Genomic DNA, 55,030 nt, shown 5'->3' on the forward strand with positions numbered 1-55,030 from the left:
CAGCGCCGCCGCCACGCGCGGCGTGAACTCCGTGTCGAAGACGAGGGCGGCGAGGTCCGCGTCCTGGTAGAGGTAGGCCAACTCCTCCTCCACGTACCGGTAGTTCACGTTCACCGGCACGACCCGCGCCTTGAGGCAGCCGAGCGCCGTCTGCAGGTACTCGATGCCGTTGTAGAGGTGCAGGCCCAGGTGCTCGCCCGGGCGTATCCCGGCCGCGATCAGGTGGTGCGCGACCCGGTTGGCCGCCGCGTCCAGCTGGGCGTACGTGAGCCGGCGCTCCGCACCCGTACCGGGATGATCCACGTAGACGAGCGCCTCGCGGTCAGGGACCACGTCGACGACCGACTCGAACAGGTCGGCAAGGTTGTACTCCACCGCGCTCCTCCTGATCCAGATGATCCAGGGCCGGATGTCTCCCGGGCGCCTCCTGGCCGTCATCAGAACAGAACGGGGAGTAAGGGGGAAGGGGCTCCGCACAAGAAAACTGACTGAGTGTCAGAAAACTCTTGAACTGGCACGTGCGCTACTGCAACCTGTTCCAGGTCCGAGGCTGCGGCTGACTGGAGGACCTCTCATGGGTGGGACCGAACATCTCGACGTCCGGCGCGAGGGCGCCACGCTCGTACTCACGCTCAACAGGCCCGAGGCCAAGAACGCGCTGTCCCTGCCGATGCTCGTCGGCCTCTACGACGGGTGGCTCGAAGCCGACGCGGACGACTCGATCCGCTCGATCGTGCTCACCGGGGCGGGCGGTGTGTTCTGCGCCGGCATGGACCTCAAGGCCCTCGCGGGCAAGGGGATGGAGGGCGAGCACTACCGGGACCGGCTCAAGGCCGACCCCGATCTGCACTGGAAGGCGATGCTGCGCCACCACCGGCCGCGCAAACCCGTCATCGCGGCGGTCGAGGGACACTGCGTCGCGGGTGGCACCGAGATCCTCCAGGGCACGGACATCCGGGTGGCGGGGGAGTCGGCCACGTTCGGGCTCTTCGAGGTCAAGCGCGGCCTGTTCCCCATCGGCGGCTCGACGGTGCGGCTGCCGCGCCAGGTCCCTCGTACCCACGCCCTGGAGATGTTGCTGACCGGGCGGCCCTACCCGGCCCCGGAGGCCGCCGCGATCGGGCTCGTCGGACGCGTGGTGCCCGACGGAACCGCGCTCGACACGGCCCTGGAGATCGCCGAACAGATCAACGCCTGCGGCCCGTTGGCCGTCGAGGCGGTCAAGGCCTCCGTCTATGAGACCGCCGAGATGTCCGAAACGGACGGCCTCGCCTCGGAGTTGAAGCGCGGCTGGCCCATCTTCGACACCGTCGACGCCAAGGAGGGCGCCCGCGCGTTCGCGGAGAAGCGGCCCGCCGAATTCCGGCGCGCGTGAGGCCCGCGGCCGTGCCAGTCCGTCCCGTACGTCCATACGTCAAGGAGGCCTCATGACATCCACCACCCAACCGGAGGTGCTGCGCGCGCCGTTGGTCGTGGAGTTCCCCTTCACCCGCTCCCTCGGCCCCGTCCAGTCCGCCTTCCTCAGCGGTCTGCGCGACCGCACCGTGCTCGGCGTGCGGACCGGCGACGGGAAGGTCATGGTGCCGCCCGTCGAGTACGACCCGGTGACCGCCGAGGAGATCCGCGACCTCGTCGAGGTCGGCGCCACCGGCACCGTCACCACCTGGGCCTGGAACCCCGAGGCGCGGCGCGGCCAGCCCCTCGACACCCCGTTCGCCTGGGTCCTGGTCGAGCTCGACGGCGCCGACACCGCCCTGCTGCACGCCCTCGACGTCGCAGGACCCGACGCCGTGCACACCGGCATGCGCGTCCGCATCCGCTGGGCCGAGGAACGCGAGGGCGCCATCACGGACATCGCGTGCTTCGAACCGTACGAGGGTGAGGACGCGCCCTCCCAAGTCGCACCGCACAGCGGCGTGTTCGAGGACGCCGTCACCGGCATCGTCGCCCCGGCCCGCCTCGACTACACCTACAGCCCCGGCGGCGCCCAGACCCGCTACATCAACGCCCTCGCGGACAACCGCACCGTCGGCGAGCGCTGCCCCTCCTGCCGCAAGGTCTACATTCCGCCGCGCGGCGCCTGCCCCACCTGCGGCGTCGCCACCACGGACCAGGTCGAGGTCGGCCCCGGCGGCACCGTCACCACGTACTGCATCGTGAACATCAAGGCGAAGAACCTCGACATCGAAGTCCCGTACGTCTACGCCCACATCGCCCTCGACGGCGCCGACCTCGCCCTGCACGGCCGCATCGCCGGCATCCCGTACGACCAGGTGCGGATGGGCCTGCGCGTCGAACCCGTGTGGACCGAGGGCGGGCGCTACCCGGACCACTACCGGCCCACCGGTGAACCCGACGCCGATTACGAGACGTACAAGGAGATGATCTGATGCGGCCGCCGATCCGGGACATCGCCGTCGTCGCCTTCGGGCAGACCGACCACACACGTACCTCCGACGAACAGTCGGAGGTCGAGATGCTGATGCCCGTCCTCCACGAGGTCCTCGCCAGTACCGGCCTGAAGACCAGTGACATCGGGTTCACCTGCTCGGGATCGAGCGACTACCTCGCCGGACGCGCCTTCTCCTTCACCATGGCGCTCGACGGCGTCGGCGCCTGGCCGCCGATCTCCGAGTCGCACGTCGAGATGGACGGCGCGTGGGCCCTGTACGAGGCATGGACCAAGCTCCTCACCGGCGAGGCCGACACCGCGCTCGTCTACTCCTACGGCAAGTCCTCACCGGGCTCCGTACGTGACGTGCTGACGCGCCAGCTCGACCCGTACTACGTCGCCCCGCTGTGGCCCGACTCCGTCGCCCTCGCCGCCCTTCAGGCGCAGGCCCTCATCGACGAGGGGCACACCGACGAGCCCGCCCTCGCCGGGGTCGCCGCCCGCAGCCGCGAGTCCGCCACCGGGAATCCGCACGCCCAGCTGCGCGGGAACGTGCCGCACGGCGATTACGTCGTAAATCCGCTGCGCACCGGGGACTGCCCGCCGGTCGGCGACGGCGCCGCCGCCGTGATCCTCGCCGCGGGCGACCGCGCCAGGGAACTGTGCGAGCGGCCCGCCTGGATCCGCGGCATCGACCACCGCATCGAGGCCCACAGCCTCGGCGTCCGCGACCTCACCGACTCGCCCTCCGCGCGGCTCGCCGCAGAGAACGCCGGAGCATTCGAACGGCCCGTGGACACCGCCGAGTTGCACGCCCCGTTCACCTCGCAGGAGGTCGTCCTGCGCCGCGCCCTGAAGCTCGGCGACGAGGTCGACGTCAACCCGTCCGGAGGCGCGCTCGCCGCCAACCCGGTGATGGCCGCCGGGCTCATCCGCATCGGCGAGGCCGCCGCCCGCATCCACGCAGGGGGCTCCGACCGCGCCCTCGCCCACGCCACCTCCGGGCCCTGCCTGCAGCAGAACCTGGTCGCCGTACTCGAAGGGGAGGACCAGCGATGAGCAAGGCCGTGAACAAGGAGCCGGTGGCGGTCGTCGGAATCGGGCAGACCAAGCACGTCGCCGCCCGCCGGGACGTCTCCATCGCCGGACTCGTCCGCGAAGCGGCCCAACGGGCCCTGGAAGACGCCGAGTTGACCTGGGCCGACATCGATGCCGTCGTCATCGGCAAGGCGCCCGACTTCTTCGAGGGCGTCATGATGCCGGAGCTGTACCTCGCCGACGCGCTCGGCGCCGTCGGCAAGCCGATGCTGCGCGTGCACACCGCCGGATCCGTGGGCGGCTCCACCGCGCTCGTCGCCTCGAACCTCGTCGCGGGCCGCGTCCACGGCACCGTACTGACCCTCGCCTTCGAAAAGCAGTCCGAGTCCAACGCGATGTGGGGGCTCTCGCTGCCCATCCCGTTCCAGCAGCCGCTGCTCGCGGGCGCGGGCGGCTTCTTCGCCCCGCACGTCCGCGCGTACATGCGCCGCACCGGCGCCCCCGACACCGTGGGTTCCGTCGTCGCCTACAAGGACCGTCGCAACGCGCTGAAGAACCCCTACGCCCACCTCCACGAGCACGACATCACCCTGGAGAAGGTCCAGGCGGCGCCCATGCTCTGGGACCCCATCCGCTACTCCGAGACCTGCCCCTCCTCCGACGGCGCCTGCGCCATGATCCTCACCGACCGCGCGGGCGCGGAGCGCTCGACGAAGCCGCCGGCCTGGATGCACGGCGGCGCCATGCGCAGCGAGCCCACCCTCTTCGCGGGCAAGGACTTCGTCTCCCCGCAGGCCGGCAAGGACTGCGCCGCCGACGTCTACCGGCAGGCCGGCATCGCCGACCCGCGCCGCGAGATCGACGCCGTCGAGATGTACGTGCCGTTCTCCTGGTACGAGCCGATGTGGCTGGAGAACCTCGGCTTCGCGGACGAGGGCGAGGGCTGGAAGCTCACCGAGTCCGGCGTCACGGAGCTCGACGGGGACCTCCCCGTCAACATGTCGGGCGGCGTCCTGTCCACCAACCCCATCGGTGCCTCCGGCATGATCCGCTTCGCGGAGGCCGCCCTCCAGGTGCGCGGGCAGGCCGGGGAACACCAGGTCGACGGCGCGCGGAAGGTTCTCGGGCACGCCTACGGAGGCGGCTCGCAGTTCTTCTCCATGTGGCTGGTCGGCTCCGAACCACCCACCCGATGAACGCGCGTTGACCTTCATCCCTCTCGCGGCCTGTGCGGGGCACGGACCGATCGCTAGGCTGGCGCACGGACGACGAACCGGGAGGAGCACGGACGTGGCCGAGAGCACCATCGACCAGCACCCGCTCATGGGGTGGGAGAAGCCGGACCTGGACCTGAGCAAGGCGGACTGGCGGTCCAGCAGCGGGGGTCGGGGCGATGTCCAGATCGCCTTCGTCGAAGGCTTCATCGCGATGCGCAACGGCGGACACCCAGGGAGCCCGTCCCTGATCTTCACGCCGGCCGAGTGGGGGGCGTTCGTGAGCGGTGCCCGAGAGGGCGAGTTCGACCTGACGTAGTCGTTTTCGCGGCTCTTTGCTTACGCAGTTCCGACACAGGACCAACGGCCCTGTCCTGTGGCCTCCGCATTTGCGAGCCTGGTCACAGGAACAGCCGGTCAATGAGGGCGCGGCGACGCGCCCTGTGTCGGAGGCGAAGAGATCATGCCCAACCCGCACCACCAGCCCGTCCTCGCCGCGGTCGACGGCTCCGACGACAGTCTTCGCGCCCTGGAGTGGGCGCTCGCCGAGGCGGACCGGCGCGGCGCCGAGCTGCGCGTCGTACATGTGCAGCAGTACGCGCCGTTCCTCCAGGCCGAGGTGCTCGTGGCGGACTTCGACGAGGAGCCCGAGAACGACACCGTGCTCGCGGAACTGCGCAAGAGCCTGGAGGACCGCGAGGGGCTGCCGCCACTGGAGTTCATCAGCCGCGTCGGGCTGCCGGCCGTGGTGCTGTCCGAGATGAGCACGGAGGCCCAGCTCCTCGTCGTCGGCTCGCGCGGGCGCGGCGGCTTCGCCGGCCTGGTGCTCGGCTCGAACAGCGTGTCGGCGGCGCGTGACGCGGTGTGCCCGGTCGTCGTGGTGCCGAGGCCCGGTCGCGACGTGCACGGCGACGCACCGGTCGCGCCGGGGCCGCGCGTCGTGGTCGGCCTCAAGGCGGACGCGCCGGACCATGCGACCCTGGCGTTCGCGTTCGAACACGCGGCCCGGACGGGCGCCCGGCTCCAGGTCGTCGTCGCGTATCCGTGGCCGGTCCTGGCCTGGACGGCTTACGGGGACTTCACGCCCACGGCCGTCGACCAGGAGGCGACCGAGCGCGACACGCTTCGAGTGGCCGATGAGACCCTCGCGGAACTGCGGGAGTCTCACCCTAAAGTTGAGGTTGAGGTTCTGGTGGTGCCGGGCGACGCGGCGGGCCATCTCGTCGAGAACTCGCGGGACGCGGAACTCGTCGTCGTCGGCCGCCATCGCCGTCGCCTCACCCGCCCCGCCCCGATGCTCGGCTCGGTCACGCACGCGGCCCTGCTGCACGCGGCGAGCCCCGTCGCGGTGGTCCCGCCGGAGCCGGACGCCGACTGAGCCGCTCAGCGCAGCACGACGCACCCGCGCCCGGCCAGCCCGTCGAGCAGGCCGGGCGCGAAGCACACGTCGTTCCAGCGCAGATCGAGCTTCTCCAGACAGGGCAGCTTCACCACCCACTCCGGCACCTCGCGCAGCTGGTTGCCGCGCAGATCGAGCCGGCGCAGCCTCGGCAGCCCGCGCAGCGCGTCCGGCACGGTGGTGAACGCGTTGTCCCGCAGCTCCACCTCCCGCAGCTCCGCCAGATCCGCCACGGACGCCGGCAGGGTGGACAGCCGATTGCCCCGCAGCCACAGCTCCCGCAGCGCGGCGAGCCCGCCGATGCCGTCCGGCAGCGCGTCGAGCCGATTGTGCTGCGCGCGCAGCTCCACGAGCCCGGCCATCGCGCCGAGCGTGGAATGCAGCGCGGTGAGCCGGTTCTCGCCGACGTTCAGATACGCGAGCCGGTCGAGGCGGCCCAGTGCTTCCGGCAGTTCGGTGAGCCGGTTGTCGTGCAGATACAGGAAACGGCTCAGCCCCGTGAGGCAACCGAGCTCCGCAGGGAGCGAGGTGAGCCGGTTGTGCCCGAGATCCAGGGTGTGCAGGCGCGTCAGCGTGCCGATGCGTTCGGAGAGGTGTGCGAGCCGATTGTCGGCGAGCAGCAGCACCCGCAACTCGGGATGGCGCCACACCTCGTCGGGTACGGCGTCCAGATCGCCCCGCCAGTAGTCGAGCACCGTCACTGTCATGGACGCGTACCTTAGCGGCACCGGAATCGGCACCCGATTTCGTACCGAGAATGGCGCAGCACACTCCGGCGGGGGCGCCCCGGCGTACGCTGAGGTCCCTGGAAACCGTGGTGCGCGACCGCGCCGCGGGTGGGGGTGCGCCATGGTGCGGAGCGATGGCAAGGGCCGGCGGCGGCTGTTCGAGCGGGACAGCGAACTCGCCGCCGTGGACGCGGTGTTGAACGAGCTGACCGGCATCCCGCGGGACGGCGGAGAGCCCCCGGACCGGCCGCACGGCGCGCTGCTCGCCGTCGCCGCGACCGCCGGACTCGGCAAGACCACCCTCCTCGCCGAAGTGCGCCGCAAGGCCGCCGCCAAAGGGTGCACCGTCCTGTACGCACGCGGCGGCGACCAGGAGCAGGGCGTCGCCTTCCACGTCGCACGCCAGCTCCTCCAGCCGCGCCTCGCCGGCGCCTCCGCCGCCGACCTGCACGCCACCCTCGGCAGCTGGTACGCGATCGTGGGCCCCGCCCTCGGCCTGTGCGCCCCCACCGAAGGCGCGCCACCCGACCCGCAGGGCCTGCGCGACGGCCTCGACTGGGTGCTCACCCACCTCGCCGTGCAACAGGCCCCCATGGTCCTCGTCCTCGACGACGCCCACTGGGCCGACCCGGAGTCCCTGAGCTGGCTCGCCGCGTTCGCCCCGCGCGCCGAGGAACTGCCGCTCCTCCTCGTCGTCGCCTACCGGCCCGAGGAACTCCCCGATCACGCGGAGGCCCTGCGCGGTCTGCCCGGCCGCTCGGGCCGCCGCGCCCTCGGACTCGAACCGCTCAGCGCCACCGCCATCGCCGGACTCGTCCGCGAATCGCTCGGCGGCCACGCCGACGACGCGTTCTGCCGCGAATGCTGGGCCGTCACCGCGGGCAACCCCTTCGAGGCGGTCGAGCTGACCGCGAAGGTGCGCGACCGCGGCCTCGTCCCCACCGAGAACGGGGCGCACCTGCTGCGCGACCTCGCCGCCGCGGCGAAGGGCAGCGGCCTCGTCGCCCGCATCGAACGCCTCGGCACCTCCACCGTCCGCTTCGCCTGGGCCTGCGCCGTCCTCGGCACCGAGATCGCGCCCGAACTCGCCGCGAACGTCGCCGGGTTGGGATCGGAAGAGGCCGCCGACGCCACCGACCGGCTCAGGGCGGCGCGCGTCCTCAAGGGCGCGGACTCCCTCGAATTCGTCCACCCCCTGATCGCCACCGCCGTCTACCGCGCCATCCCCGGCGGCATCCGCGTCGCCCTGCACGGACAGGCCGCCTGGACCGTCCTCGACGCCGGCCTCGGCCCCTGCGCCGCCGCCCGGCACCTCCTGGAGACCCACCCCGAGGGCGACCCGTGGGTCGTGCGGCAGCTGCGCGCCGCCGCGGCCGAGACCATCCGCGCGGGCGCCCCCGACGCCGCCCGCCGCTACCTCGCCCGCGCCCTGCGCGAACCCCCGGCCTTCGACGACCGCGCCGCCGTCCTCTACGAACTCGGCAGCGCCTCCCTGCTCACCGAGCCCGCCACCACCGTCAACCACCTGCGCGCCGCCCTGGAAGAACCCATCACCGACCCCGCCCTGCGCCACGGCATCGTCTACCGGCTCTCCCAGGTCCTCGCCCACACCGACCGCCTCGCCGAGGCATCCGAGACCCTCGCCCGCGAGATCCGCCTCACCGACGACCCCCGCGTACGGCTGCGCATGCAGGCCGAACAGTTCATGTGGGACGCCTTCCGCGCCGACGAACCCGACTCCCCGGCCCGCTCCCGGCGCCTCGCGAAACTCGCCGACCGGCTCACCGGACGCGACCTCACCGAGCGCTACCTCATCGGCCTGCGCACCTGGGACGCCACCCTGCGCGGCGAGCCCGTCGACACGGTGATCCAGCACGCCGAGCGCGCCCTGGCCGGCGGACTGCGCTGGGCCGCCGACGAGGACCGCGGCTTCGAGGTCCCCGTCCTCGTCGCCATGGCCTTCCTCTACGCCGACCGCCCCGGCCGCACCGAGGAACTCTTCGTCGAGGGCATCGCCGACTTCGAGCAGGCCGGCTGGCGCGGCGCCCACCTCTCCTTCGCGTACACGCTCCTCGGCTACATCCGCTACCGGCGCGGGCGGCTCGCCGAGGCCGAGGACTTCGTCCGCGCGGGCCTGCGCCTCGCCCGCCGCGTCGGACCCGGCACCCCCGCCCACTGGTACGCCGTCGGCACCCTCGTCGAGGTGCTGCTCGCCCGCGGCCGGGCCCCGGAGGCCAAGGAGGTCGCTGAGGAGCACGCCTTCGGACCGCCGTTCCCCGCCGCCGTCGTCTTCCCCGACGCACAGACCGTGTACGGCGAGCTCCTCCTCGCGCTCGGCCGCACCGAGGACGCCGCCGAGGAGCTCGCCGCGGCGGGCCGCCGCCTCGACCCGCGCGGCATGCGCAACCCCGCCTGGTGCCCCTGGCGGCTGCACCTCGCCCGCGCCGAGGCCCCGGACGCGCCCGAGCGGGCCCGGGCCCTCGCCGAGGAAGCCGTCGAGCGGGCCCGGCACTACGGGGCGCCGTCCGCCGTGGGCCAGGCCCTGCGCACGCTGGCCGAGGTCTCCACCGGCACCGAGCGCGCCAAGCTCCTGGAGGAATCGGTCGCCCAGCTGGAGCGGTCGCCCGCGGGCTACGAGCTGGCCTGCTCGCTCGTCGCGCTCGGCGCGGAACTGCGCCGCAAGGGCCGCGCCAAGGACGCCGCCGACCACCTCTACCGGGGGCTCGACGCGGCGGTCGGCTGCGGCGCCGACGGACTTGCCCAGCAGGCCCGTGACGAGCTGGCCGCGGCCGGGCTGCGACCACGGCCCCTGCACGGCGCGGTCACGGACACACTCACCGCGAGGGAGCGGGCGGCGGCACGGTGTGCCGCGCGCGGCCTGTGCCCGCAGGAGATCGCCCGGGACCTGCGCGTGGACGAGCCCACGGTGGTCCGCCTCCTCTCGTCCGCGTACCGCAAGCTGGGCACGGACGTGAAGGGCCTGGCGGCGGCGCTGGGGGAGTAACGGCCGCCCGCAGCTGCGCAAACCCCGGCGCCGGGCGACGCCGCGCGCGACGTACTATGGAGCGCATGTCCTTCCTCCGCCGCCGCGCTGCGACCCCCGCGGGTCCCGACTTCGACGTCCTGGCCATGGATCCGGGCGACTGGCCGGGCAACCTGGGCGCCGGTCTGCTGCCCGCCCCCGACGGAACCTGCCAGGGTGTCTTCCTGCGCTACGACCTGTTCGGCGGCCGCGGCCCCGCCATGGTCATCGGAAACCTGCCCGAGGGCTCCCCGGCCCGTGAGGTCGGCGAGGGCGAGATCCCCTTCGAGGTCGCCCAGCTCCTGGTGGCGCTCGAGAACGACGAGGAAGTCACCGTCACCGACGTGGAGGACGTCCCGGTGATGCAGGGCGACAACCTCCTCGTGGTGCGCCGCCTGAAGCTCTCCGAGACGCGGATCTCCTGCGTGCAGTTCGACCGCAGTGACAACGTCCTCGTGACCATCGCTTCCTGGGACCGCCCGATCACGGACGACCTGTACGCGCTGCTCAAGCCGCTGCCGGCGGAGCTGTTCCAGCAGGGCTGAGCAGCGCGCGTACGTCAGTCGCTCAGGACACGGTCGACGGCAGCACCTGCACATCCGCCGCCCGCACCCACGCGACGCGGTGTCCGAACTGGATCTCGTAGTACACGTCCTTGCCCTTGACCACCTTGTGCGAGGACGTGTCGAACGTGGGGGAGTAGAAGTACTCGCCCCTGGTCGTCCCGCCCGTCGCATACCGCTGGCCCGCGAGCAGCTTGTACGGCAGCGGTGAGATCGCCTGCGGCGTCATGCCCGACGGGTAGGCCTCCTTCTCCGGATAGGCCCGCCCGTACACCGGCACCTCGCTCGCGCCCGGCTTCGGCGTCACCACAAGTCCCTTGGCCGGTACGGCGGTCGGCTGCGCGGACGGGTTCTTGAACCAGGCCTTCTGGCCCAGGTACCAGATGGCCGTCCAGTCGCCCTCGCGTCCCGCGACCGCGTACTGCTGGCCGGCGGAGACCCGCGACGCCATGTCGTTGACGTCGATCGTCGAGGGGTCGCCATTGGGCCGCAGCCCGATGTCCTTGATCAGCGGAGCGTCCTCGCTGGGCTCCGAATAGAGGCGCACGGCGCTCGAACCGTGCGGCGCGCAGGCCACGCCCGGCTTCTCGCAGCCCGTGAACTCCGGCCGGTTCGCCTCGAATTCGGGGGCGACCGTCACAAGGCCGCCGTTCGGCCCCGCCGTCTGGTGGAACGGCTTGCCCATCAGGGCGAAGTAGTGCGACCAGTCCCAGTAGGGGCCCGGGTCCGTATGCATCGACTTGATGTTCGCCGTCGTCGGCCCCGGCACCGTGTCATGACCCAGGATGTGCTGCCGGTCCAGCGGGATGCCGTACTTCTTCGACAGGTACTTCACCAGGCGCGACGACGACCGGTACATCTCCTCCGTGTACCAGGAGTCCGGCTGCGCGAGGAAGCCCTCGTGCTCCAGGCCGATCGACTTCGCGTTGACGTACCAGTTGCCCGCGTGCCAGCCGACGTCCTTGTTCTTGATGGACTGCACGATGTGCCCGTCCGTCGAGCGCAGCGAGTAGTGCCACGCCAGGTACGTCTTGTCCTGGACCAGCTTGAGCGTCTGCTCCCACGTCGCCTCCGTGTCATGGATGACGATGTAGTCGATGCTCTGGTCCTTCGGGCGGTCCGCGAGATCGTGATTGCCGTAGTCCCCGTCGCCGAACTCCTCGTACGGCGCCGGGATCCACTCGCAGGACACCGTCTTCGGACACTCGGTCCCGTCCGCATCCGCCCTGCGCAGGCCCATCCTCTCGATCTGCGCGGCCTGCGGTTCGGCGTCGGGCCGGGCGCGGAGGGTGACCTCCTGGCCGGCGTCCGTGGTGCGCCGCTCGCCGTCGCGGATCACCGCGAAGACATCGTTCGCGTACGTGCCCGCCGTCGCTGCGTCGTCCGCGCCGGAGAACGCCGCGACCGCCCCGTACCAGTCGGCGGGCCGGTCGCTGAGCGGCTTGCCGAGCTTCTTCTGGGCGGCCGCGAGGAGGGCGGCGCCGCCGCGTACGTTCGCCGCGGGGTCGGTGCGCAGCTGCTTCGCCGACAGACCGGCGAGCTTCGCGGCGCGGGGCAACGTCCTCAGCCTGGCTGGGAGTTGACTGTCCTCCGGCACGGCCTGCGAGGCCTTGAGCGGCGCCCGCGAGTCGTCGCCGCGCGGGTCGCCCGCCGCCTCGCTGTGCCGCGTCGCGTGCTTGAGCGCCGCGCGTGCGTCGGTGAGGTGCATGGGGCCGTAGCCGCCGGTGACGCTGGGCGCCCCGTCGTGCGCGTCCCACCGCGACTGCAGATACGACACACCGAGGAGCACGCTCTGCGGCACCTTGTACTCGGCCGCCGCCGACGCGAACGCGTCCTGCAGCCGGGTGGAAGAGGCGCCGGACGAGGCCTCCGGCGGGGCCGCGCCGAGCAGCGGCACCAGCAGCGCGGCCACCGCGACCGTGCCGCCGGCCGCCCGGGCGCCGAGCGCACGCCTGTTGCGTCTGCCAATGAGGGAGCGGGTCGACCGGTGCAATGGTGCCTCCAGGGGGAACGCCGGGAACGGATGGGAGCGCGGTACTCGCGGGCCGATGGTGGGTCAGTGCTATCGGCTCGCCGACGATCCGTCAATCATGCGTCGCGCAGGGTTGATTCCCCTGGATTTCCCAAGTCAACAGGCGTGTGCGGAGCTTTCGCCGAGGGTGGTGCGACCGCCTGCGGCGCGTCAGTGGTGTGAACCAATGAGTGCCCCCGCACACGAAGATCCGCGGTGCGCCCTGTTTCCTCCGGGCGTCCCGCGGATCGTCGTCCCCGTCAGCGAGTGCCGACTGCCGCTCGCACCGCCTTGCGGGCCATATTGCAGTCGTCGTGCAGACGGCGCAGCAACAGCCGCTGCTCCTCACCGGACGGCGCAGCACCGGGATGGGCCTGAACCGACGGTGCCGCCGGGGTCTGTTCGTGCAGGGAACGCTGCACGGCCGTCTCGTACGTGCGGATCTCCCGCGTCAGTACGAGCATCAGATTGACCAGGAACGCGTCCCGGGAGGCCGGGCCGCCGGACTGCGCGAGCTGGCTGATCTGCCGCCGCGCCACCGGGGCGTCGCCCAGCACCGACCAGAGCGTCGCCAGGTCGTAGCCCGGCAGGTACCAGCCCGCGTGCTCCCAGTCCACGAGCACCGGACCCGTGGGAGCGAGCAGCACGTTCGACAGCAGGGCGTCGCCGTGGCAGAACTGGCCCATCCCGCCGCGGCCCGCGGTGTGCGCGATCCCGTGCAGCAGCTTCTGCAGGTCGCCCATGTCCCGGTCGGTGAGCAGACCCAGGTCGTGGAAGCGGTTGATCCGCGCCGCGTAGTCCAGCGGCGCGTCGAAGGTGCCCGCCGGCGGCCGCCACTGGTTGACCCGGCAGATCGCGCCGAGCGCGGCGCGCACATCCGCCCTCGGCGGAGCCTCGGCCGGGTGGCGCTGCAGGGCCGCCACCCGGCCGGGCATCCGCTCGATCACCAGCGTGCCGTTGTCCGGGTCCGCGGCGATGAGCCGGGGCACCCGCACCGGCGGCCGGTGTCGGACGAACGAGCGGTATGCGGCTATCTCGTGCCGGATCCGCGCGGTGTAGGCGGGGGCGTGATCCAGTAAACACTTCGCGACGGCGGTGCTGCGCCCTGTCGTACCGACGAGGAGCACGGAGCGCGGGGAACGGCGCAACACCTGCACCGGATGGAACTCCGGGCAGATCCGGTGCACCGACGCGATGGCCGTGCGCAGCTGGGCGCCCTGGGGGCCGGACAAGTCGAGTCTCCCGCTGAGCGGTTGCGTGCCGATCCCCGGGGCGCGACGCGGCCGGGCGATGCCGTTCAGCGTCGGAGCCGCGGGCCGCGCGGGGTCGAGGTACGGGCCGCTCCCGCCGACCGCCGGACGGGCGGGGCGCAGCGGCCGGGGCGGGGCGGACACGGAGGACGATGCTGCGTACATGGGCGAAACAGATCCCTTCGTGTGCCAGTGAGTTGCTGCGCCGTCCCGGCCCGGCCGATTCGGTACACCCTGGGGAATGCCCTGCGGCGACCGGGTCGGGGTGGCGCACTCCTACCTGACACCAGGCGCCCAAGAGCACAACAGCTGGCGCACCCTGGCGAACCCTGGCGAATAGTCGCCCTGCAACTGACAGGGGGCTACTGTCAATTTCAGCCGAGAACCTGGGGGCTTACGTGAACGGACAACCCAACACCCGCCTGAACGACCTGTTCGGCCTGGCCGGCTGGTCCAAGGGCGAACTCGCGAGAATGGTCAACCGGCAGGCCGCGGCCATGGGCCACGCGCAGCTGGCGACCGACACCTCGCGGGTGCGGCGGTGGATCGACATGGGAGAGATCCCGCGCGATCCGGTGCCCAGGGTGCTGGCGGCGCTGTTCACCGAGCGACTCGGCCGTGTCGTGACCATCGAGGACCTCGGTCTCGTCCGACACGGGCGCGTAGGGAAACGGCAAGGCGGCGGCCCGGAGCAACAGGGTCCCGACGGAGTGCCGTGGGCGCCCGAGCGGACAGCGGCGGTCCTCACCGAATTCACGGGAATGGACCTCATGCTCAACCGACGCGGCTTGGTGGGCGCGGGTGCCGCGCTCGCCGCAGGCTCCGCACTCAGCAGCGCCATGCACGACTGGCTGCACACCGACCCGGCCCTCGTGGCCGATGCCCCCAGGACCGACGATCCGCTGTCCTCTCCGGCCAACGCCGACGCGGCCGGGTTCGACCGATACGAGGCGGCCCCCATCGGGTCGCAGGAGATCGAGGAACTCGAGCGCTCGGTCGAGGTGTTCCGGGCCTGGGACGCGTCCCGCGGCGGCGGGCTGCAGCGCAAGGCGGTCGTGGGCCAGCTCAACGAAGTCGGCGGAATGCTCTCCTACCGCCACCCCGACCATCTGCAGCGGCGCCTGTGGGGCGTCGCCGCCAATCTCGCCGTCCTCGCGGGCTGGATGTCCCACGACGTCGGCCTGGAACCCACGGCCCAGAAGTACTTCGTCATCGCCGCGCACGCCGCGCGCGAGGGCGGGGACCGGCCGCGCGCCGGCGAGGCCCTGTCCCGGGCCGCCCGTCAGAAGATCCACCTCGGGGCGCCCGGCGAGGCGCTCGACCTGATGAAGCTCGCCAAGTCCGGCTCCGGCGACCAGGTGTTGCCGCGTACGAAGGCGATGCTCTACACCATCGAGGCCTGGGCGCAGGCGTCCATGGGCAAGGGCCAGGCGATGCGCCGCACGCTCGGCCAGGCGGAGGAGCTCTTCGTCTCCGACAAGGGCGACGTGCCGCCGCCGACCTGGATGCAGATGTTCGACGAGGCGGATCTGCACGGCATGCAGGCCCTGGCCTACCGCACGCTCGCCGAGCACGATCCGTCCGCCGCGGTGATCGCGCAGCGGCACGCCCAGGAGGCCCTCGCGCTGCGCGCGGGCGGCCGCGACCGCTCGAAGATCTTCGACCATCTGTCGATGGCCTCGGCCTGCTTCATCGCCGACGACCCCGAACAGGCGGACAGGTACGCGCGGTTGGCGCTCAACTCGATGGGCTCCAACTCCTCGCACCGCACCTGGGACCGGCTGCGCGAGATGTACCGGCTCACCGGTCACTACGCGGACTACCCGAAGATCGACGACCTGCGTCAGGAGATCAAGCTGGCGCTGCCGAGGTCCTCGGGCAAGCGGATCCAGGCGTAGCGGCCGGAGGTTCCGGCCGTCCCGGTCGTAACAGGCACGCGTACGTCGTCAGGAACCGATCCTGGCGACGAGAACACAGGCGTCGTCCTCGCGCTCGCCCTGACCGAACTCCTCCTGGAGCACCCGTAGGCAGTCCTGTGCGTCGCGGGCCGCGGTCAACGGCCCGGCAAGTGCGAGCAGTCGGCCCACGGAGGCGGTCGAGCCACGCCGTGGCACCAGCCCGTCCGTGTGCAGGAGCAGCAGGTCTCCGGAGCGCAAGGGCTCCTCGGCCTGCCCGTAGGCGGCGCCGGACGTGGCACCGAGGAGGACGCCGTCGGGTGGCGTGAGCGCACGCCCCGTCCCGTCACGGAACAGCAGGGGGGCGGGGTGTCCCGCCTGCGCCCACGCCAGCGTGCGGGCAGCCGGGTCGTACCGGCAGCACAGGGCGCTGCCGAGGGCCGGCTGCACGGTGGAGTCGAGGAGGTGGTTGAGCGAGCCGAGCAGCTCGCCGGGCGGGGTGTCGCACATCGCCATGCCGCGCACCGCGCCGAGCAGCATCGCCATGCCGGACGTGACGGCCACGCCGTGCCCGGTCAGGTCGCCGACGGTCAACAGGGTGCGGCCGCCCGGCAGTTCGAGCGCGTCGTACCAGTCGCCGCCGACGAGATTGCCGACGGAGGAGGGGAAGTACCGGGCGGCCAGATCGAGGCCGCCGGGACCGCTGTGCGGGAGCCGCAGGGAGCCACGCCACGGCGGTAGCACGGCTTCCTGCAGCTCGACCGCGAGCCGGTGCTCGGTCTGCGCGATGTGCCGCTGGCGCTGGAGCGAGTCACGGGTCTCGCTCACCGCGCGTTGGCTGCGGCGCAGTTCGCTGACGTCGCGGACGACCGCCCACATCGAGGCGGTCGCACCATCGGCGTCGAGCACGGGCTCGCCCATCATGTGCACCGTGCGCGCGGAGCCGTCCGGGCGCACGACGCGGAACTCCCCGTCGATCGGCTTGCCGTCGATCAGGCAGTCGGTGACCATCGCGGTGAGCTTGGGCTGATCGTCCGCGTGCACCAGGGCGGGCAGCTCGTCGAGCGTCAGCGCGGGTGCGGCGGGGTCCCTGCCGAGGATCTGGTACAGCTCGCCGGACCAGGTGGCCTCGTCGGTCAGCAGATTCCATTCGGCGCTGCCCACCCGGCTCAGGAGCGAGCCGGGCGGCGGAGTCGCGGTGACGCGCTGGGACGGCAGGGCGGCCAGGGGGTCGGGGCCCTCCCGCAGCTGCGCCAAGTGCCGGTCGAGATCGCTGAGTTGGTGCACCGCCAGCTCGTACAGGGCGCGCTGCCAGCGGGACTCGGGGTCGGTCTCGTCCGTCATCACCGATTCGCGGCGCACCGCGTCGACGTCGCCCAGGAGGCGACGCGTCTGCGAGATCAGCGCGTCGACGGCGCCACGCTCCGGCGGTTGGCCGGCGGGGCGGTCCGCGAAGGCATGGGGCGGCATGAGGAAACTCCGATGCGGGCACAGGTGGCCAGGGCTGACGGAAGGACCGCTAAAGACTTTGGCACAGGCCGCGTTGCCCCGTAAGGGATTTGGCCATACACGATGCGGTGGTGCCTCCAGCATATGCCCATGTCCTCCAGGTGGCCTCTTTGGTGGACCCCGTTCGAACGCCAGCCCGGGTGTGGCGTATGCCGCGTTCATACGTCCGGTGATCCGTGCCCCATTGATCGGCGTAGACAAACCTACGTACGAAGCCAGGCCGCGGTGTCGGAGGGCAGCCGCCCGTCGCCGTCCAGCGGCTCGCTGGTCAGCAGCACTCCTTGGTGGGGTGGCAGGGGGACCGGCTCCACGCCGAGGTTGACCACGCACACGAGTCCGTGTCCGCGGGCGAACGCGAGTACCCCTCGCGGCGCGCTCAGCCACGTCAACTCTGGTCCCTGAAAGCCCGGTTGGCATGCCCGCAGGTGCAGTGCGCTCCGGTACAGGGAGAGCATGGAGCGCGGGTCGTCCTCCTGGCTCTCGGCGGCGTACGCCCCCCAGCCGGGCGGCTGCGGCAGCCAGGTCTCGCGGGCGTCCGGGTCCCCGAATCCGTACGTCGCTCCCCGGGTCGTCCACGGCAGCGGGACGCGGCAGCCGTCGCGGCCGGGGTCGACGCCGCCCGAGCGGGCGTGCATCGGGTCCTGGATGTGCGCCCGGTCCACCGCCACCTCCGGCAGCCCCAACTCCTCGCCCTGGTACAGGTACACGGAGCCGGGCAGGGCGAGCGAGAGCAGCGCCGCCGCGCGCGCCCGGCGCAGACCGAGGCCGGGATCTGTCGGGGTGCCGAACCGTTTCGTGGCGAAGTCGAAGCGGGTGTCGGCGCGGCCGTAGCGGGTGACCGTGCGCGTGACGTCGTGGTTGCACAGCACCCAGGTGGCGGGCGCGCCCACCGGGGCGTGGTGGGCGAGGGTGCGGTCGATGGACGCGCGCAGCTCCGAGGCGTCCCAGGGGCAGGTCAGGAAGTCGAAGTTGAAGGCGGTGTGCAGCTCGTCGGGGCGCAGATAGCGGGCGAAGCGCTCGGGGTCGGGGACCCACAGTTCGCCGATGAGGACGCCGTCGTACTCGTCCGCGACGGCGCGCCAGGAGCGGTACACGGCGTGCAGCTCGTCCCGGTCGACATAGCCGCTCGTGTCGTCGTCGCCGGCCGCGTCGGCGAGAGCGGGGTCCTTGGCGAGCAGGGCGGCCGAGTCCACGCGCACGCCGGCCGCGCCCCGCTCGAACCAGAAGCGCAGCACGTCCTCGTGCTCCTGGCGGACCGCCGGATGCGCCCAGTTGAGGTCGGGCTGCTCGGGTGTGAAGAGGTGGAGGTACCACTCGCCGTCCGGGACCCGGGTCCAGGTGTCGCCCGCGAACTGGGAGGGCCAGTTGTTCGGCGGCAGTTCGCCGTGCGCGCCGCGCCCCGGCCTGAAGTGGAACAGCTCGCGCTCGGGGCTGCCCGGGCCCGCCGCCAACGCGGCCCGAAACCACGGATGTTGGTCGGACACATGGTTCGGCACGATGTCCACGATCACGCGGATGCCGAGGTCCCGGGCCTCCGCGATCAGCTTCTCGGCCTCGGCCAGGGTGCCGAACGCGGGGTCGATCGCCCGGTAGTCCGCCACGTCGTAGCCGCCGTCCGCGAGCGGTGAGCGGTACCAGGGGGTGAACCAGATGGCGTCCACGCCGAGCCCGGCCAGATACGGCAGGCGGGACCTGACACCGGCGAGATCGCCCGTGCCGTCACCGTCGCCGTCGGCGAAGCTGCGGACGTACACCTGGTAGATGGCAGCGCTGTGCCACCAGTCGTCGGCCACCACGAAGGGGTCCTTTCGCGCAAGGGTCACATGAAGAGGAGGGAGCGGGACGGTCAGCCCTTGAGGCCGCCGGCGGTGAGACCGCTCATGATGTTCCGCTGGAAGAGCAGGAAGATGATCAGCGTCGGCACGGACGCGATGGTGAGCGCGGCGATCAGCTGGTTCTGCGGGACGCCGTTCGACAGCGAGTAGATGCCGACGTTCAGCGTCTGCTTCGCCGGGTCGGGCAGCGTCAGCATCGGCCAGAGGAAGTCCTTCCACACGCCGACCACCGCGAAGATGGAGACGACGCCGAGGATCGGCCGCGAGACCGGCAGGACGATCGAGCGCAGCGTGCGCAGGGACGAGGCGCCGTCGATGGACGCCGCGTCGAGCAGCTCCTGCGGGATCGAGTCGAAGAACCGCTTGAGCAGGAAGATGTTGAAGGCGTTCGTGACGGACGGCAGCCAGATCGCCCAGGGGCTGTTCAGCAGGTTCCGCTCGAAGATCGGCACGTCGAGCACCGTCAGGTACTGCGGGACGACGAGCACGGTCGCCGGGATCATCAGCGTCGCCAGCATCATGCCGAGGACGACGTTGCCGAACAGCGGGCGCAGCTTGGACAGCGAGTAGGCGGCGGCCACGTCGAGGACGAGCTGGAAGGCGAGCGCGCCGAACGCGTAGTAGAGGGTGTTGAAGAGGAGCCCCGCGAGGTCCATGACCTGCCAGGCCGACCGGTAGTTCTTCGGGTGCACGCTGTCGGGCACCAGGGTCGGCGGGGACTGGACGATCTCCGCCGTGGTCTTGAGCCCGCCGGTCACCATCCAGTACAGCGGGCCGAGGAAGACCAGCGTGAACAGGGCCGTGGTGAGGCCGAGGACCGTCCAGTAGAGGATCCTGCCCCGGCGCCGGCCGAGCTGGGCGGGGGAGATCAGGGTGCGCGGGCGCATCGTGTCGGTTGCCATGGGTGCCGTCTCCTCAGTCGTCCGATGCGCGGCTCAGTCGCACGTACACGGCGGAGAACGCCGCGAGCAGGACGAGCAGGACGAGGCCCAGGGCCGCCGCGCCGCCGTAGTTGTTGAAATTGAAGGCGTACTGGTAGATCAGGTAGACGACGGTCGTCGTGGAGCCCTCCGGGCCCGCGCCGTTCGTCAGCAGGAACGGCTCGGTGAAGACCTGCATCGTCGCGATGATCTGCATCAGGAACATCAGCGAGAGGATCAGCCGGGTCTGCGGGATCGTCACGTGCCAGATCTTGCGCCACAGGCCCGCGCCGTCCAGCTCGGCGGCCTCGTACAGCTCGCCCGGGATGCCCTGGAGCGAAGCGAGGTAGATGAGCGTCGCGCCGCCCATGTTCATCCACGTCGCCGCGATGACGACCGACAGCATCGCGGTGTCGGTGGACTGCAGCCACTGCTGCTCCGGAATCCCGAAGACGCCGAGCACCCGGTTGAACAGGCCGTAGCCCGGATCGTAGAAGTACTTGAACAGGAGCACGGAGGCGACCGGCGGCAGCATCACGGGGAGGTAGACGAGCATCCGCAAGTAGCCCTGGCCGTGCCGGAATTCATTGAGCAGGACCGCCACCAGGAACGGGACGGCGAAGCCCAGGAGCAGGGCCAGGGCCGTGAACAGGAGCGTGTTGCGCCAGGCCTGCCAGAAGGCCGGGTCGTTGAAGACGTACGTCAGGTTGGACCAGCCGGCCCAGGTGGTGCGGCCGTCCTTCGTCTTCTGGAAGGCCAGCAGGAACTCCCTGACCATCGGATACCAGGAGAAGAAGGAGAAGCAGAGCACCGCACCGATCAGGAAGCCGTGGGCGGAGAGGTTGCGCCGCACGGATCGTGCCAACGAGCCGTCAGGTGTGGTGAGTTGGTGCTTTCGTGCGGGCGGTGCGGACTGCCGGGGCTTCGCGGGCAGTGTCGGGGCCGACATGGTCACTCCTCGGATCACAGGTGGCGGCTGGACGGCTCACTGGTTGGCCAGCACCTGGTTGACCTGCTGCTCGGCGGTGGACAGGAGCTTGTCCACGTCGGCGTTCTTGTTGGTCAGGACGCCCGACATGACGTTGTCGAGGACCTTGTAGACCTCCTGCGCCTTCGGCGGCTCCGCCTTGCCGCGCACCGGGTTCGCCATGAACGGCTCGAAGTTGCGCACCGGCATGGTGGCGTTGTTCGTGCGCGACTGGAGGTCGTCCGCCTTGGTGGCGCCGGTGAAGAAGTTCGGCTGCGGCAGGCCGACCGGGAGCTTGTCCTCCTTGGTCCTGGCCCAGTCGAACTGGCCCTTGCCGGGGGTGAGCGTCTTGAAGTTCAGCCAGGCGATCGCGGCCTTGATCTTGTCCGGCGAGGAGCCCTTCTTGATCATGTAGTCGTTGCCGCCGAAGAGCGTGGCCTTGCCGCCGGGGATCGGGCCCATCCCGAAGTTGTCGTAGTCGGCGCCCAGTTGCTGCACCATGTACGTCACGTCGTCGGGCGCGGCGAGGAACATGCCGAGCTTGTCCGACGCGATCTGCTTCTGCAGGTCGCCCCACTTCAGCAACTGCGTCCTGCCCATGCTGTCGTCCTTCCAGCGCATGTCGTGCAGCTGCTGGGCGACCTGCTTTCCGGTCGCGTCGTTGAACGCGGCCTTCGTGCCGTCGGGGGAGACGACGTCGCCGCCGAGCCCGTACATCGTCGCCGTGAAGTGCCAGCCGCCGGTGTTCTCCGCGCTGTACTCGCCGTATCCGGAGATGCCGCCCCCGAGCCCGGAGATCTTCTTCGCGGCCGTGCGCACCTCGGTCCAGGTGGTCGGCGGCTTGTCAGGGTCGAGTCCGGCCTTCTTGAACAGCTTGCGGTTGATGAGCAGGCCCATCGTGTAGTTGCTGGTGGGCAGGCCGTAGAGCTTGTTGTCCTTCTTCAGCGCGCTCAGCACGTTCGGGTCGATGGAGTCGAGCGCGGGGACGGTCTTCTTCGTGACGTACGGGGTGATGTCCTCGGCGCCGTTGTTGTCGAGCACCTGCTGGAGATCGGTGAAGTACGTGTAGAAGACGTCGGGCTGGGACTTCGCCTTGAGCGCGGCGGTGAACCGGGCCGGTTCCTCGCACTGGCCCGCCGTGGACTTTCCGTTGATCGTGACGTTCGGGTACTTCTGGTTGAACGTCTTGACGTCCTCGTTCCACTGCCGCCGCTCCGCCGCCTTCGCCTTCGGCGGCATGCAGTCGATGGTCAGCGAGACCTTGGTCTTCGGGTCGAGCGGGGCGCTCATGTCGGCCTTCGAGCCGGCGCCGCCCGCCCCTTCGCCGTCGTCCGAGCTGCTGCTGGTGCCACAGGCCGCGAGCGAGGCCAGTGCGAACGCGGTGACGACAACCTTCACGGAAGTGCTTCTCATCGGTGGGTCCCCTCAGGGCCTGAGCCTGTGCAGGCAGGAACGTGGAGGCCGCGGCACCCCGGTCGGTGGGGCCGGGGTGCCGGAGCGAGCCACACTCAAGCACCGCCAACCGAGGGGCGCAAGATGTCGCGCGTATTCCGCAAAAAATGAACAGGCGGGTTTGTCGGGGGAGTCGAGCGCCTCCTACGAGGCCGGGGGCGGCGGCGCCGTGGAGCCCCGCACCACCAGTTCGGGCTCGAACAGCAGCTCACCCGGCGGCACCGTGCCGCCCTGGATCTGCGCGACGAGCAGCTCGACCGCGGCCCGCCCCATCGCCTCGATCGGCTGGCGCACCGTGGTCAGCGGCGGCTCGGTGCAGTTCATGAACGCCGAGTCGTCGTAGCCGACCACCGAGATGTCGCCGGGTACGGTCAGTCCCGCGCGGCGGGCGGCCCGCACCGCGCCGAGGGCGAGGGGGTCGCTGGCGCAGATGATGCCGGTGATGCCGCGGTCGATGAGCCGGGCCGCCGCGGCGTGCCCGCCCTCCAGGGAGAACATCGCCCGCTCGACCGCCGAGCCGGGGAGCCTGCCCTCCATGGCGCGCGCGGCGGCGAGTTTGCGCTGCGAAGGCATGTGGTCGTCGGGGCCGAGCACCAGGCCGATGCGCTCGTGGCCGAGCGAGGACAGATGCCGCCACGCCTGCTCCACGGCGACCGCGTCGTCGCACGCCACGCACGGGAAGCCGAGTCGTTCGATGGCCGCGTTCACGAGCACCACCGGCACCTGGCGTTCGGCGAGCCGCTGGTAGTGGCCGTGCTCGGCGTCCCCCTGCGCGAACAGGCCGCCCGCGAACACCACGCCGGAGACCTGCTGTTGGAGCAGCAGCTCCACGTAGTCGGCCTCCGAGACGCCGCCCTTCGTCTGGGTGCACAGCACCGGGGTGAGCCCCTGCTGGGCGAGCGCGCCGCCGATCACTTCCGCGAACGCGGGGAAGATCGGGTTCTGCAGCTCGGGCAGGACCAGGCCGACCAGGCGGGCCCGCTCACCGCGCAGCTGCGTCGGCCGCTCGTAGCCGAGGACGTCGAGCGCGGTGAGCACCGACTGCCGCGTCGCCTCCGAGACGCCGGGCTTGTTGTTGAGCACCCGGCTGACCGTGGCCTCGCTGACCCCGACCTTTTTCGCCACCTGAGCAAGTCTGCGCGTCATGGAGCGCAAGATTAGCGCAAGAACTTGCGTCCCGTTTGCGTGATGGGGACATTCGTCGTGGCCGCGCTCCGCGCGGTCAGCTGTGCGGGACGACCGCGACCGGGCTGGTCACATGGTGCACGACCGAGTGCGCGGTGCAGCCCAGATGGGAGGCGTCGGTCCGCCGGCCCACGACCGTCAGGCTCGCCGTCGTGGCCGCCTTGAGGAGATGGTGGCCCGGCTGCCCGTACAGGAGCCGCTCCTCGACCCGCACCTCCGGATACTTCGTGCGCCAGGTCCGCACCGCGTCCGTGAGGGACCGGCGCAGCCGCTCCTCCTGGCGCGCGGCGTCGCCCGGCATCGCCCCGCCGGGCGAGGTGCCGCGCAGCGGCGGCAGCGTCCAGGCGTGCAGCGCGTGCAGCGGTGCGCCGCGCAGGGCCGCGGCCTCGAAGGCGTACGAGAGGAGTTCGTCGGCGGGCGCCGTCACGTCGAGCCCCACGACCACGGGGTGGAAGTCGGGCCCCTCCTGTTCGTCCTGCGGCAGCCCGCCGGCCCGCACCAGGACCACCGGGCGCGTCGCGCGCGCCGTGACGGCCAGGGCGACCGAGCCGACCAAGAACCCCGAGTAGCCGGTGAAGCCCCGCGATCCGAGCACCAGGGTCTCCGACTCCGCGGCCGCCTCCAGGAGCGCGGCCACCGGCTGTTCGGCGCGGCGCCGGGCGATGATCTCCAGGGCGGGATGGGCGTACGAGAGACGGAGGGCCACGACGTCGAGGACCCCGCGGTCGGGCAGATCGACGTCCGGCAGCCGGGGCGCGGGACGCTGTGTCCCCGCCGCCTGTACGAGCCGCAGCGGCAGTCGGCGGCGCAGTGCCTCGCGGGCCGCCCAGTCCGCGGCGTGGACGCTCTCACGTGAAGCGTCGGTCCCGACGCTGAGTACGCGACAACTGGTCATGTCGGGAACCTCTCCGTGGCGATGACGCGGATGGTGTGCCTCCGGTGCGGGTTCCACGCCAGGCGGTGCTCACTCGTGTGGAGCACGGCCGGATCGGGTGCTCGCGGGCCCCGGTGCCAGGGACCTTCTCACCGGCCCGACCTGCGCAGGGAGAGGCGAACCGGCCCTTGGCGAGGGGCCGTTCGGCCCCTGTGCCAAGGCGCCCGGGAGCGCGAGCGTGGTTCTACCCTGGCAGGGAGGTGACGATGACGACCTGCAAGAAGTTCAGGCAAGCCAAGGGCAACCCCCTGCGGCGCAGGTCGGACGCGGTCGAGGGGTGGGCGGCGCTGCTGCTCGGACTTCTCGCCCTGCTGGTGGCGCCCCTCGCGGGCGTCGCGGCCGGCTGGGGAGCCCACGCCGACGCCGCCGGGCACGCCCGCGCACAGGTGGCGCAGCGCCAGCAGGTGCGGGCCACACTCGTCGAGAACGCCCCGGACTACGTGCCGTCCCAGAGCGGCGTGCAGAACGCGGTCACCTACCCGGTCAAGGTCCGCTGGACCGAGGACGGCCGGGGCACCGTCGTGGCGAAGGCCCCGGTCTCCGCAGGTCTCGAGCGGGGCGAGCGCGCCACCGTCTGGCTCGACCGGCACGGCCGGGTCACCACCGAGCCCTGGGGCTCCGAGGCCATCTGGGCCCGTGCGCTCACCGCCGCCTTCCTGGTCACCGCCACCACCGCGACCCTCGCCCTGCTCGCCCGCTGCCTCCTGCGCCGCGTACTCGACCACCGCAGGATCGCGGCATGGGAGCGCGACTGGCGCCGGGTGGGGCCCGAGTGGAGCCGGCGGCACGCGTAGGCGCAGGCCCCCTGCTGAGCCGGACGGGAGCCGGGCGGCGCCGCAAAGCGCCTGCTCAGGGACCTGACGGGCCCGCCGCCAGAGCCGACAGGGCCCGGCTCCGGAGCCGTTCGGCCCCTGCCCTCGGGGGCCGCGACCCGGCATCGTCGAGGTATCGCAAGGACGCCGTCCGCACGACGCGATGGCGCCGCCGGAGCCCCTGCTCCGCCGACAGCAGGGCCCCGGCGGCGCCCCGAAGGGAAGCGCTCCCGGACGTCGCCCGAGCCCCCGAAGGAGGCCGCCCATGACCACCACGGCACCGCGGATGAGTCAGACCCTGCCCGAGGAGTACCGCGGCCGGCTGATGCGCTTCGCCCGCGACGTGAGCTTCCCGGAAGGCACCCGGCTCTTCGACGAGGGCTCCCGCGCCGACCGCTTCTGGCTCCTGCGCAGCGGCACCGTCGCCCTCGACATGCGGGTGCCCGGCCGGCACGCCCCCGTCGTCGAGTACCTCGGCCACGGCGAACTCATCGGCTGGTCATGGCTGTTCCCGCCGTACGTGTGGCAGCTCGGCGCACGGGCCGAGACCCGGGTCAGGGCCCACGAGTTCGACGCCTTCACGGTGCGCCTGCTGTGCGCCTCCGACCCCGGCCTCGGCTCGTTCGTGGCCCAGTGGGTGGGCGGGGTGCTGGCCCACCGGCTCAGCGTCACCCGCACCCGGCTGCTCGACCTCTACGCCCCCTACGGATCGGGGGCCGCGTAGCACCGACGACGGGCCGCCAGGGCCGGGTGAACGGTACCGTTCGGCCCTGGCGGATCAGTCCGTCCGGCCCCAGGATCTAGACGGGTTCGCACCTACCCGTCTGGGTAACACCACAGCCGAGGGGGCCGTATGTCACAGCCACGTACTTTCTCAGCGGACCGGCCCATACGCATCCTGCTGCTCGACGACCACGAAGTGGTGCGGCGCGGCCTGCGCGACCTCCTCGGCGCGGAACCCGACATGACCGTCGTCGGCGAGGCCGCCACCGCCGCGCAGGCGATCGCGCGCGGCCCCGCGCTCCGCCCCGACGTGGCCGTGCTCGACGTGCGCCTCCCGGACGGCGACGGCATCACGATCTGCCGCGAACTGCGGGTCCTCATCCCGGACGTGAGCTGCCTGATGCTGACGTCGTTCGACGACGACGACGCGCTGCTCGACGCCATCATGGCCGGCGCGGGCGGCTACGTACTGAAACAGATCAAGGGCTCCGACCTGGTCTCCGCGGTGCGCACCGTGGCCGCGGGCGAGTCCATGCTCGACCCGGCGACGACGGCCCGGCTGATGCGCAGCCTGCGCGGCCCGGAACAGGGCGGCCCCGCCGAGTCCGAGACCGCGGGGGCGCCGCCGGCCGAGGGCGTCGAACTGACCGAACGGGAGCGGGACATCCTCGCGTTGGTGGGGGAGGGGCTCACCAACCGGCAGATAGGGGCACGGCTCTTCCTGTCGGAGAAGACGGTGAAGAACAACATCTCCCGGCTGCTCGCCAAGTTGGGCGTCGAGCGCCGGATCCAGGCCGCCGTGATCGCGACGAAGCTGCCGCAGGACAGGTACCGGCCGTGACCGCCACCGGCTCACGAGTCCTGCGGCGCTGAGACGAGCGGCACCGTCCACTCCAGGAGGGTGCCGCCGGCTGCCCGCGCCGTGGCCGTCAGCGCCCCGCCGCGCCGGGAGGCGCGGGCCGCGAGGTTGGCGAGACCGCTGCGGTGCCCGTCGGCATCGGTGGAGATCCCCACGCCGTTGTCCGCCACGGTCAGCGTCAGCGACCCGCCCCGCACCACGAGGGCCACGTCGGCGGACGACGCCCGTGCGTGCCGGGCCACGTTCGTGAGCGCCTCGCCGAGCACGGCCAGCGCGTCGTCCGCGCAGGTCCCCGGCACATCCGCGTCGATCAGGCCCTCCATGCGCAACGACGGGGTGAAGCCCAGGACCTGAGCCGCGTCCTCCACGGCCCGCACGACCCGCACCCGCAGCCCGGAGCCGGTCGGCGGGCCGCCGCGGTCGCGCAGGCCGAAGATCGTCGAACGGATGATCTTGATGGTGGTGTCCAGATCGTCCACGGCCCGCAGCAGGCGCTCCGCCGCCTCCGGATGCTGTACGAACCGCTGCGCGCTCTGCAGCGTCATCCCGGTCGCGAACAGCCGCTGGATCGCCAGGTCGTGGAGGTCGCGGGCGATCCGGTCCCGGTCCTCGAGCAGGCTCATCTGCTCCGCGTCCCGCCGCCGGTCCGCGAGTTCCAGGGCGAGGGCCGCCTGCCCCGCGAATCCGCTCAGCGGTATCAACTCGGCCGCGGAGAACGGCGGATGCTCGGCCCGTCGGGCCAGCATCAGTACCCCGCGCACCCCCTCCGACGTACCGATCGGCACCGCCACGGCCGGCCCGAGACCGTCCCAGCGGTCCGGCTGATAGGTGATCCGCGGGTCCTTGCGGATGTCGTCCGACGTGACCAGCTCGCCGGCGGAGAGCGCCGCCCCGGCGAAGGTCCCCTCGCGCGGCAGCGTCACATCGCTGTGCGCCTGGGCGCGTTCGCCGAGCGCCAGCATCTCGTGCAGCTGGTGGTCACCGGGGACGAGGAGCGCCACCACCCCGAGATCCGCCGCGGTGATCTCCCGCGCCCGGTCCACCATGAGGCGCAGCACCTCGGACTCGTCGGCCCCCGACAGCAGGCTGCCGGTGAACTCGGCACTCAGCTGCAGCCAGCGCTCGCGCAGCCGGACCTCCTCGTACAGCCGCGCGTTCTCGATCGCCACGCCCGCCGCGGCGCCGAGCGTCTGCAGCACCGCCACGTCCTCGTCGTCGAAGTCGCCGCCGCCGCGCTTCTGCGTCAGGTACAGATTCCCGAACACGCCGTCACGGACCCGGATCGGCACCCCGACGAACGTGTGCATCGGCGGGTGGTGCGGCGGGAAGCCCGCGGACGCCGGATGGTCGGCGAGCTCCGAGAGCCGCAGCGGCTCCGGGTGCCGGATCAGCTCGCCCAGCAGCCCGTGCCCCGACGGCAGATCTCCGATCACCGCGCGCAGCTCGTCGTCGATCCCGACCGGCAGGAACTGCGACAGCTTGCGCCGGTCCTCGCCGATCACCCCGAGCGCTCCGTACTCGGCGTCCACCAGGACCACGGCCACCTCGACGATCCGCCGCAGCACCTGCGAGAGATCCAGCTCCTGCCCCACCGACAGGACCGCCTCGAGCAGCCCTTGCAGCCGGTCCCGGGTACGGCGGACCGCGCCGATGCGTACCTGGAGTTCTTCGAGCAGTTCGTCGAGCCGCAACCTCGGCAGTGGGCCCGACCCCCGTGCACCGTCCTCGGCCATCCGGCCTCCGTGGGCCTCGGTGAGGTGTCGTTTCGTACTCAAGGTAGCGGCTGTTCGCGCCCCTATGACCTGCTTCGTCAGACCTCGGACGGTGGAACGGGGGAGTCCGCCGAGGACGCGGCGTGCAGCGCGGCGATCTGGGAACGGGAGGTGAAGCCGAGCTTGGTGAGGATGTGCTCCACATGGGAGTCGATCGTCCGCTTCGACACCACGAGCTTCGCCGCGATCTCCCGGTTGGTGCACCCCTCGCCGACCAGAGCGGCCACCTGCCGCTCACGGGGCGTCAGACCGTCGGTGGGGCCCGAGCGCTGCGGCGGCACGTCGGGGGACGGCGCCGACTCGTCGTCGAGCGCCAGGTCGAGCACGAAGTCGAAGGGGAGCGCCGCGCCCTCCTCGAACGAGTGGTGGTACCCGTCGGCACCGAGCACCTCGCGGGCCAGCTCCGCGGCGTGCGCGTGCAGTTCGTGCAGCACGGGGAGGCCGAACCTGGCCTCCTTGGCGGCCCGGCGCCACAGCGCGTCGGCCGCGCCCTGCAGCGCGGCGACCCGCTCGAAGCGCCGCAGCCGCGCCGCGTACCAGGCCAGCCCCTCCATGAAGTGGGCGAGCCCCATCAGGTCGTGAAGCGCCGCCTTGCTGCGGATGCCCTCGCGGGAGCACTCCATGGACGCCTCGTGATCGCCCTTCAGCCACAGGCCCACGCTCTTGACCCACAGGGCCCAGCTGCGGGCCCACTGCTCGCCCGGATGCGCGGCGCCGCGTGCGAGCGAGTCGTCGCACCAGGCGATGCCCTTCTCGTGGTCACCGGAGATGATGAGCATGAACCCGGCGTAGAAGCCCAGCATGAGCAGGCCCGTCTCGTCGCCGAGGGTCGTCATCCGGGCCCGGGCCTCGTCGAAGTCGTCGGCGCAGCCCTCCATTTGACCGAGGAAGTAGCGGCGGTGCGCCTGGAAGGCGAGCGTCCATGTGGCGCCCACCCGGTCGCCGATCCGCTCGGCGACCTGCTCGGCCTCCTTCAACAGCGCCTCGTTCTTGCCCCGTTCCCCCTGGATGTCCATGTACCAGCTGATCAGATACAGCGCCTTGACGCGCTGCGGCGTCTCGTCGCGGCAGCAGTCAAGCGTGCGGCGCAGCCAGTAGCGGCCCTCGGTGAGCAGCCCGGTCGCGTGCCAGTAGCCCCACAGCGCCGTCGCCATGTCCAGGCCGTCGCAGTGCAGCCGGGGCGTGGCCAGGCAGTACTCCAGGGCGACCCGGACATTGGCCTGGTCCCGCACCAGCGCCCGCAGCAGCGGGATCTGCGCGTCCCCCGTCCACTCCTGGTCGAAGGCGCGCGCCGCGTCGAGGAAGTACTCGAGGTGGCGGCGCCGGGCCCGCTCCTCGCCGCCGAGCACGGCGAGCTGCTCCTGGCCGTACTCACGGATGGTGTCGAGCATCCGGTAGCGGGTGCCCTCGGGCGTCTCGACCCGCACCACGACCGACTTCTCGACGAGCCCGATCAGCGAGGTCAGCACGTCCTCGACCGGCAGGACGTCCTCGTCGGCGCACACCGTCTCGGCGGCCTGGAGGCTCAACTCGCCCGCGAACACGGACAGCCGGGCCCACAGCAGCCGCTCCGCCGCCGTCGACAGATCATGGCTCCAGCCGATCGCCGTACGCAGCGTCTGATGGCGCGGCACCGAGGTGCGGCGCCCGCCCGTGAGCAGCCGGAACCGGTCGTCGAGCCGCGCCAGCATCTCGTCGAGGGACAGCACGCGCAGCCGGGAGACCGCGAGTTCGATGGCGAGCGGGATCCCGTCGAGCCGACGGCACAGCGCCAGCACGTCCGCCCTGTTGTCCCCGCTCACGGTGAACCCCGGCACCGCCGCGGACGCCCGGTCCGCGAACAGGGCCAGCGCGTCGCACTCCCGCTCGCCCCCGCCCGCCGGCTCCGGCATGCTCAGCGGGCCGATCGCGAGGACGTGCTCCCCGGGGACGTCGAGCGGCTGCCTGCTGGTGGCCACGATCCGCAACCGGGGCGCGGAGCGCAGCAGTTCGTCGCAGAGCACCGCGCACGCGTCGACCAGATGCTCGCAGGTGTCCAGGAGCAACAGCAGCTCGCGGTCCTCCAGATGGTCGGCGATCACCTCGAGGGCGGGCCGCGCCGCCTGCTCCGGCAGGTCGAGCGCCGCCGCCACCGCGTTCGCGAGCAGCGCCGGATCGCGCAGCGCGGACAGCTCCACGAGCCGCACGCCGTCGGGATACCGGCCCCGCAGGTCGCGCGCCGCGCGCACCGCGGTCCGGGTCTTGCCGACGCCCCCCGGCCCGGTCAGCGTGACGAGCCGAGCCCGTGTCAGCACGTCCGCGACCTGGACCAGCTCCCGGCGCCGCCCGACGAAACTGGTCGTCTCCGCGGGCAGTTCGCCCGGCGTGCGCCGGGTGGGACTGGGGTTCATAGGGGGCTCACCTCGTGCGGGTACGGAGGGTGGCGACTGCCGTCGCCAGGCTAGGCCGAAGCGGGTCCCGGCGTACCCCCTTCACGGGACGACCACCCGAACGGGACAGGACAGAGCGGGCGTTGGCGCAAGTCCCCCCGATTTCCGCGCGCACTTCGGGGAAACCGTCACACGGAGCGTCCGGCTGACTACACTTCCGGGAACGCCACGGCTGTCGCGCCGGCCGAGCAGCGCCCCACCGGTACAACCGGAGCCGAGATCTCCGGCCCCTTCCGAAAGGCCCTTATGACAGCCCGTCCGTCGTCGACCACCTCCCTGCCCGAGACGTTCGGCACGCTCGGCGTCAGCGCCCGGCGACTGGCGGCGGGCACGGGAGCGGACGGCGGCGCGGGCGGCGATCTGCACGGCGTCGTCGACACGCCGTACGGGACGCGGCTGCTCATCGGCGACGTGATGGGCAAGGGCGCCGAACTCTCCCGCACCGCCGACACGGTCCTGCGCACCTGGCAGCGCCTCGCCCTCGTGCAGCGGACCCTCGAGGTGCTCGCCGTGCGGCTGCACTCGCTGGTCGCGCACTCCGAGGAGCCCGACCGCTTCGTCACCGCCACGCTGGTGACGGTCGCTCCCGACGGCTCCGCCGAGGTGGTCTGCTGCGGGCACCCGCCGCCCCTCCTGATCCGTGACGGGGCGGCGGTCCCGGCCGCCGTGCCCGCCCCCGCGCCGCCGCTCGGCCTGCTCGACCTCGCGCACGGCTGGTGCGGCGCGGAACAGATATCGGCGACCGCCTGGGACCGCATGCTGCTGCACACCGACGGAGCCACCGAGGCCCGTGACGCGGACGGTGAGTTCTACCCGCTCACGGAGCGCGCCACCGAGCTGAGCAAACTGCCGCTCGCCCCGTTCACCGCCGCCCTCTCGGCCGACCTGCTGCACCACGCCGGAGGCCACCTCCAGGACGATGCCACCCTGCTGGCGCTGGAGCCGGCGAACACCTAGCCGGCTGCCCGTCCGCCGCTGTCCGTCGCCGCGCGGCGCTTTGGGAAATCCGTTGCCCCGAACCAGTTTTCGTCCCCTGTGACAGGGGAGTCGGAGGGCGGACCGTGTGACAGCAGACGACGACGGAAGGGAGTTGCAGATCATGCTCCTCGCCCACCCCGCCCTGTTGACCGACCTCGTCCGCGAGTACGAGATGCTCAGCGCGCTCGACGCCGACGAGGGCGGACCCGCCGCGCAGCGCCGGCTCGACGACGTCGGATACAGCCTCTGCGTGGCCACCGGCACGGGCGACGTGGACGCCGCGCTCGTCGCCGCCCGGCATCGGCTGCCCGGGGCGCGCGTGCACGACGACTCGATGCTCTCCGCGCGGCGGCGCAGGACGCCGCACGCCCGTCGACACCGGTGAGACCGGGCTTCAGCGCGCCGCTGTCCGGTCGACGGCGCCGAAGTCGACCGTGCTCCGGTCGACGTGCGGCGCGGGCCCCTGGCTCGCGCCGTTGGCGCCGCCGGACGCCGTGATCACGCCGATGGCGACGGCGGTCGCGGCGACACTGCCCCCGAGCGCGAGCCGGGAGCGCGTCGAGCGCCGCTTGTGCCGCGCCGGGCGGGGACCGCTCGGGTAGGGGAGGTGGGCCATCGTCGTGCCTCGGTCTCCGTGCGGAGGTACGGGGGAGTGACCAAGGCTAGGAGCGGAGTGCCGGGCCGCGGGGCGGGCCAAGGTCCCGGATGCCGGGGCGATGGTCCCGAGCGGTCGGGCCGGTGGGGCGTCAGACCGCCATCGTGTCGCGGCCCGTGGTCTGCTCTTCCAGCACCTGCTGGGCCTTCGGGGCCGACGACTGCCACAGGGTCGTCACCGGCTCCCACACCCGCACACCGGTCGGCGAGCCGAGGGTCAGGGCCTGGAAGCTGCGGCCCTGGTGATCGGGGATCGCCGCGACCGTCACGAACATGACGGCGGGCGCCTCGTCCTTGGCATCCTCAGGGTCGGACACCGACAGGACCGCCGCGTACGCCGTGTCGTGCGCGGCCAGCGCCCGACCGGCGTGCGGCACCATCGGCAACGGCAGCGCCGCCCCGTCCAGCTCTCCGTACGTGACCGTCGGGACGCGGTCGACGAGGCAGGCCTTCGAGGAGTCGTTGCGCACGCTCAGCCTCAGGATGTCGGCGTTGTCGTCGGAGGGCCGGGCGCGCACGGTCACATCGTTCTCGCCGCAGCGTTCGGGAGCCGCGCGCGAGGCAGAGTCGGCTGCTCCCGCGGTGGGCACGGTGAGTGCGGTCAGGGCGAGGGCGGCGACGGCGGCCGCCGCGGCGTGACGAGAGACGTGACGAGCGCGCATCGGAACTCCCGACTCCTTGGTTGGTCCGGCCTGGTCGTTCACCGCCGCCAAACGAATGAAATGCGATGAAACCAGGCATACGACCCTAGCGCGAAAGTGTGACCCGGGGCACGCCGCGAGGCCGGGGGTGCAGTGCGCGCAAGGTTTGCACGGTGTGCAAGAATCACGCTCGTGACCGTCTCCGACCAGCAGCCGAGCGCCCCCGCCGAGGGGCTGCGCGCGCGCAGGCGCCGCCAGACGCGCACCGAGCTGCACGCGGCCACGGTCCGGCTGGCCCGCGAGCACGGCTTCGCGCAGGTCACGGTCGAGATGATCAGCAAGGAGGTCGGCGTCTCGCCGCGGACCTTCTTCAACTACTTCCCCAGCAAGGAAGCCGCCCTCTTCGCCCTGCCCGGCACCGTGCCGCCCGCACTCGCGGACCGGTTCGCCGAGGGGGAGGGGAGCGGGACCGACGCCGTGCTGCGCGACCTCGGCGACATTCTCGCCGACCACCTCCAGGAAGCGGTCCCCGAGCCGCAGGAACTGGAGGACCTGCTGCGCATCGCGGACGGCGTGCCCTCGGTCCTCGCCACGTTCCTCGCCCAGTGCGAGGCGGTCGAACGGGACCTCGCCGGACTCGTCGCCCGGCGCACCGGCGCCCCGCCCGACGGCGCGGCGGCCGAACTGCTCGCGGGAGTCGCCATGGCGACCGTGCGCAGCGGGATCAAGCGGTGGCAGCAGTCGAGCGATCACCACGACGGTCCCGCCGAGCGTGTACGCGAGTCCTTCGACTCGCTGCGCACGCTGCTGGGACCGGCCGCCGTGCAGTAGGCGCGCCACCCGTGTGACCACCTCCCCCTCGCGGTCACCCCGGATCCCCGCTCTCCCCCTCTCCCCGCATCAGCACCACCGAAGTACCCCGTACGCGGCAACCGCTCTCCCCGCCGCAGGGTCAGCCCCGTACCACTCCACCCGCACACCACATCGGAGAACACCGCAATGACGCACGCCCCCGCTTCCGAGGGCATCGACTCCGGCCCCGACCCGGCGGCCGCCGGGCTCGAAGGGACCGAGGAGAGCACGGTCAAGCCGCACAACTTCGGCCTGATCTTCGCCGCGCTGATGCTGACCATGCTGCTCGGCGCGCTCGACCAGACCATCGTCTCGACCGCGCTGCCGACCATCGTCGGTGAGCTCAACGGCATCGAGCACATGGCCTGGATCACCACCGCGTACATCCTCGCCGCCACCATCGGCATGCCGGTCTACGGCAAGCTCGGCGACCTCATGGGCCGCAAGAACATCTTCCTCGCGGGCATAGCCCTGTTCCTGGTGGGCTCGGTGGTCTGCGGACTCGCCCAGAACATGGGCACGTTGATCGCTGGCCGCGCCCTCCAGGGCCTCGGCGGCGGTGGCCTCATGATCACCTCGCAGGCGATCATCGCCGACCTGGTGCCGCCGCGTGAGCGCGCCAAGTACATGGCCCCGATGGGCGCCGTGTTCGGTCTCTCCTCCGTCGTCGGACCGCTGCTCGGCGGCTGGTTCACCGACGAGCACTCCTGGCGCTGGGCGTTCTGGGTCAACCTGCCGCTCGGCATCCTGGCCTTCTTCGTCGCCGCCGTCGCGATCAAGCTGCCGCGCAAGGCCGTCCAGGTCACGCTCGACTACCTCGGCACGATCCTGATGGCCGCCGCCGTGACGTGCACGGTCCTGTTCGCCTCGTGGGGCGGCACGCAGTACGAGTGGTCCGACCCGCTGGTCATCGGCCTCGGCATCGGCGCCGTCGTCGCCTGGGTGCTGTTCTTCTTCGCGGAGAAGCGCGCCGAGGAGCCGGTCATCCCGCTGCACCTGTTCCGGTCGCCGATCTTCAACGTCGCCACCCTGCTCGGCATGATCGTCATCGGTCTCGGCATGTTCGCGATCGTCGGCTACATGCCCACCTACCTGCAGATGGTCTACGGCAAGTCGGCCACCGAGTCCGGATTGCTGCTGATCCCCATGGTCGTCGGCATCATGGGCACCGCCCTGCCGTCCGGCGCGATCATGTCCAAGACCGGCAAGTACAAGATCTACCCGATCGCCGGTACCGCGATCATCATGCTCACCGCGTACCTGATGTCGACGCTCGACGTGTCCGACCCGGTCTGGCTGGTGTGCGTGTACGTCGGCCTCGCGGGCGCGGGCGTCGGCCTGATGATGCAGACCCTCGTGCTCGCCGTGCAGAACGACTTCCCGGGCTCGGAGGTCGGCACCGCCACCTCCGCGAACAACTTCTTCCGGGAGATCGGCGCGACGCTCGGCACGGCCGTCGTGGGCGCCGTGTTCGCCAGCCGCCTCACCGACCAGCTGGCCACCAACCTGCCGGCGCAGGCCGCCGCCAAGGTCGGCGACAGCGACTCGCTGACCCCGGCGCTGGTCCGCGCCCTCCCGGCCGACCTGCGCGACACGGTCGTCAACTCCTACCAGGAAGCGCTCGTCCCGATCTTCCTGTACCTGCTGCCCGTCTTCGCGGTCGGCCTCGTCCTCGCCTTCGTCCTGAAGGAGAAGCCGCTCGCAGACAACGCCGACTGGCACGCGGAGAACGCGGGCCCCGTGGCGGACAAGGAGCCGGAGCCGGTCGGCTGACCGTCCAGTCCGTACGGCACGGTGCCCCCGCCGCGCTCCCGGAGCGCGGCGGGGGCACCGCCGTATCAGTCGACCTCCAGCCACACCCCGTCCCGCATCAGGTCGCGGCCCGCGAGCTCGTTCGCCTCGCGCCAGGCCTGGATGCGCAGGGGACGGATCCGGAAGTACAGATACGCTCCGGCGTCCCTGCGCGGATCGAACCCGGCCTGCGCCGCGAACGCGTCGCCGAACTCCTCGGTGACCTCGTCGGCGGGCAGCACCTCGCAGCGTCCGGTGATGTGCACGACGTCCCGGGTCAGCCCGATCCCGAGGTGCACCTGCCCGCTCGCGACGAGATTGCGGGCCACCGGATTCGTCGCTCTTGTCGATACGTAGACACTCTCGTCCCGCCACATGAAGGACAACGGCATCATGTACGGCGCGCCGCCCTCGGGCCCGGCCGTCGCGACCCACGCGTCGACCTCCCGCTCCAGTCGGTCCAGGGTGTCCTGCCTGCGTTGCTTCGCCGAACGGGCGGGCGCGGGCTGCGACATGGAATTCTCCTTCACGGGAACGGTGGCTTCTGCGGCGATAGTGGATGGTGCACTGCCATGACACGCCACCACGGAGGAATGTGACAGATGGCCGACGCCGAAGCCCTGGCCGCCCGCTTCGAGGAGCACCGACCGCGGCTGCGCGCCGTCGCCCACCGCATGCTCGGCTCGTCCGCCGAGGCCGACGACGTGGTGCAGGAGGCGTGGCTGCGGCTCAGCCGCACCGACCGGGCCGAAACCATCGACAACCTCGCCGCGTGGCTGACCACGGTCGTCTCCCGCATCTGCCTCAACGCGCTGCGCGCCCGCGACACCCGTCGCGAGGACCCGCTCGAGGCCCAGGAGCACGAGCGGGGCGAAGGGCCCGTCGATCCGGCGGACGAGGCGGTCGCGGCCGACTCCGTGGGGCTCGCGCTCATGGTCGTCCTCGACCGGCTCGCCCCGGCGGAGCGCCTGGCCTTCGTGCTGCACGACCTGTTCACCGTGCCGTTCGAGGAGATCGCGACGATCGTCGAACGCACCCCCGCAGCCACCCGCCAGCTCGCCAGCCGTGCGCGCCGCCGGGTGCGCGACGCCGATCCGCGCGCCACGGAGGAGGCGGACCGCGAGCGGCGCCGCGAGGTCGTCGAGGCCTTCCTCGCCGCGACGCAGGGCGGTGACTTCGAGGCGCTGCTCACCGTGCTCGACCCGGACGTCGTGGTCCGCTCGGACGCCGCGGCCGTCGCCATGGGCTCGGAGCCGGAGGTGATCGGCGCGCGCGCCGTGGCCTCCCTGTACGCGGGCCGCGCCAAGGCCGCCCGCCTCGCCCTGCTCGACGGCACGGCGGGCGTGGTGTGGACGCACGCGGGCACCCTCAAGGTCGCCTTCGCCGTCGAGGTCGACCTCACGACGGACCCGCCCCGCATCACCGGCATCGAACTCGTGGCGGACGAGGAGCGGCTGGCGGCGATGGACGTGGTGCCCCTGCGGCGGCGCAGCAATCCGGCCTCGGGCGGGTGGAGCCAGGAGGACGCCGAGTAGCACGGCACGGCCCGGCCGGACTAGCGTGCGGCCGTGGATCACTTCTCGCGCTCATGGGCCGCGCTGCGCGCGGCGGTCGCCGGCCTCCCCGAGCAGGCCTTCGAGCAGCCCTCGGGGTGCACCGGCTGGCTGGTGCGCGACCTGGTGTGTCATCTGGTCATCGACGCGCAGGACGTGCTGATCACCCTGGCCACCCCCGCGTCGACGGAGCCGACCGTCGACGCGGTGACGTACTGGAACGCGGACAGCGAGCCGCCGACCGGCGACGACCCGCTCGACGCGCTGACCGTCCGCCTCGCCGCCGCCTACCAGGACCCGGCGCTGCTCACCTTCCACCTCGACGACGTCGGGGCCGCGGCGGGGCGCGCCGCCGCACTCGCCGACCCGGACGCCCGCGTGAGCACGCAGGGGCACGTCCTCACGGTGGGCGACTACCTCACCGCGTACGTCCTGGAGTGGACGCTGCACCACCTCGACCTGATCGCCCACCTGCCGGACGTGCCGGGCCCGCCCATGGAGGGCCTGGCCCGGGCGCGGACACTCCTCGAGGGGATCGCGGGAGCCGCGTTCCCCACGAAGTGGGCCGACGCGGACGTGCTGCTCGTCGCAACGGGGCGCCGTCCCGCGACCGAGGCGGAACGCGGCGAACTCGGCAGCCTCACAGGGAAAGTGCCGTTCGCCATCGGGTGAGCCGATGGCCGCGGGCTCAGCGGCCCCGACCGGAAGCGGCCTCCCCGAGCCGGTCCAGTACGTACGCGACGTCGGGATGCCCGGCCGTGCCCGCCCGGTACACCGCCCGAACGGTGCGCCGCACGGGGGAGTGCAGCGGATGCAGCGAGACACCCTCCAGGTGGGCCGGCAGGGCGAGTCGGGGCACCAGGGCCACTCCGGCGCCCCGTGCCACCAGGGCCGTCAGGACACCGAAGTCGCTCGCCCGCGCCACCGCTCGCGGCACGAACCCGGCGGCCCCGCAGGCCCGTTGGGTCATCTCGTGGCAAGCGGTGTCGGCGCCGGGCACCAGCCAGGCCTCCTGTGCGAACGCGGCCAGGTCTGCCTTGTCGCCCGGCGCGAGACCGTGCCGGGCCGCCGCCCCGGGATGCAGCGCCAACTCCACCGGTTCGTCGAAGAGATGACGCTGCTCGCAGCCCGGCGGCAGCGGCCGGGGCAGCAGGCTGTACGCGTGCGTGACCGCGATGTCGACCGTCCGCCGCCGCAGCGCCTCGTCGGCGGCGTCCGGCTCGTGCTCGACGAGGTCGAGACGGGGCGCCTGCGCACCGGGCTCCGGCCACACCAGGGGGATCAGCACCCGCGCTGCCGACGGGAACGCCGCGATCCGCACGGCGCCCGGCCGACCCTGCCGCAGCGCCGTCACATCGGCCTGCGCCGCGGCCAGGTCGGCGAGCACCACCTGCGCGTGCTCCACCAGAAGCCGCCCCGCACCGGTGAGCCGCAGCGCCCGGCCGTGCTTCTCCAGGAGCACGAGCCCTGTCTCCTTCTCCAGCGCCGCCAACTGCTGCGAGACCGCGGGCCCCGTCAGATGCAGGGCCTCGGCGGTCGCCGCCACCGTGCCGTGCGTGGCGAACTCCGCGAGCAGCCGCAGCCGCCGAACCTCCAACACCAAAGCCCACCTTTTCAATGGGAGAAGAAAGAGTAACTGGACCTTTCCCATTCTACGGAGCAGGGTCGGGAGGGTGAAGACCGTGACGTTCGACAAGACCTCCCTCGCCCTCGCGGCCACCGTCCTCCTGTGGGCCTCCGCGTTCCCGGCCATCCGCGTCGCCCTCGACGGGTACGGGCCGGCCGCGCTCTCCTTCGTGCGGCTCGCGTCCGCGTCGCTCGTGCTGCTCGCCGTGGCGCCGTTCCTGGGCGTGCGCAGGCCGCGCGGGGCCGACCTGCCGCGCATCCTCGTCGTCGGGGCGTGCGGGATGAGCGCGTACCAACTCCTGCTGAACTGGGGCGAGACGAGGGTGCCCGCGGGCACCGCGAGCCTGATCGTCGCGTCGGTGCCCGCGATCAGCGCGCTGCTCGCCGTCGCGTTCCTGGGGGAGCGGCCGACCTGGCGCACGGTCGCGGGGTCCGGCACGGCGCTCGCCGGCTGCGCGCTGATCGCCTTCGCGGGCGGGGAGACCGGCTACACGGCCGCCGCCTGGGCCGTCATGGGAGCGGCCGTCGTACAGGCCGTCCACCACTTCGCGATCAAGCCGCTGCTGCGACACTGCACCGGTCTCGAGGTGGCCTGCTACGCCATGTGGGCAGGCACCGTGCTGCTGCTCCCGCTGGCACCAGGGGCGTTCGGCGAGCTGGTGCGGGCCCCGGCCGCCGCCACCGTCGCCGCGCTCGGCCTGGGCCTGCTGCCGTCGGCCGCCGGATTCGTGGTGTGGGGCTACGCGGTGGCCCGGCTGACCGTGACGGCGGCGACCGCCGCGCTGTACCTGGTGCCGGGCGTGGCCCTGGTGGTCGCGTACCTGTGGCTGGGGGAGACGCCGACGCCCGTGGAGGTGGTCGGCGGGGTCGTGACGCTCGCGGGTGTCGTACTGCTCGGGCGCCCCGCACCGAAGAGGCGCGGGGCGCACGAGGAGCGGTGTGACGCACCCGCTGACCGTGTCACGCCAACGACAGGAACAGCTTCTCCAGCTCGTCCTCGCTGAGCGGCGGCTGTTCGCCGTCCGCCGCGTTCATGCAGTCCCGCATGCCGGAGGCGATGATCTTGAATCCGGCCCGGTCCAGCGCGCGCGAGACGGCGGCCAGCTGCGTGACCACGTCCTTGCAGTCGCGGCCCGCCTCGATCATCGCGATGACACCGGTCAGCTGCCCCTGCGCGCGGCGCAGCCGCTTCAGGACCGCGTCCATCGCCTCCGGATTGCCCGTGCCGCTCATGAGCGCAGGGCCGCGCGGGCGGTGTCGAGCGCACCCGGCGCGGGCCGGTTGAAGGGGAGCTTGCCGAGCATCACCGCCATGCCGCACGTGTTGCTCACGCCGGAGTAGACGAGGCCGGAGGCGACGCCCGCGGCGAGCAGTCGACCCTTCGGGGCGCGGCGGCCGAGCGCGAGGCCGAGCAGGACCAGCGAACCGGCGGCGAACCGGACCTGGCGGTCCATCGCCCAGACGGCGCGCTCCGGGCGGGCCGCGGTGTCGACCGGCAGCCCCTCGGCGGTCCAGGCCTGCGTGCCGCCGTCGAGCCCGACCGCGTCGACGCCGGCCTCCGCGAGCTTCGCGCAGGCGGCGGCGGAGCGCTGCCCGGCCGCGCACACGACGACGATCCGGCGGCGCGCGGCCGCGTCACGCAGTTCGGGCAGCAGCTCGTCGATGAGCTCCGTGGGCACATTGAGGGCGCCGGGCACGTGCCCCGACGCGTACTCGGCGGGTGCGCGCACATCGAGGACGAGCGTGTCGTCTGCGGCCCTGCCGTGCAGTTCGGCGGGGGCGAGGGTGGTGCTCATGTCTCTCCTGTCTCCCTGGTATACCCCGGAGGGTATCACCGTGTACCCCCGGAGGTATGTGACCCGTCCGTCCGGCCAAAGTCCCACCGAAAGCAGGACAAGGGATGTCGGGATTCCGGGACATGCTCGTGAGAGCGAGCCGCACGGCAACAGAACCGTGAGCCGAGCGGCAGCCACGCCGGACACCTGGAAGCAACGGGAGACGCCCATGCCTGACCACGCCCACCCGCCGACCGCCGACCAACCTCTGCGCGGCAAGATCGCCCTGGTCGCGGGGGCCACCCGCGGCGCCGGCCGCGGCATCGCCGTCGAACTCGGCGCGGCCGGCGCCACGGTCTACGTCACCGGCCGCAGCACCCGCGCCCACCGTTCCGAGTACGACCGCCCGGAGACCATCGAGGACACCGCGGACCTCGTCACGGCCGCCGGCGGCCACGGCATCGCCGTCCCCACCGACCACCTCGAACAGGACCAGGTGCGCGCCCTCGTCGAGCGCATCGACCGCGAACAGGGCCGCCTGGACGTCCTCGTCAACGACATCTGGGGCGGCGAGAACCTCTTCGAATGGGACACACCGGTCTGGGAGCACGACCTCGACAACGGGCTCAGGCTGCACCGGCTGTCCTTCGAGACGCACGCCATCACCAGCCACTACGCGCTGCCGCTGCTGCTGCGCACCCCCGGCGGCCTGGTCGTCGAGGTCACCGACGGCACGGCCGAGTACAACAGCACCAACTACCGCGTGTCCTTCTTCTACGACCTGGCCAAGAGCTCCGTCCTGCGGATGGCGTTCGCCCTCGGCCAGGAACTCGGGTCGCGCGGGGCCACCGCCGTCGCCCTCACCCCCGGCTGGATGCGCTCGGAGATCATGCTCGGCCACTACGACGTCACCGAGGAGAACTGGCAGGACGCGGTGCGGGTCCAGCCGCACTTCGCCATCTCCGAGACGCCCCGCTACACCGGCCGCGCCGTCGCCGCGCTCGCGGCCGACCCGGACGTCGCCCGGTTCAACGGGACTTCCCAGTCCAGCGGCGGCCTCGCCAAGATCTACGGGTTCACCGACCTCGACGGCAGCAGGCCCGACTCCTGGCGCTACCTCGTCGAGGTCCAGGACGCGGGCAAGCCGGCCGACGTCACGGGGTACCGCTGACGGTCGCGGCCGGCCGCTCGGCCCCGTCTGCGAGAATCCACCTCATGACATCGGCCATCGTTCCAGGACAGGTCCTCGGCGACCCCGCCCCGCGCACCGCGACGCGGGAGCCGAGCCGCCCCTGACCCATGTGCTCGCCCGGTGACGACCGCCGGGCCGCCTCCCGCTCCTCGCCCATGTGCGCTTCGTGCCCCGCACGTTCCACTACGAGGAGTTCCCACGGTGACCGTCCTGTCCTGGACCGAACCCGATACCGACACCACCCGCACCGCGCTCTGGCGCGCGCTCGGCGGCGGACGGCCGCCCCGGCGCGTCCTCGTCGCCGACGACCGGACCCGCGCGCGGGAGGCCTACGGCAACGCCTGCGAAGGAACCGCGCTGGTGTGGCGCGGCGACTACCACGGCGCCCGGCAACTGCTGGGCGCCCTCGGCCGCCGCGTCGACAAGGCGCTGCCGCCCGCCGACGGCTTCCACCAGCACCGCCGGAACCGCGCCCACCGCGCCCGCGTCCTCGGCATGCTCCTGGTCGTCCTCGGCCCCGACCACGGCCTCGACCTGCGCCGCGCCCCCGACGTACGCCGTGCCTGCGCCGAGGCCTACGGGCCCGCCCCCGGCACCCCCGGCGTCGTACCGCTGCGCGAACTGCTCGGCGTACTCGGCGCGCACGAGTGGCGCCGCACCGGCGTGCCCGTGGCCGCGCTCGACGGCGACCGCATCCACCCGCACTACGGGGTGTTCGCGCCGGTCAGGGGCGAGTACGTCGACCTGGTCCGCGCGGCGGAGCTGCCCCGAGGCGCGGTCGGCGGCGTCGCCTTCGACCTCGGCACCGGCACGGGCGTGCTCGCCGCCGTCCTCGCCCGGCGAGGCGTCGGCCGGGTCGTCGCGACCGACGCGGCGCCGCGCGCCCTCGCCTGCGCCCGCGACAACGTCGACCGCCTCGGACTCGCGGGCCGGATCGAGGTGAGCGACGCGGGCCTCTGGCCGGCGCGCGGCCGCGCCGCCCTCGTCGTCTGCAACCCGCCGTGGCTCCCGGCGCGCCCCACCTCGCCCCTCGAGGAAGGCGTGTACGACCCCGGCTCACGCATGCTGCGCGGCTTCCTCGACGGGCTCGCGAGCCGCCTCGAACCCGGCGGCGAGGGCTGGCTGATCCTCTCCGACCTGGCCGAACTCCTCGGGCTGCGCGACCGCGACGAGCTGACGAACGCGTTCGCCGCCGCGGGCCTGCGTGTCGCCGGCCGGCTCGACGTCCGGCCGCGCCACCCGCGCTCCCGGGACCGCGCCGATCCGCTGCACGCCGCGCGCGCCGCGGAGACGACGTCGCTGTGGAGATTGGTCCCGACGGGGGAGCCCACCCTGGGTACATGACGGCGCGTCAGGCGTGGCAGGGTAGGACCAGAGGGAAGATATGGGGTAAAGGGGTCAGATCGCACTCGCTCCGACATCCGCTCGACGGAGGTACTCCATGGCCCCTCAGCACCGTCATCGCCGCCGCAATTCGGTGGCCGCGGCCGCCCTGCTGATCACCACGCTCGCGGGGGCGGCACCCGCGGGGGCCGGAGCGGCGGAGGGCAGATCCGCTCCGGCCCCGGGGCAGGAGGCCGCCAAGGGCAGGGGGACCAACCTGCTCGTCGCCGGGCTCGACCGGCGCAGCGGGATGTCCCGCGAGGAGATCCAACGGTTGCACGTCGGCGGCCAGGAGTGCGGCTGCACCGACGTGCTGATGCTCGTGCACATCGCCGCCGACGGCCGCCGCCTCAGCGTCGTCTCCCTGCCCCGCGACTCGTTCGTCCGCTTCGCCCGGCACGACCACCCCACGCACAGCGGGAAGATCAACGGGGCGTACGCGCACGGGGGCCGGGACCTGGCCGTCCGCACGGTCGAACGCTCCACGGGCGTGCGCGTCGACCACTACATGGAGGCCGACTTCCGCGGGTTCGTCGCGGCCGTCGACGACCTGGGCGGCGCCGAGGTGTGCAGCGCCAAGCCGCTGCGGGACGAGAACTCGGGACTCGACCTGGCCGCGGGCACCCACGACGTCGACGGCAAGCACGCCCTGCGCTACGTCCGCGCCCGCCACCTCAACCCGCCCGGCGACCTCGGCCGGGTCCGCCGCCAACAGAAGCTGCTGCTCGGCATGTTGGCGCGGCTCTCCGACGCGCAGGTCTTCAAGGACCCGATGGCGACCGCCCGTACGGCCCGCGCGCTGATGTCGCACGTGCGCACCGACGGCCACACGGACGCGCGTACGCTGATGTCCCTGGCCTGGAAGCTGCGCGACCTCACGCCGCGGCAGACGGAGTTCGCCACCGTGCCCATCTCGAACTTCGACTACCGGGACCCCAAGTGGGGCTCGTCGCTGCTGTGGGACGACAAGCGGGCGAAGCAGATGTTCGGGGCGCTGCGCGCGGACCGGCCGCTCACGTCCACCCGGAAGTCCGGCGGTCCGGTCCCGGTCGGCATGCCGCCCCAGGAGACCAAGGTGCGGGTCGACGACCCGCGCGTCGCCGCCGGGCTGCGCGCGAGCGGCTTCGACGTGACCGAGGCGCCCGCGCCGAGCAGCCGTCCCAGCGGACCCACCGTCGTGACGTACGATCCCGAACGCGCCCGCTTCGCGCCCTCCCTGGCGGCCGCGCTCCCCGGTGCGGAGCTGCGGTCCGTGGCCGGATTCGGCCCGGTCTTCCAGGTGGCCGTCGGCGACGGCGATCGCGGTGTGACGCAAGTGACGTACGACCGCAGCATGGTGGAAGGTGCCCCGGTTACCGGAGACCGGCTGCGCTGCGGGCACCCTTCAGGCAAAAAGGGCTGAAAACCGACCGCTGCGGGGCCACTTGAGGTTCGGTGACGGGAGCGCGACGCTCCGTGTTGCGGTTACGGTTCTGCTGTGGTGATCAACGCGCAAGGCAACAACGAGGCACATTCCACCGAGCCGGGCACGGCGCTGCTCCTCGCGGCCGCGCCCGCCGGCAAGGCGGGCCTCATCGACGCGGTCTCCGTGCTGCCCACGCTCGCGGCGGTGCCGCCGGGCGTGCTCACCGGCACGGCGGCGGCGTCCGTCGTCGAACTCGCGGACCCGCTCGACCCGCAGGCCGTCCTCACCCGGCTGCGCACGGCGGCCGATCAGCCCGGCCCGCTCCACCTGTACGTCGCGGGTCAGCTCCACCTCGACCAGCGCCAGCGCCTGTTGCACCTGGCGCTTGCCCGCACCACCCCGTCGACGCTGCGCTACACGGGGCTGCCGTGGCACTGGCTCACCGGTGAACTCACCCGGCGCCGTCCGCACACCACGACCGTCGTGCTCGACCTCGTCGCCGACGCGGAGGCCTGGAAGCACGTCGGAGCGGGCGGCCTGGGCCTCGGCCACGGCACGAGCCTCTTCGGCCGAGTCCAGCCACCGCCGCCCCGCCGCACCACCCTCACCCCCACCTACCTCCGCGCCTACGCGGACATCTGGCGCACGGGCGCCCGCCCCACCCCACCGGACCTCCACGAAACGGCGGCGTCCCACGCGGGCGGCCCGGCGGACGCGTTGTTCGTGTCGCTGGGGTCGGGGTACGTACCTGCGCCGACGGGGCGGCCCGGAGGGGGCGACGCCCCGGAAACACCAGCGGCGCCGCCCGCAGCGGGTGATCAGGACGCGACTCCTGGTCCGCTCCCGGCCGCGGCCCCGGCCGTCGGTGAGGCACCACGTCAAGGCCCCGCTCCGGTGACGGACCCGTCGCCGATATCGCCGGCGCACCCGACGCCGGGTACGGAACCGGCCCATGCTCCGCCTCTGCAATCCGGCACTACGCCTGCGGAAGTTCCGCCCCTGGACCTGGCTGCGGCACCGGTCTCGGCTTCGGAGGCGATCCCGGCTCCGACCGAGAGTCCGGCTTCGGCCTCGGGCCTGTCTGCGGCACCGGTGTCATCTCCGGCTGCGAGCCCGGCTCCGACCTCGGGCCTGGCTCCGGCACCGGTCTCAGCTTCGGAGGCGATCCCGCCTCCGGCCGCGGCTCAGGTTTCGACCCTAGCTTCGACGCCGAGCCCGGGTTCGGTTCCGGTCTCGGCTCCGAGCCGGGCTTCGGATGGGGTTTCGGCGTCGGCTCCGGCTCCGGCTCCGAGCCCGGATTCGGCTCAGGTTTCGGTCCCGGCCTCGGCTCCGATCTCAACTCCGGTTTCGGCTAGGACTTCGACCTCAGCGTCGGCCCCGGCCCCGGCCTCGACCTCGGCCCCGGCCTCGACCTCGGCCCCGGCCTCGACTCCGGCTCCGAGCCCGGATTCGGCCTCGACTCCGGCTCCGAGCCCGGATTCGGCTCAGGTTTCGGCCCCGGCCTCGGCTTCGATCTCAAGTCCGGTTTCGGCTAGGACTTCGCCCCCAGCTTCGGCGCCTAGCCCGGCCCCGACCTCCGCTCCAGTTCCGACTCCGGCCCCGGCATCGACACCGGCTTCGGTACCCGCTCCCACTCTCGCTCCCGCCCCAACTCCGGCTCCCGTCGCGGACGCGGCTCCGGGGGTCGCACACGCCCCAACTCCGGCCCCCCTCACGGACGCGGCTCCGGGGCCCGGTCCCGCTGCGGGCACGGTTTCGGCTCCGGTCGCGGAACATGCCCATGCGCCCGCCCCCGGCCCTGCCGTGCCGCTCGGCAAAGCTGCGGCGCCCAGCCACGACCCGGCATCCGGCCGGACGTCGGCCCCCGGCCCCGCCGTGCAGCTTGCCAAGGCGCCGGGGCCGAGCCCGGTTGCCCCGCCGCCGCCCCCGGTGGCCGCGCCCGCCGTTCCGCCCATGCCCGCCGCCGCTCCCGCGCAGCCCGCCGAGCCCGACCCGCACGCTCTCTTGCTCGCTGCCGTGCAGGCGGGGCGGCACGGGGAGGCCGCGTCCATCGCTGCCGCGTGGGAAGGGGAGGCGTTGCGGGTGTACGGGATGCGGTCCTCGCAGGTCGTGCACTGGATGGAGGTGCGGGCCGACCTCGCGCGCCTTGCCGACGAACCCGGGCGCAGCTGCGAGTTGTGGATCGCCGTGGCGCACGCCCGGATGGCACGCGGCGAGTCACCCTCCGACGAGGACGTGGAGGCTGCCGTCGACCGCGCCCATCACCAGTTCGAACAGGTCCGTGACCCCGAGAGGGCCCGCGGCCATGCCGCCGGTCTCACCGCCCTGCGGGAACAGGTGCCGGGCCGCCGCCCCGGCGCCCTCGACGCGATCAAGCGCCGCCTCGACGCACTGAGTGATCCGCCCCGGAAGGCCTGACCCCGAGGTCGCTCAACAGGCCCGCCGCACATACCCCTTCGTACCGGCGGGCCGCACGTCCATGTCGCGCAGCACGATCGAGAGCCGGTCGCCCCACGCGCGGCAGGCCCGCTCGAAGTCGGCCTTGCGGTACTCCACGGCGAAGACCCGGTCGTCGTACGCCGACGCGTACTCCCGGCACTCGTCGTGGGCCTGGCACTCCTCCGCCACCGCGAAGTCGAACCCGATGTCGCGGCGCTTCGACAGCAGTTCCGCGGTGTTCTTCTGCCCGACCGCGAGCCCCGCCCCGTGCGAGCGGTCCGCGACGAGCTGGGCGAACGCGACCGCGTCGGCGGAGTCGAGCAGGCCGTCGGAGCGCTGGTAGGAGTCGAGGTTGTCCGGCTCCACGGCCTGGTAGCCGTCGTCGACGCAACCCCGGATCCAGCCGCCGACGATGTTCGCGAGCCGCGCGCGCTTCGTCTTCGTGGAGATGTCGAACAGCGGCTCGTCCCAGTCCTCGTCGACCACCAACTTCCCGTCGTCGTCCCGCAGCAGCAGGTCGTCGTGGTGTGCCCGCCACCACGTCACCGCGTCGGGCTGCGCCTGGAAGGCGTTGACGTAGCAGATGTTGTAGAGCCCGCGGGCGGGCGCGTCCCCGCGGTCCCGCGAAAGGGCCCGCACCCCCGCGGGCGGCTTGTACGCGCCACCGATCTGGTAGTCGAACTGCGCGTCCGGCGTCGGCCGTTGGACCCGCGGGGAGCGGCCCTCGGACTCCGGTGACGAGCACGAGGACACGGCGAACGCGGCGGTCAGGGCGAGGCACAAAGCCGACAGACGTCGGGAAGCCGGACGGAAGATCATCGTCGCAGCCTAGAACGAAAGGCGGGGCCCCTCGCTCACAACGGGCGCCGGAAACACACCCGATCCTGCCCGGGACCGTCGTAGTCCGAGCGCACCGCGACACCGCCCACCTCCCGGTCGCCCGGCTCCACCACGAACCCCAGCGCCCGGTGGAAGGCGATCGACCCGGCGTTCCCGGGCGAGGTGATCGCCCGCACATCCTTCCGCCCCTCTCGCTCCGCCCGCCGAAAGAACTCCTCGTACAGCCCCCGCCCCACACCAGCGCCGCGCAGCGCCGGGTCGACCCCCACGAAGTGGATGTACGCGGAGGTGTCGTCATCGGCGGCGTACAGACCCACCAGGAACGCCCGCACGCCGGACGCGTCCTCCGCGACCAGGCTGGTGCCCGCGAAGAACTGCAGGAACAGGCGGGGGAGCAGCAGCGACAACTCGCGCGCCTCCCGCGGCGTGCGCGAATCGCCCCACCACTCCTGGACGCGTCGTACGAGCACGGGATGGTCGCCCTCGCGGGCTGCGCGCAGCTCGGGCATCAACGTTCCTTTCGCCGGGATCCGCCGCAGACGGGTCGAACGGTCACCAAGCGGTACCAGTCGTGACGCACCTCACGCCCCGCCCCGGCACCGCCGGGAACAACCCTGCCACCCCGTCCGTTGACCAAGACGTGGACACGGATGGAACAGTGTCCCCGGGCCCTACCTATCGCCCGCAGGGAAGATCGTTCGGCTGAAGCCCTGCGGAGCCCCCCGCCGAGAGGCGACCGCCATCCGTGTCCCACCCAAAGCCGCCCCGGCCGTGGTCCCCCGTCACGGCCGGGGCTTCCTCTTTCCCCGACCACTCCCGGCCCAGCGCCTAGAGTGCCGCCATGACGCGCTTCCACGACACCAAGCACCGGCTCGTCACCACGTTCCAGCGCCGCATCGCCAACCCCGTGACCCGGCGCCTGCCGACCCACGTCCTCCTGGAGACGACCGGGCGCACATCGGGGCTCGCGCGCCGCACCCCGGTCGGCGGGCGGCGCGTCGGCGAGGCCTTCTGGCTGGTCTCCGAGTTCGGATTCAAGTCCCAGTACGTGCGCAACATCCAGGCCGACCCCCGGGTCCGCGTCCGCCTGCGCGGCCACTGGCACAGCGGCACCGCGCACCTGCTGCCCGAGGACGACGCCCGCGCCCGCCTCGGATCCCTGCCCCGCCTCAACAGCGCCGCCGTCCGCGGCCTCGGCGTCGACCTGCTGACCATCCGCGTCGACCTGGACCACTGACCCCGACCACCCGCCCGGACCTGGCATGATCGGGGGCATGGCAGAACGTGTGATCGCCGCGTGTGACGGCGCGTCCAAAGGAAATCCCGGACCCGCGGCTTGGGCCTGGGTCGTCGCCGACGGCGATGAGAAGCCCGTGCAGTGGGAGGCCGGCGCGCTCGGCACCGCGACGAACAACGTCGCCGAACTCACCGCCCTGGAGCGGCTGTTGAGTACGGTCGCCGCGGATGTGGCGCTCGAGGTGCGGATGGACTCGCAGTACGCGATGAAGGCGGTCACCACGTGGCTGCCCGGCTGGAAGCGCAAGGGCTGGAAGACCGCGGCGGGCAAGCCGGTCGCCAACCAGGAGCTGGTGCAGCGGATCGACGCGCTGCTCGACGGCCGCGCGGTCGAGTTCAAGTACGTGCCCGCGCACCAGGTCGACGGCGACCCGCTGAACGACTTCGCGGACCGCGCCGCGAGCCAGGCCGCCGTCGCCCAGCAGGACGCGGGCAGCGCGCTCGGCTCTCCCGAGCCGCCGCCGTCCGCCCCGTCCTCCGCCAAGCCGCCGCGCGCGAAGAAGGCGGCGCCCGCCAAGCGGACCTCCTCCGGCTCCTCCTCGCGCACCCTCAAGGCGAAGTTCCCCGGCCGCTGCCGCTGCGGCCGCTCGTACGCCGCGGGTGAGGACATCGCCAAGAACCCCGACGGCTGGGGCCACCCGGAGTGCCGCACGTCGGCCTGACCGCAACCGACACGGAGGGGCCCGGCGCACACCGCGCCGGGCCCCTCCGTGTGCTTTTACCTGCTCATGCACTCACGTGCTCACCCGCACGTAGTCCACCACCAGCTGCTGCGGGAACTGCGTGCTGGAGTCCGGGTCGCCCGGCCAGTCCCCGCCCACGGCCAGGTTCAGAATCAAGAAGAACGGCTTCTCGAAGACCCACTGGTTGCCGCCGACGTCGGCGGGCGTCCGGGTCTGGTACACCGTTCCGTCCACCGACCACGTGATCTTGTTGGGCGTCCAGTCCACCGCGAACGTGTGGAACGCGTCCGCGAACGCCTGGCCGCCGGGCAGCGAGTAGCCCGCGCCGATCCCGCCGGCACCGGAGTAGCCGGGGCCGTGGATGGTGCCGTGGACCGTCGAGGGCTCGAAGCCCACGTTCTCCATGACGTCGATCTCGCCGCAGTTGGGCCAGCCGGCCGAGCCGATGTCACTGCCCAGCATCCAGAACGCGGGCCAGATGCCCTGCCCGCGCGGGATCTTCATCCGGGCCTCGACGTGGCCGTGCGTCGTCTCGAACTTCCCCGACGTGTTGAGGCGCGCCGAGGTGTACTGGCATGTTCCGTACCAGCACTGGTAGTTGGAAGGGTTCTCCTTGCGGGCCGTGATGACCAGGTTGCCCTGGCCGTCGAGAGCGGCGTTGTTGTTGCCGGACGTGTAGTACTGCCGCTCGTGGTTGCTGACGTTGTCTCCGGTCTCGGTCTGCCACTTCGAGCCGTCGACCGCCGAGCCCGCGGGCCCGTCGAAGTCGTCGGAGAAGGTGACCGCCGTGGTGTGCGCGCCGTCTTCGGTGTCGGCGGCGTTCGCCGTCGGCACGAACGCGGCGGCGACGCACAGCAGGGCCGCGGCGCCCAGGGGGAGTCTGCGGCTCAGCGGGCGGAGTGAACTGCGCATGGGGCATCACATCACTTCGGGTAGGGGGTCGTGCCGTCCCGCGGCACGCCAGAAAGTGAAGGCAGGAACGCTGCGCTTGATGTGTTCCGTTCAAGAGTTGATTTAAGGGGTGGGGTCAAGGGGCGTCAAGGGACTGCGCAAAAGTCCGTACCAGAGTTCCCGGTTAAGGTTTTCGGACGATCTTCGAGGCGATCTCCGGGACGAGCTTCGATGCGACCTTCGAACCAGGGGTGATGTGAGCATGCTGCGGTGCGCCGTACTCGACGACTACCAGGGTGTGGCCCGTGAACTGGCCGACTGGGACCGCCTGTCGGGCCGCGTCGACGTCACGTACCTGAATCGGTATGTCGACACACACGACGAGCTCGTCGCGCTGCTCGGCGACTGCGAGATCGTCGTCGTGATGCGCGAACGCACCCCGTTCCCCGCCGAGTTGATCGCCCGCCTGCCGAAGCTGCGGCTTCTCGTCACCTCCGGCATGCGCAACGCGTCCATCGACCTCGCCGCCGCGGCCGCGCACGGCGTCACCGTCTGCGGCACCGCGAGCAACCCCGAGCCGCCCGTCGAACTCACCTGGGCCCTGATCCTGGGCCTCGCCCGCGGCGTCCTCACCGAGGGCGCCAACCTGCGCGACGGCGGACCCTGGCAGTCCACCCTCGGCGCCGACCTGCACGGCCGCCGCCTCGGCCTGCTCGGCCTCGGCAAGATCGGCGCACGGGTCGCCCGCGTCGGCGCCGCCTTCGGCATGGACGTCACCGCCTGGAGCCAGAACCTCACCGCCGAGCGGGCTGCGGAGGCCGGTGCCACTCTCGCCGCCTCGAAGGAGGAGCTCCTCGACACCAGCGACTTCGTCTCCGTCCACCTCGTCCTGGGCGAGCGCACCCGCGGCCTGCTCGGCGCCGACGAACTGCGCCGGATGCGCCGCACCGCCTACCTGGTCAACACTTCGCGCGCCGCGATCGTCGACCAGGAGGCGCTGCTGCGGGCCCTGCGCGAGGGCTGGATCGCCGGCGCGGGCAGCGACGTCTTCGACACCGAGCCGCTCCCGGCCGGCCACCCCCTGCGCACCGCCCCGAACTTCCTCGGCCTGCCCCACCTCGGCTACGTCACGCGCCGCAACTACGAGGGCTTCTTCCAGGGCGCCGTCGAGGACATCGAGGCGTACCTGGCGGGGAGCCCGGTGCGCGCGCTCGGCTGACCCCGGCTCATCCGCGGACGAACTCCCGCAGCTCCTCGGCGAGGTGCGGGAACTCCTCCAGTACGGCCCGCGTGGCGAACTCGTGGCCCGCGTAGTCGAAGCCTGGGGTGACGACCTCCGCCACCAGGCCCTGCCGGGCGTCGCCGATCAGGTGCGAGGCCTTCCAGTGGCCGCCGGGCACCAGCAGGAAGCGCTCGTCGTCCGGGCCGAGGGTGGTGCGGTGCAGCGTGCCGTCCGGGGCGACCGTCACGTACTCCAGCGGGCCGCCGTCGATCAGGAAGTGCAGGATGTCGCTGCGATTGCGGTGCAGCAGGCCGCTCGGCTGCCGCTCGTCGAGCAGGTAGTGGATCGACGTCGCCGAGGGGCGGGGGCCGTGCGGCGTCGAGAGCTCGTACGGGCTCGTGTAGAGGCGGCGGAAGTGGCCGCCCTCGCCGTGCGGCTCCAGGCCGAGTTCCGACTTCCAGTCACGCACGGTGGCTCCTCCGGGTGGATCATGGTTGAGTGATCAAGGATAGTTCGCGGGGCAGGGGCGCGAGCACCGTGCGCTGTCGCCCGCACACCCGCCGTGACCTGCAACTCCGTGGTGAATACCAGGAGTTGACATGAAAGACTGCGGGCAGGTCACACGCATCGTCCCGCCCGCACAGCGACGTTGGAGAGTTTCATGACGGCATCCGCTCCCCGGCCCCGTATCGACACCAGCCAGGCGCACCCCGCGCGGGTCTACGACTGGCTGCTCGGCGGGAAGGACAACTACCCCGTCGACGAGGCCGTCGGCGAGCAGCTGCCGCCCGAGGCGCGGGACGCGGCGCGGCAGAACCGGGAGTTCATGCACCGCGCCGCCGCGTGGCTCGCCGGACAGGGCGTCGACCAGTACCTGGACATCGGCACCGGCATCCCGACGTCGCCGAACCTGCACCAGATCGTGCAGCGCGTCGTCCCGACCGCCAAGGTCGTCTACACCGACAACGACCCGATCGTGCTGCGGCACGCCCAGGCGCTGCTCGTCAGCAGCCCCGAGGGTGCCACCGACTACATCGAGGGCGATGTCCGCGAACCGGACGCCATCCTCGAACACGCCCGTACCGTCCTGGACTTCGACCGGCCGATCGCCCTGTCGCTGATCGCGCTGATGCACTTCATCCCGGACGACGAGGAGGCGTACGGCATCGTCTCCCGGCTGGTGTCCGAGCTGCCGGTGGGCAGTTACCTCGTGCTGTCCAACGCCTCCAGCGACATCTTCCCCGAGCTGGTCGAGAAGGTCGTGGCCCAGTACACCAAGGCCGGGATCCAGCTGGGCTTCCGCACCCGCGACGGGGTGGCGCGGTTCTTCAAGGGGCTCGACCTCGTGGAGCCGGGCCTGGTGACCGCCACCGAGTGGTTCCGTGGCGAGCCCGCCCCCGAGGCCGAGCCGTCCGGCATCTACTCGGGCGTCGCCCGGATCTCCTGACTCACGCGGGCGGCGGCGCGCCATTGAGCCGGGCCGACAGCTGGTGCGCCGCCGCGACCACCGCCGCCGCGACCTGCGGCAGCGACTCCGGCGGCAACCGGAACACGGGCGCCGACACATTGACGGCCGCCACCACGTCGCCCCGGTGGTCGTGCACCGGGACCGCGACCGCGGTCAGGCCCGGCTCCATCTCCTCCGCCGCCACCGCGAAGCCGCGCCCCCGCTCCGCCCGCAGCCGCTCAAGGACCGCCGGTACGTCGCGCGGTGCCGCGTCCGTGCCGGGCAGTGGCGCCCCGTCCTCGGTCGTCAGGAGCGCCGCCACCTGGTCGTCCGGCAGTCCGAACAGCAGCGCGCGGCCCGCGGACGTGCAGTTCAGGGGCGAGGTGCGGCCGATCCACTCGTGCGCCTGGAGCCCGCGCGAGGTGCGCTCGGTGAGCACCGTGACGACACCGTGCCCGGACAGCACCGTCAGATAGGCCGGCTCCCCGACACGGTGCACCAGATCCCGCAGCACCGGCGGCGCCTCCCCGTACAGCCGCTCCTCGCCCGCCGACGAGGCGAGCGCGAGCAGCTGCCAGCCGACGCGATAGCGCAGCGTGCGCGGATCCCGCTCCAGGAACCCCTCCTGCGCCAGGACCTTCAGGGTCCGTGACACCTGCGTCTTCTCCCGGCCCACCGCCTGGGCCACTTCCTGCACGCCCATCGGGCCCTGCGCGAGCGCGCGCAGCACGTCGAGCGCGCGGTGCACGCTGCTCAGATTCTCCGCTGCCATGACGCAAGCCTCCCACAGTGGCGTGCGTATACAGCAACTCGCATTGTTCCATTCGCACGGACCGCTCTATGGTCGATCCACATGTGCGGAATCGCAGCCATACACAGTCAGCACGGAAGTCTCGACACCGAATGCGCCGACGCGGCGGCGGAGGGCATGCTCGACCGCCTCGCCCACCGCGGACCCGACGACAGCGGCACCAGAACGGTCGGCGGACACACCTGGCTCGGCCATCGCCGCCTGTCCATCGTCGACCTCGACGGCGGACACCAGCCCCTCGGCGGCACCCACGGCGACGACGACTGGTCGCTCGTGTGCAACGGCGAGATCTACAACCACGAGGCCCTGCGCGAGGAACTTCCCGCCGAGGCCTTCGGCACCTCCTCCGACTCGGCGGCCGCGCTCGCCGTGCTGCGCACGGACGGGCCCGAGGGCCTGCGCTGCCTGCGCGGCATGTGGGCGCTGTGCGCGGCCACCCCGGGCGGCCGGTTCGTCGCCGCCCGCGACGCCATCGGCGTCAAGCCCCTGTACTGGGCGCGCACCGACACCGCCGTGCACTTCGCCTCCGAACTGCGCGCGTTCCACCCCGTCGTACAGCCGCGCGCCGAGATCTTCCCGCCAGGACACTGGTGGACGCCCGAGGACGGCCTGCGCCGCTTCGCGGAGCCCGTTCCCGACGTG

At 72.3% G+C, this 55,030-nt stretch carries 52 protein-coding genes and 1 pseudogene (2 of these 53 cut by a window edge); 28 read left to right on the top strand and 25 right to left on the bottom strand.

All coding sequences use genetic code 11. The features are described from left to right. On the bottom strand, window positions 1–375 hold the start of the coding sequence (locus ACZ7L4_RS41770; RefSeq protein ID WP_472110332.1) for an acyl-CoA synthetase. Its footprint begins 1,245 nt before the window's first position; 375 of the gene's 1,620 nt are visible here — the first part of the coding sequence; the start codon lies at window positions 373–375; its stop codon lies off the left edge, out of view. Between the two features lie 199 nt (window positions 376–574). Here ACZ7L4_RS41770 and ACZ7L4_RS41775 point away from each other — a divergent pair, with 199 nt between their 5' ends. From ACZ7L4_RS41775 to ACZ7L4_RS41800, 6 genes are all read left to right on the top strand, one after another. Then, the gene (locus tag ACZ7L4_RS41775; protein WP_472110333.1) at window positions 575–1,375 is read left to right on the top strand and encodes a crotonase/enoyl-CoA hydratase family protein; all 801 of its coding nucleotides are present in this window, start codon (window positions 575–577) and stop codon (window positions 1,373–1,375) included. A gap of 52 nt (window positions 1,376–1,427) precedes the next feature. Then, window positions 1,428–2,390, top strand: coding sequence for a Zn-ribbon domain-containing OB-fold protein (locus ACZ7L4_RS41780; RefSeq protein WP_472110334.1), 963 nt, complete (start codon window positions 1,428–1,430; stop codon window positions 2,388–2,390). Beyond that, the gene (locus ACZ7L4_RS41785) at window positions 2,390–3,451 is read left to right on the top strand and encodes a thiolase domain-containing protein (RefSeq protein WP_472110335.1); all 1,062 of its coding nucleotides are present in this window, start codon (window positions 2,390–2,392) and stop codon (window positions 3,449–3,451) included. Before ACZ7L4_RS41780 ends, ACZ7L4_RS41785 begins: the two co-directional genes overlap by 1 nt. A gap of 8 nt (window positions 3,452–3,459) precedes the next feature. Beyond that, window positions 3,460–4,626 carry a thiolase domain-containing protein gene (locus tag ACZ7L4_RS41790; RefSeq protein ID WP_472110445.1) on the top strand — a complete coding sequence of 389 codons (1,167 nt, stop codon included), beginning with the start codon at window positions 3,460–3,462 and terminating at the stop codon, window positions 4,624–4,626. Window positions 4,627–4,720: 94 nt separating this feature from the next. After that, window positions 4,721–4,963, top strand: a complete 243-nt coding sequence (locus ACZ7L4_RS41795; RefSeq protein WP_450812135.1) for a DUF397 domain-containing protein — start codon at window positions 4,721–4,723, stop codon at window positions 4,961–4,963. Between the two features lie 144 nt (window positions 4,964–5,107). Next, window positions 5,108–6,022 (top strand): universal stress protein, encoded by a 915-nt coding sequence (locus ACZ7L4_RS41800; RefSeq protein WP_472110336.1) that lies wholly within the window; start codon window positions 5,108–5,110, stop codon window positions 6,020–6,022. A 5-nt stretch (window positions 6,023–6,027) separates the two neighbouring features. Here ACZ7L4_RS41800 and ACZ7L4_RS41805 read toward each other — a convergent pair whose 3' ends face one another. Next, window positions 6,028–6,750: a leucine-rich repeat domain-containing protein gene (locus tag ACZ7L4_RS41805; protein WP_472110337.1), complete on the bottom strand. Its 723-nt coding sequence runs from the start codon at window positions 6,748–6,750 to the stop codon at window positions 6,028–6,030. A gap of 142 nt (window positions 6,751–6,892) precedes the next feature. Between ACZ7L4_RS41805 and ACZ7L4_RS41810 the strand changes: the two genes are divergently transcribed. Beyond that, window positions 6,893–9,775, top strand: a complete 2,883-nt coding sequence (locus ACZ7L4_RS41810; protein WP_472110339.1) for an ATP-binding protein — start codon at window positions 6,893–6,895, stop codon at window positions 9,773–9,775. Window positions 9,776–9,840: 65 nt separating this feature from the next. Next, complete coding sequence (locus ACZ7L4_RS41815; RefSeq protein WP_306319468.1) at window positions 9,841–10,338, top strand: hypothetical protein; 498 nt, start codon at window positions 9,841–9,843, stop codon at window positions 10,336–10,338. Window positions 10,339–10,360: 22 nt separating this feature from the next. On the opposite strand, the gene ACZ7L4_RS41820 is transcribed toward ACZ7L4_RS41815, so the two are convergent. Both ACZ7L4_RS41820 and ACZ7L4_RS41825 read right to left on the bottom strand, forming a co-directional pair. Continuing rightward, entirely contained in the window at window positions 10,361–12,325 is a 1,965-nt protein-coding gene (locus tag ACZ7L4_RS41820; protein WP_472110447.1) for an N-acetylmuramoyl-L-alanine amidase, read from the bottom strand. A gap of 302 nt (window positions 12,326–12,627) precedes the next feature. Continuing rightward, on the bottom strand, window positions 12,628–13,782 hold the full coding sequence (locus tag ACZ7L4_RS41825; RefSeq protein ID WP_399229780.1) for an aminoglycoside phosphotransferase family protein: 1,155 nt from the start codon (window positions 13,780–13,782) through the stop codon (window positions 12,628–12,630). Window positions 13,783–14,015: 233 nt separating this feature from the next. Here ACZ7L4_RS41825 and ACZ7L4_RS41830 point away from each other — a divergent pair, with 233 nt between their 5' ends. Continuing rightward, complete coding sequence (locus ACZ7L4_RS41830) at window positions 14,016–15,515, top strand: DNA-binding protein NsdB (RefSeq protein WP_472110341.1); 1,500 nt, start codon at window positions 14,016–14,018, stop codon at window positions 15,513–15,515. Window positions 15,516–15,563: 48 nt separating this feature from the next. Here the strand turns inward: ACZ7L4_RS41830 and ACZ7L4_RS41835 are convergent, their stop codons facing one another. The 7 genes from ACZ7L4_RS41835 to ACZ7L4_RS41865 form a co-directional block, all read right to left on the bottom strand. Next, window positions 15,564–16,982 (bottom strand): PP2C family protein-serine/threonine phosphatase, encoded by a 1,419-nt coding sequence (locus ACZ7L4_RS41835; protein ID WP_472110343.1) that lies wholly within the window; start codon window positions 16,980–16,982, stop codon window positions 15,564–15,566. A 242-nt stretch (window positions 16,983–17,224) separates the two neighbouring features. Continuing rightward, window positions 17,225–18,844 (bottom strand): glycoside hydrolase family 13 protein, encoded by a 1,620-nt coding sequence (locus tag ACZ7L4_RS41840; RefSeq protein ID WP_472110345.1) that lies wholly within the window; start codon window positions 18,842–18,844, stop codon window positions 17,225–17,227. A gap of 23 nt (window positions 18,845–18,867) precedes the next feature. Beyond that, window positions 18,868–19,743, bottom strand: a complete 876-nt coding sequence (locus ACZ7L4_RS41845) for a carbohydrate ABC transporter permease (protein WP_472110449.1) — start codon at window positions 19,741–19,743, stop codon at window positions 18,868–18,870. Between the two features lie 28 nt (window positions 19,744–19,771). Continuing rightward, window positions 19,772–20,725, bottom strand: coding sequence for a carbohydrate ABC transporter permease (locus tag ACZ7L4_RS41850; protein ID WP_472110347.1), 954 nt, complete (start codon window positions 20,723–20,725; stop codon window positions 19,772–19,774). Between the two features lie 36 nt (window positions 20,726–20,761). Continuing rightward, a complete protein-coding gene (locus ACZ7L4_RS41855; protein WP_472110348.1) occupies window positions 20,762–22,156 on the bottom strand; it encodes an extracellular solute-binding protein in 1,395 nt (464 codons plus the stop codon). A 183-nt stretch (window positions 22,157–22,339) separates the two neighbouring features. After that, window positions 22,340–23,341: a LacI family DNA-binding transcriptional regulator gene (locus ACZ7L4_RS41860; RefSeq protein ID WP_472110350.1), complete on the bottom strand. Its 1,002-nt coding sequence runs from the start codon at window positions 23,339–23,341 to the stop codon at window positions 22,340–22,342. A 76-nt stretch (window positions 23,342–23,417) separates the two neighbouring features. Then, complete coding sequence (locus ACZ7L4_RS41865) at window positions 23,418–24,275, bottom strand: universal stress protein (protein WP_472110352.1); 858 nt, start codon at window positions 24,273–24,275, stop codon at window positions 23,418–23,420. Between the two features lie 245 nt (window positions 24,276–24,520). Between ACZ7L4_RS41865 and ACZ7L4_RS41870 the strand changes: the two genes are divergently transcribed. The 3 genes from ACZ7L4_RS41870 (at window position 24,521) to ACZ7L4_RS41880 (ending at window position 26,690) form a co-directional block, all read left to right on the top strand. Continuing rightward, window positions 24,521–25,108 carry an Rv1733c family protein gene (locus ACZ7L4_RS41870; protein WP_472110354.1) on the top strand — a complete coding sequence of 196 codons (588 nt, stop codon included), beginning with the start codon at window positions 24,521–24,523 and terminating at the stop codon, window positions 25,106–25,108. 283 nt (window positions 25,109–25,391) lie between these two features. After that, window positions 25,392–25,850, top strand: a complete 459-nt coding sequence (locus tag ACZ7L4_RS41875) for a Crp/Fnr family transcriptional regulator (RefSeq protein ID WP_422412088.1) — start codon at window positions 25,392–25,394, stop codon at window positions 25,848–25,850. Between the two features lie 129 nt (window positions 25,851–25,979). Then, on the top strand, window positions 25,980–26,690 hold the full coding sequence (locus ACZ7L4_RS41880) for a response regulator (RefSeq protein WP_450812155.1): 711 nt from the start codon (window positions 25,980–25,982) through the stop codon (window positions 26,688–26,690). Between the two features lie 11 nt (window positions 26,691–26,701). Here ACZ7L4_RS41880 and ACZ7L4_RS41885 read toward each other — a convergent pair whose 3' ends face one another. Together ACZ7L4_RS41885 and ACZ7L4_RS41890 are read right to left on the bottom strand one after the other, a co-directional pair. Beyond that, window positions 26,702–28,441 (bottom strand): sensor histidine kinase, encoded by a 1,740-nt coding sequence (locus tag ACZ7L4_RS41885; protein WP_472110356.1) that lies wholly within the window; start codon window positions 28,439–28,441, stop codon window positions 26,702–26,704. 77 nt (window positions 28,442–28,518) lie between these two features. Continuing rightward, on the bottom strand, window positions 28,519–30,870 hold the full coding sequence (locus ACZ7L4_RS41890; protein WP_472110358.1) for a helix-turn-helix transcriptional regulator: 2,352 nt from the start codon (window positions 30,868–30,870) through the stop codon (window positions 28,519–28,521). Between the two features lie 285 nt (window positions 30,871–31,155). Between ACZ7L4_RS41890 and ACZ7L4_RS41895 the strand changes: the two genes are divergently transcribed. Together ACZ7L4_RS41895 and ACZ7L4_RS41900 are read left to right on the top strand one after the other, a co-directional pair. Then, a complete protein-coding gene (locus ACZ7L4_RS41895; protein WP_472110360.1) occupies window positions 31,156–31,866 on the top strand; it encodes a PP2C family protein-serine/threonine phosphatase in 711 nt (236 codons plus the stop codon). A 106-nt stretch (window positions 31,867–31,972) separates the two neighbouring features. Beyond that, the gene (locus tag ACZ7L4_RS41900; RefSeq protein WP_472110362.1) at window positions 31,973–32,272 is read left to right on the top strand and encodes a DUF5133 domain-containing protein; all 300 of its coding nucleotides are present in this window, start codon (window positions 31,973–31,975) and stop codon (window positions 32,270–32,272) included. Window positions 32,273–32,281: 9 nt separating this feature from the next. Here ACZ7L4_RS41900 and ACZ7L4_RS41905 read toward each other — a convergent pair whose 3' ends face one another. Beyond that, window positions 32,282–32,503, bottom strand: coding sequence for a hypothetical protein (locus ACZ7L4_RS41905; protein ID WP_472110364.1), 222 nt, complete (start codon window positions 32,501–32,503; stop codon window positions 32,282–32,284). Between the two features lie 130 nt (window positions 32,504–32,633). Then, window positions 32,634–33,203, bottom strand: coding sequence for a DUF4232 domain-containing protein (locus ACZ7L4_RS41910; protein ID WP_472110366.1), 570 nt, complete (start codon window positions 33,201–33,203; stop codon window positions 32,634–32,636). 171 nt (window positions 33,204–33,374) lie between these two features. Here ACZ7L4_RS41910 and ACZ7L4_RS41915 point away from each other — a divergent pair, with 171 nt between their 5' ends. After that, window positions 33,375–34,013, top strand: coding sequence for a TetR/AcrR family transcriptional regulator (locus ACZ7L4_RS41915; RefSeq protein ID WP_472110368.1), 639 nt, complete (start codon window positions 33,375–33,377; stop codon window positions 34,011–34,013). A 168-nt stretch (window positions 34,014–34,181) separates the two neighbouring features. Continuing rightward, window positions 34,182–35,807 (top strand): MDR family MFS transporter, encoded by a 1,626-nt coding sequence (locus ACZ7L4_RS41920; protein ID WP_472110370.1) that lies wholly within the window; start codon window positions 34,182–34,184, stop codon window positions 35,805–35,807. A 65-nt stretch (window positions 35,808–35,872) separates the two neighbouring features. On the opposite strand, the gene ACZ7L4_RS41925 is transcribed toward ACZ7L4_RS41920, so the two are convergent. Further along, complete coding sequence (locus tag ACZ7L4_RS41925) at window positions 35,873–36,340, bottom strand: pyridoxamine 5'-phosphate oxidase family protein (protein WP_472110372.1); 468 nt, start codon at window positions 36,338–36,340, stop codon at window positions 35,873–35,875. An 87-nt stretch (window positions 36,341–36,427) separates the two neighbouring features. On the opposite strand from ACZ7L4_RS41925, the gene ACZ7L4_RS41930 reads away from it, so the two are divergent. Both ACZ7L4_RS41930 and ACZ7L4_RS41935 read left to right on the top strand, forming a co-directional pair. Next, window positions 36,428–37,360 (top strand): sigma-70 family RNA polymerase sigma factor, encoded by a 933-nt coding sequence (locus ACZ7L4_RS41930; protein ID WP_472110374.1) that lies wholly within the window; start codon window positions 36,428–36,430, stop codon window positions 37,358–37,360. Window positions 37,361–37,393: 33 nt separating this feature from the next. Then, window positions 37,394–38,050 carry a maleylpyruvate isomerase N-terminal domain-containing protein gene (locus tag ACZ7L4_RS41935; RefSeq protein ID WP_472110376.1) on the top strand — a complete coding sequence of 219 codons (657 nt, stop codon included), beginning with the start codon at window positions 37,394–37,396 and terminating at the stop codon, window positions 38,048–38,050. Between the two features lie 16 nt (window positions 38,051–38,066). On the opposite strand, the gene ACZ7L4_RS41940 is transcribed toward ACZ7L4_RS41935, so the two are convergent. After that, on the bottom strand, window positions 38,067–38,978 hold the full coding sequence (locus ACZ7L4_RS41940; RefSeq protein WP_472110378.1) for a LysR family transcriptional regulator: 912 nt from the start codon (window positions 38,976–38,978) through the stop codon (window positions 38,067–38,069). Between the two features lie 82 nt (window positions 38,979–39,060). Between ACZ7L4_RS41940 and ACZ7L4_RS41945 the strand changes: the two genes are divergently transcribed. Beyond that, on the top strand, window positions 39,061–40,008 hold the full coding sequence (locus tag ACZ7L4_RS41945) for a DMT family transporter (RefSeq protein WP_472110380.1): 948 nt from the start codon (window positions 39,061–39,063) through the stop codon (window positions 40,006–40,008). Here ACZ7L4_RS41945 and ACZ7L4_RS41950 read toward each other — a convergent pair. Continuing rightward, window positions 39,965–40,237: a metal-sensitive transcriptional regulator gene (locus ACZ7L4_RS41950; protein ID WP_326021604.1), complete on the bottom strand. Its 273-nt coding sequence runs from the start codon at window positions 40,235–40,237 to the stop codon at window positions 39,965–39,967. The genes ACZ7L4_RS41945 and ACZ7L4_RS41950 overlap by 44 nt on opposite strands. Further along, window positions 40,234–40,800 carry a rhodanese-like domain-containing protein gene (locus ACZ7L4_RS41955; protein ID WP_472110382.1) on the bottom strand — a complete coding sequence of 189 codons (567 nt, stop codon included), beginning with the start codon at window positions 40,798–40,800 and terminating at the stop codon, window positions 40,234–40,236. Before ACZ7L4_RS41955 ends, ACZ7L4_RS41950 begins: the two co-directional genes overlap by 4 nt. Window positions 40,801–41,008: 208 nt before the next feature. Between ACZ7L4_RS41955 and ACZ7L4_RS41960 the strand changes: the two genes are divergently transcribed. From ACZ7L4_RS41960 to ACZ7L4_RS41970, 3 genes are all read left to right on the top strand, one after another. Continuing rightward, window positions 41,009–41,950 (top strand): SDR family oxidoreductase, encoded by a 942-nt coding sequence (locus tag ACZ7L4_RS41960; protein WP_472110384.1) that lies wholly within the window; start codon window positions 41,009–41,011, stop codon window positions 41,948–41,950. A 222-nt stretch (window positions 41,951–42,172) separates the two neighbouring features. After that, a complete protein-coding gene (locus tag ACZ7L4_RS41965) occupies window positions 42,173–43,315 on the top strand; it encodes a methyltransferase (protein ID WP_472110386.1) in 1,143 nt (380 codons plus the stop codon). Between the two features lie 97 nt (window positions 43,316–43,412). Beyond that, window positions 43,413–44,756, top strand: coding sequence for an LCP family protein (locus tag ACZ7L4_RS41970; protein WP_472110388.1), 1,344 nt, complete (start codon window positions 43,413–43,415; stop codon window positions 44,754–44,756). Here the strand turns inward: ACZ7L4_RS41970 and ACZ7L4_RS41975 are convergent. Then, on the bottom strand, window positions 44,739–45,311 hold the full coding sequence (locus ACZ7L4_RS41975) for a hypothetical protein (RefSeq protein ID WP_472110390.1): 573 nt from the start codon (window positions 45,309–45,311) through the stop codon (window positions 44,739–44,741). The genes ACZ7L4_RS41970 and ACZ7L4_RS41975 overlap by 18 nt on opposite strands. Window positions 45,312–46,712: 1,401 nt before the next feature. Between ACZ7L4_RS41975 and ACZ7L4_RS41980 the strand changes: the two genes are divergently transcribed. Then, entirely contained in the window at window positions 46,713–47,177 is a 465-nt protein-coding gene (locus ACZ7L4_RS41980; protein WP_472110392.1) for a hypothetical protein, read from the top strand. A gap of 12 nt (window positions 47,178–47,189) precedes the next feature. On the opposite strand, the gene ACZ7L4_RS41985 is transcribed toward ACZ7L4_RS41980, so the two are convergent. Further along, window positions 47,190–48,017, bottom strand: coding sequence for an endo alpha-1,4 polygalactosaminidase (locus ACZ7L4_RS41985; protein ID WP_472110394.1), 828 nt, complete (start codon window positions 48,015–48,017; stop codon window positions 47,190–47,192). A gap of 35 nt (window positions 48,018–48,052) precedes the next feature. Then, window positions 48,053–48,547, bottom strand: coding sequence for a GNAT family N-acetyltransferase (locus ACZ7L4_RS41990; protein ID WP_472110395.1), 495 nt, complete (start codon window positions 48,545–48,547; stop codon window positions 48,053–48,055). A 332-nt stretch (window positions 48,548–48,879) separates the two neighbouring features. Between ACZ7L4_RS41990 and ACZ7L4_RS41995 the strand changes: the two genes are divergently transcribed. Both ACZ7L4_RS41995 and ACZ7L4_RS42000 read left to right on the top strand, forming a co-directional pair. Continuing rightward, entirely contained in the window at window positions 48,880–49,275 is a 396-nt protein-coding gene (locus tag ACZ7L4_RS41995; protein ID WP_472110397.1) for a nitroreductase/quinone reductase family protein, read from the top strand. 25 nt (window positions 49,276–49,300) lie between these two features. Next, on the top strand, window positions 49,301–49,996 hold the full coding sequence (locus ACZ7L4_RS42000) for a ribonuclease H family protein (RefSeq protein ID WP_472110399.1): 696 nt from the start codon (window positions 49,301–49,303) through the stop codon (window positions 49,994–49,996). Between the two features lie 75 nt (window positions 49,997–50,071). Here ACZ7L4_RS42000 and ACZ7L4_RS42005 read toward each other — a convergent pair. After that, window positions 50,072–50,929, bottom strand: a pseudogene (locus tag ACZ7L4_RS42005) (glycoside hydrolase family 16 protein); the annotation flags it as partial. Window positions 50,930–51,170: 241 nt separating this feature from the next. Here ACZ7L4_RS42005 and ACZ7L4_RS42010 point away from each other — a divergent pair. Further along, window positions 51,171–52,127, top strand: a complete 957-nt coding sequence (locus tag ACZ7L4_RS42010) for a D-2-hydroxyacid dehydrogenase family protein (protein ID WP_472110401.1) — start codon at window positions 51,171–51,173, stop codon at window positions 52,125–52,127. Window positions 52,128–52,134: 7 nt separating this feature from the next. On the opposite strand, the gene ACZ7L4_RS42015 is transcribed toward ACZ7L4_RS42010, so the two are convergent. Further along, on the bottom strand, window positions 52,135–52,599 hold the full coding sequence (locus ACZ7L4_RS42015; RefSeq protein WP_472110403.1) for a cupin domain-containing protein: 465 nt from the start codon (window positions 52,597–52,599) through the stop codon (window positions 52,135–52,137). A 192-nt stretch (window positions 52,600–52,791) separates the two neighbouring features. On the opposite strand from ACZ7L4_RS42015, the gene ACZ7L4_RS42020 reads away from it, so the two are divergent. Continuing rightward, a complete protein-coding gene (locus ACZ7L4_RS42020) occupies window positions 52,792–53,577 on the top strand; it encodes an SAM-dependent methyltransferase (RefSeq protein WP_472110405.1) in 786 nt (261 codons plus the stop codon). Between the two features lies 1 nt (window position 53,578). Here ACZ7L4_RS42020 and ACZ7L4_RS42025 read toward each other — a convergent pair whose 3' ends face one another. Continuing rightward, window positions 53,579–54,349, bottom strand: a complete 771-nt coding sequence (locus ACZ7L4_RS42025; RefSeq protein WP_472110407.1) for an IclR family transcriptional regulator — start codon at window positions 54,347–54,349, stop codon at window positions 53,579–53,581. Between the two features lie 81 nt (window positions 54,350–54,430). On the opposite strand from ACZ7L4_RS42025, the gene asnB reads away from it, so the two are divergent. Then, window positions 54,431–55,030, top strand: partial view of an asparagine synthase (glutamine-hydrolyzing) gene (gene asnB / locus ACZ7L4_RS42030; protein ID WP_472110409.1) — the 5' end (the start) only. It continues 942 nt past the right edge of the window; 600 of the gene's 1,542 nt are visible here — the first part of the coding sequence; the start codon lies at window positions 54,431–54,433; its stop codon lies beyond the right edge, outside the window.

This window comes from Streptomyces sp. NPDC107575, from assembly GCF_055657265.1.

Excerpts from the sequence above, each read along its gene's own strand:
- ACZ7L4_RS41970 (WP_472110388.1), top strand. The coding sequence starts at position 43,413 with ATGGCCCCTCAGCACCGTCATCGCCGCCGCAATTCGGTGGCCGCGGCC.
- ACZ7L4_RS41885 (WP_472110356.1), bottom strand. The coding sequence starts at position 28,441 with ATGGCCGAGGACGGTGCACGGGGGTCGGGCCCACTGCCGAGGTTGCGG.
- ACZ7L4_RS41995 (WP_472110397.1), top strand. The coding sequence starts at position 48,880 with ATGACGCGCTTCCACGACACCAAGCACCGGCTCGTCACCACGTTCCAG.
- ACZ7L4_RS41850 (WP_472110347.1), bottom strand. The coding sequence starts at position 20,725 with ATGTCGGCCCCGACACTGCCCGCGAAGCCCCGGCAGTCCGCACCGCCC.
- ACZ7L4_RS41955 (WP_472110382.1), bottom strand. The coding sequence starts at position 40,800 with ATGAGCACCACCCTCGCCCCCGCCGAACTGCACGGCAGGGCCGCAGAC.
- ACZ7L4_RS42000 (WP_472110399.1), top strand. The coding sequence starts at position 49,301 with ATGATCGGGGGCATGGCAGAACGTGTGATCGCCGCGTGTGACGGCGCG.
- ACZ7L4_RS41815 (WP_306319468.1), top strand. The coding sequence starts at position 9,841 with ATGTCCTTCCTCCGCCGCCGCGCTGCGACCCCCGCGGGTCCCGACTTC.
- ACZ7L4_RS41810 (WP_472110339.1), top strand. The coding sequence starts at position 6,893 with ATGGTGCGGAGCGATGGCAAGGGCCGGCGGCGGCTGTTCGAGCGGGAC.
- ACZ7L4_RS42020 (WP_472110405.1), top strand. The coding sequence starts at position 52,792 with ATGACGGCATCCGCTCCCCGGCCCCGTATCGACACCAGCCAGGCGCAC.
- ACZ7L4_RS41865 (WP_472110352.1), bottom strand. The coding sequence starts at position 24,275 with ATGACCAGTTGTCGCGTACTCAGCGTCGGGACCGACGCTTCACGTGAG.
- ACZ7L4_RS41985 (WP_472110394.1), bottom strand. The coding sequence starts at position 48,017 with ATGATCTTCCGTCCGGCTTCCCGACGTCTGTCGGCTTTGTGCCTCGCC.
- ACZ7L4_RS41860 (WP_472110350.1), bottom strand. The coding sequence starts at position 23,341 with ATGACGCGCAGACTTGCTCAGGTGGCGAAAAAGGTCGGGGTCAGCGAG.
- ACZ7L4_RS41980 (WP_472110392.1), top strand. The coding sequence starts at position 46,713 with ATGCCCGCCGCCGCTCCCGCGCAGCCCGCCGAGCCCGACCCGCACGCT.
- ACZ7L4_RS41950 (WP_326021604.1), bottom strand. The coding sequence starts at position 40,237 with ATGAGCGGCACGGGCAATCCGGAGGCGATGGACGCGGTCCTGAAGCGG.
- ACZ7L4_RS41775 (WP_472110333.1), top strand. The coding sequence starts at position 575 with ATGGGTGGGACCGAACATCTCGACGTCCGGCGCGAGGGCGCCACGCTC.
- ACZ7L4_RS41880 (WP_450812155.1), top strand. The coding sequence starts at position 25,980 with ATGTCACAGCCACGTACTTTCTCAGCGGACCGGCCCATACGCATCCTG.
- ACZ7L4_RS41845 (WP_472110449.1), bottom strand. The coding sequence starts at position 19,743 with ATGCGCCCGCGCACCCTGATCTCCCCCGCCCAGCTCGGCCGGCGCCGG.
- ACZ7L4_RS41930 (WP_472110374.1), top strand. The coding sequence starts at position 36,428 with ATGGCCGACGCCGAAGCCCTGGCCGCCCGCTTCGAGGAGCACCGACCG.
- ACZ7L4_RS41990 (WP_472110395.1), bottom strand. The coding sequence starts at position 48,547 with ATGCCCGAGCTGCGCGCAGCCCGCGAGGGCGACCATCCCGTGCTCGTA.
- ACZ7L4_RS41925 (WP_472110372.1), bottom strand. The coding sequence starts at position 36,340 with ATGTCGCAGCCCGCGCCCGCCCGTTCGGCGAAGCAACGCAGGCAGGAC.
- ACZ7L4_RS41895 (WP_472110360.1), top strand. The coding sequence starts at position 31,156 with ATGACAGCCCGTCCGTCGTCGACCACCTCCCTGCCCGAGACGTTCGGC.
- ACZ7L4_RS42025 (WP_472110407.1), bottom strand. The coding sequence starts at position 54,349 with ATGGCAGCGGAGAATCTGAGCAGCGTGCACCGCGCGCTCGACGTGCTG.
- ACZ7L4_RS41855 (WP_472110348.1), bottom strand. The coding sequence starts at position 22,156 with ATGAGAAGCACTTCCGTGAAGGTTGTCGTCACCGCGTTCGCACTGGCC.
- ACZ7L4_RS41785 (WP_472110335.1), top strand. The coding sequence starts at position 2,390 with ATGCGGCCGCCGATCCGGGACATCGCCGTCGTCGCCTTCGGGCAGACC.
- ACZ7L4_RS41780 (WP_472110334.1), top strand. The coding sequence starts at position 1,428 with ATGACATCCACCACCCAACCGGAGGTGCTGCGCGCGCCGTTGGTCGTG.
- ACZ7L4_RS41920 (WP_472110370.1), top strand. The coding sequence starts at position 34,182 with ATGACGCACGCCCCCGCTTCCGAGGGCATCGACTCCGGCCCCGACCCG.
- ACZ7L4_RS41870 (WP_472110354.1), top strand. The coding sequence starts at position 24,521 with ATGACGACCTGCAAGAAGTTCAGGCAAGCCAAGGGCAACCCCCTGCGG.
- ACZ7L4_RS41910 (WP_472110366.1), bottom strand. The coding sequence starts at position 33,203 with ATGCGCGCTCGTCACGTCTCTCGTCACGCCGCGGCGGCCGCCGTCGCC.
- ACZ7L4_RS41800 (WP_472110336.1), top strand. The coding sequence starts at position 5,108 with ATGCCCAACCCGCACCACCAGCCCGTCCTCGCCGCGGTCGACGGCTCC.
- ACZ7L4_RS41960 (WP_472110384.1), top strand. The coding sequence starts at position 41,009 with ATGCCTGACCACGCCCACCCGCCGACCGCCGACCAACCTCTGCGCGGC.
- ACZ7L4_RS42010 (WP_472110401.1), top strand. The coding sequence starts at position 51,171 with ATGCTGCGGTGCGCCGTACTCGACGACTACCAGGGTGTGGCCCGTGAA.
- ACZ7L4_RS41835 (WP_472110343.1), bottom strand. The coding sequence starts at position 16,982 with ATGCCGCCCCATGCCTTCGCGGACCGCCCCGCCGGCCAACCGCCGGAG.
- ACZ7L4_RS41825 (WP_399229780.1), bottom strand. The coding sequence starts at position 13,782 with ATGTACGCAGCATCGTCCTCCGTGTCCGCCCCGCCCCGGCCGCTGCGC.
- ACZ7L4_RS41890 (WP_472110358.1), bottom strand. The coding sequence starts at position 30,870 with ATGAACCCCAGTCCCACCCGGCGCACGCCGGGCGAACTGCCCGCGGAG.
- ACZ7L4_RS41905 (WP_472110364.1), bottom strand. The coding sequence starts at position 32,503 with ATGGCCCACCTCCCCTACCCGAGCGGTCCCCGCCCGGCGCGGCACAAG.
- ACZ7L4_RS41875 (WP_422412088.1), top strand. The coding sequence starts at position 25,392 with ATGACCACCACGGCACCGCGGATGAGTCAGACCCTGCCCGAGGAGTAC.
- ACZ7L4_RS41805 (WP_472110337.1), bottom strand. The coding sequence starts at position 6,750 with ATGACAGTGACGGTGCTCGACTACTGGCGGGGCGATCTGGACGCCGTA.